The sequence below is a fragment of the Candidatus Brocadiaceae bacterium genome, assembly GCA_012728835.1.
Taxonomy (GTDB): domain Bacteria; phylum Planctomycetota; class Brocadiia; order SM23-32; family SM23-32; genus JAAYEJ01.
Genome location: JAAYEJ010000067.1, coordinates 1 through 57,671 on the forward strand (window position 1 = coordinate 1; position 57,671 = coordinate 57,671).

At 69.8% G+C, this 57,671-nt stretch carries 41 protein-coding genes (1 of these 41 running past the window's edge); 18 read left to right on the forward strand and 23 right to left on the reverse strand.

Features of this window, described 5'->3' with window-relative positions:
* The coding region (locus GXY85_10950; protein NLW51337.1) for a N(5)-(carboxyethyl)ornithine synthase at positions 1-176 on the forward strand (176 nt) is incomplete at its 5' end.
* Between the two features lie 110 nt (positions 177-286).
* Complete coding sequence (locus GXY85_10955; protein NLW51338.1) at positions 287-2,314, forward strand: beta-galactosidase; 2,028 nt, start codon at positions 287-289, stop codon at positions 2,312-2,314.
* Between the two features lie 26 nt (positions 2,315-2,340).
* Here GXY85_10955 and GXY85_10960 read toward each other — a convergent pair whose 3' ends face one another.
* The 8 genes from GXY85_10960 to GXY85_10995 form a co-directional block, all read right to left on the reverse strand.
* A complete protein-coding gene (locus GXY85_10960) occupies positions 2,341-3,294 on the reverse strand; it encodes a hypothetical protein (protein NLW51339.1) in 954 nt (317 codons plus the stop codon).
* Between the two features lie 56 nt (positions 3,295-3,350).
* Positions 3,351-4,583, reverse strand: coding sequence for a type II secretion system protein (locus GXY85_10965; protein NLW51340.1), 1,233 nt, complete (start codon positions 4,581-4,583; stop codon positions 3,351-3,353).
* Between the two features lie 24 nt (positions 4,584-4,607).
* Positions 4,608-9,131 (reverse strand): LamG domain-containing protein, encoded by a 4,524-nt coding sequence (locus GXY85_10970; protein NLW51341.1) that lies wholly within the window; start codon positions 9,129-9,131, stop codon positions 4,608-4,610.
* Positions 9,132-9,160: 29 nt separating this feature from the next.
* The gene (locus tag GXY85_10975; protein NLW51342.1) at positions 9,161-10,576 is read right to left on the reverse strand and encodes a LamG domain-containing protein; all 1,416 of its coding nucleotides are present in this window, start codon (positions 10,574-10,576) and stop codon (positions 9,161-9,163) included.
* 4 nt (positions 10,577-10,580) lie between these two features.
* Complete coding sequence (locus GXY85_10980) at positions 10,581-11,432, reverse strand: type II secretion system protein (GenBank protein NLW51343.1); 852 nt, start codon at positions 11,430-11,432, stop codon at positions 10,581-10,583.
* Between the two features lie 86 nt (positions 11,433-11,518).
* A complete protein-coding gene (locus GXY85_10985) occupies positions 11,519-12,766 on the reverse strand; it encodes a type II secretion system F family protein (protein NLW51344.1) in 1,248 nt (415 codons plus the stop codon).
* Positions 12,767-13,135: 369 nt separating this feature from the next.
* Complete coding sequence (locus tag GXY85_10990) at positions 13,136-14,014, reverse strand: hypothetical protein (protein ID NLW51345.1); 879 nt, start codon at positions 14,012-14,014, stop codon at positions 13,136-13,138.
* Positions 14,007-14,957, reverse strand: coding sequence for an SDR family oxidoreductase (locus GXY85_10995; protein NLW51346.1), 951 nt, complete (start codon positions 14,955-14,957; stop codon positions 14,007-14,009). The genes GXY85_10990 and GXY85_10995 overlap by 8 nt, the downstream gene beginning before the upstream one ends.
* A 238-nt stretch (positions 14,958-15,195) precedes the next feature.
* Here GXY85_10995 and GXY85_11000 point away from each other — a divergent pair, with 238 nt between their 5' ends.
* The gene (locus tag GXY85_11000; GenBank protein NLW51347.1) at positions 15,196-17,286 is read left to right on the forward strand and encodes a CoA-binding protein; all 2,091 of its coding nucleotides are present in this window, start codon (positions 15,196-15,198) and stop codon (positions 17,284-17,286) included.
* A gap of 23 nt (positions 17,287-17,309) precedes the next feature.
* Here the strand turns inward: GXY85_11000 and GXY85_11005 are convergent, their stop codons facing one another.
* The 8 genes from GXY85_11005 to GXY85_11040 form a co-directional block, all read right to left on the reverse strand.
* Positions 17,310-18,059 carry a CPBP family intramembrane metalloprotease gene (locus GXY85_11005; protein ID NLW51348.1) on the reverse strand — a complete coding sequence of 250 codons (750 nt, stop codon included), beginning with the start codon at positions 18,057-18,059 and terminating at the stop codon, positions 17,310-17,312.
* A 10-nt stretch (positions 18,060-18,069) separates the two neighbouring features.
* Positions 18,070-18,906: an undecaprenyl-diphosphate phosphatase gene (locus GXY85_11010; protein NLW51349.1), complete on the reverse strand. Its 837-nt coding sequence runs from the start codon at positions 18,904-18,906 to the stop codon at positions 18,070-18,072.
* Between the two features lie 38 nt (positions 18,907-18,944).
* Entirely contained in the window at positions 18,945-20,306 is a 1,362-nt protein-coding gene (locus GXY85_11015; GenBank protein ID NLW51350.1) for an SUMF1/EgtB/PvdO family nonheme iron enzyme, read from the reverse strand.
* A gap of 188 nt (positions 20,307-20,494) precedes the next feature.
* Positions 20,495-21,067: a flavodoxin family protein gene (locus tag GXY85_11020; protein NLW51351.1), complete on the reverse strand. Its 573-nt coding sequence runs from the start codon at positions 21,065-21,067 to the stop codon at positions 20,495-20,497.
* 46 nt (positions 21,068-21,113) lie between these two features.
* The gene (locus tag GXY85_11025; protein ID NLW51352.1) at positions 21,114-21,821 is read right to left on the reverse strand and encodes a prolyl oligopeptidase family serine peptidase; all 708 of its coding nucleotides are present in this window, start codon (positions 21,819-21,821) and stop codon (positions 21,114-21,116) included.
* Between the two features lie 49 nt (positions 21,822-21,870).
* Positions 21,871-22,869 (reverse strand): Gfo/Idh/MocA family oxidoreductase, encoded by a 999-nt coding sequence (locus GXY85_11030; GenBank protein ID NLW51353.1) that lies wholly within the window; start codon positions 22,867-22,869, stop codon positions 21,871-21,873.
* 26 nt (positions 22,870-22,895) lie between these two features.
* On the reverse strand, positions 22,896-23,798 hold the full coding sequence (locus GXY85_11035) for a sugar phosphate isomerase/epimerase (GenBank protein NLW51354.1): 903 nt from the start codon (positions 23,796-23,798) through the stop codon (positions 22,896-22,898).
* Positions 23,799-23,825: 27 nt separating this feature from the next.
* Positions 23,826-25,220: a sulfatase-like hydrolase/transferase gene (locus GXY85_11040; protein ID NLW51355.1), complete on the reverse strand. Its 1,395-nt coding sequence runs from the start codon at positions 25,218-25,220 to the stop codon at positions 23,826-23,828.
* A 226-nt stretch (positions 25,221-25,446) separates the two neighbouring features.
* Between GXY85_11040 and GXY85_11045 the strand changes: the two genes are divergently transcribed.
* The 6 genes from GXY85_11045 (at position 25,447) to GXY85_11070 (ending at position 36,321) form a co-directional block, all read left to right on the forward strand.
* The gene (locus GXY85_11045; protein NLW51356.1) at positions 25,447-26,190 is read left to right on the forward strand and encodes a sugar phosphate isomerase/epimerase; all 744 of its coding nucleotides are present in this window, start codon (positions 25,447-25,449) and stop codon (positions 26,188-26,190) included.
* Positions 26,191-26,302: 112 nt separating this feature from the next.
* Positions 26,303-30,109, forward strand: a complete 3,807-nt coding sequence (locus GXY85_11050) for a hypothetical protein (GenBank protein ID NLW51357.1) — start codon at positions 26,303-26,305, stop codon at positions 30,107-30,109.
* 22 nt (positions 30,110-30,131) lie between these two features.
* On the forward strand, positions 30,132-31,289 hold the full coding sequence (locus GXY85_11055) for a GNAT family N-acetyltransferase (GenBank protein ID NLW51358.1): 1,158 nt from the start codon (positions 30,132-30,134) through the stop codon (positions 31,287-31,289).
* 280 nt (positions 31,290-31,569) lie between these two features.
* Positions 31,570-34,629, forward strand: coding sequence for a hypothetical protein (locus tag GXY85_11060; GenBank protein NLW51359.1), 3,060 nt, complete (start codon positions 31,570-31,572; stop codon positions 34,627-34,629).
* A 119-nt stretch (positions 34,630-34,748) separates the two neighbouring features.
* Positions 34,749-35,498, forward strand: a complete 750-nt coding sequence (locus GXY85_11065) for an amidohydrolase family protein (GenBank protein NLW51360.1) — start codon at positions 34,749-34,751, stop codon at positions 35,496-35,498.
* A 4-nt stretch (positions 35,499-35,502) separates the two neighbouring features.
* The gene (locus tag GXY85_11070) at positions 35,503-36,321 is read left to right on the forward strand and encodes an amidohydrolase family protein (GenBank protein ID NLW51361.1); all 819 of its coding nucleotides are present in this window, start codon (positions 35,503-35,505) and stop codon (positions 36,319-36,321) included.
* Between the two features lie 3 nt (positions 36,322-36,324).
* Here GXY85_11070 and GXY85_11075 read toward each other — a convergent pair whose 3' ends face one another.
* From GXY85_11075 to GXY85_11095, 5 genes are all read right to left on the reverse strand, one after another.
* Positions 36,325-37,302 (reverse strand): carbon-nitrogen hydrolase family protein, encoded by a 978-nt coding sequence (locus GXY85_11075; GenBank protein ID NLW51362.1) that lies wholly within the window; start codon positions 37,300-37,302, stop codon positions 36,325-36,327.
* A 53-nt stretch (positions 37,303-37,355) separates the two neighbouring features.
* Positions 37,356-38,516, reverse strand: coding sequence for a hypothetical protein (locus tag GXY85_11080; GenBank protein NLW51363.1), 1,161 nt, complete (start codon positions 38,514-38,516; stop codon positions 37,356-37,358).
* A 20-nt stretch (positions 38,517-38,536) separates the two neighbouring features.
* Positions 38,537-39,784, reverse strand: a complete 1,248-nt coding sequence (locus tag GXY85_11085; protein ID NLW51364.1) for a hypothetical protein — start codon at positions 39,782-39,784, stop codon at positions 38,537-38,539.
* Positions 39,785-39,894: 110 nt separating this feature from the next.
* Positions 39,895-40,602 (reverse strand): phosphotransferase, encoded by a 708-nt coding sequence (locus tag GXY85_11090; GenBank protein NLW51365.1) that lies wholly within the window; start codon positions 40,600-40,602, stop codon positions 39,895-39,897.
* Between the two features lie 165 nt (positions 40,603-40,767).
* Positions 40,768-41,613: a helix-turn-helix transcriptional regulator gene (locus tag GXY85_11095; protein ID NLW51366.1), complete on the reverse strand. Its 846-nt coding sequence runs from the start codon at positions 41,611-41,613 to the stop codon at positions 40,768-40,770.
* A gap of 321 nt (positions 41,614-41,934) precedes the next feature.
* Between GXY85_11095 and GXY85_11100 the strand changes: the two genes are divergently transcribed.
* On the forward strand, positions 41,935-44,751 hold the full coding sequence (locus GXY85_11100) for an insulinase family protein (GenBank protein ID NLW51367.1): 2,817 nt from the start codon (positions 41,935-41,937) through the stop codon (positions 44,749-44,751).
* Positions 44,752-44,889: 138 nt separating this feature from the next.
* On the opposite strand, the gene GXY85_11105 is transcribed toward GXY85_11100, so the two are convergent.
* Positions 44,890-46,203, reverse strand: coding sequence for a DUF401 family protein (locus GXY85_11105; GenBank protein ID NLW51368.1), 1,314 nt, complete (start codon positions 46,201-46,203; stop codon positions 44,890-44,892).
* 164 nt (positions 46,204-46,367) lie between these two features.
* Here GXY85_11105 and GXY85_11110 point away from each other — a divergent pair, with 164 nt between their 5' ends.
* Positions 46,368-46,631, forward strand: coding sequence for a hypothetical protein (locus GXY85_11110; protein NLW51369.1), 264 nt, complete (start codon positions 46,368-46,370; stop codon positions 46,629-46,631).
* Positions 46,632-46,647: 16 nt separating this feature from the next.
* Here the strand turns inward: GXY85_11110 and GXY85_11115 are convergent, their stop codons facing one another.
* The gene (locus GXY85_11115; protein NLW51370.1) at positions 46,648-48,156 is read right to left on the reverse strand and encodes a protein kinase; all 1,509 of its coding nucleotides are present in this window, start codon (positions 48,154-48,156) and stop codon (positions 46,648-46,650) included.
* Positions 48,157-48,601: 445 nt separating this feature from the next.
* Here GXY85_11115 and GXY85_11120 point away from each other — a divergent pair, with 445 nt between their 5' ends.
* The 7 genes from GXY85_11120 to GXY85_11150 all read left to right on the forward strand — a co-directional run.
* Positions 48,602-50,590, forward strand: a complete 1,989-nt coding sequence (locus GXY85_11120) for a hypothetical protein (GenBank protein ID NLW51371.1) — start codon at positions 48,602-48,604, stop codon at positions 50,588-50,590.
* Positions 50,591-50,636: 46 nt separating this feature from the next.
* Positions 50,637-51,521: a prepilin peptidase gene (locus GXY85_11125; protein ID NLW51372.1), complete on the forward strand. Its 885-nt coding sequence runs from the start codon at positions 50,637-50,639 to the stop codon at positions 51,519-51,521.
* A gap of 169 nt (positions 51,522-51,690) precedes the next feature.
* Positions 51,691-52,770: a ribose-phosphate pyrophosphokinase gene (locus GXY85_11130; protein NLW51373.1), complete on the forward strand. Its 1,080-nt coding sequence runs from the start codon at positions 51,691-51,693 to the stop codon at positions 52,768-52,770.
* Between the two features lie 5 nt (positions 52,771-52,775).
* Positions 52,776-54,524, forward strand: coding sequence for an arginine--tRNA ligase (gene argS, locus GXY85_11135; protein ID NLW51374.1), 1,749 nt, complete (start codon positions 52,776-52,778; stop codon positions 54,522-54,524).
* Positions 54,525-54,544: 20 nt separating this feature from the next.
* Positions 54,545-55,255, forward strand: a complete 711-nt coding sequence (locus GXY85_11140) for an HAD family hydrolase (protein NLW51375.1) — start codon at positions 54,545-54,547, stop codon at positions 55,253-55,255.
* A 134-nt stretch (positions 55,256-55,389) separates the two neighbouring features.
* Positions 55,390-56,685 carry a glycosyltransferase gene (locus GXY85_11145; GenBank protein ID NLW51376.1) on the forward strand — a complete coding sequence of 432 codons (1,296 nt, stop codon included), beginning with the start codon at positions 55,390-55,392 and terminating at the stop codon, positions 56,683-56,685.
* A 73-nt stretch (positions 56,686-56,758) separates the two neighbouring features.
* Positions 56,759-57,671 carry the 5' portion of a type IV pilus twitching motility protein PilT gene (locus tag GXY85_11150; GenBank protein ID NLW51377.1) on the forward strand. Its footprint extends 308 nt past the window's final position, so 913 of the gene's 1,221 nt are visible here — the first part of the coding sequence; its start codon is at positions 56,759-56,761; its stop codon lies beyond the right edge, outside the window.

Genomic DNA, 57,671 nt, shown 5'->3' on the forward strand with positions numbered 1-57,671 from the left:
ACCACACCCCGTCGCTCTACCACCGGACGGCGAGCGAGGCGATCAGCGGGGTCGTGGCGCGGTTCGTCAGCGACCTGGCCGAAGGCCGGCCGAACCCCGTGCTGGAGAAGGCCACCATCATCCGCGAGGGCCGCATCCTGGACGAGCGCATCGCACGCTTCCAGAAGCGCACGTGAGCCGGCCGCTCTCCGGGGAACCGCCGTTCCCGCGAATCGGCCGCGCCGAGAGGCTACAATCCCCGCCTGTCGGGCACTCCCGGCGCCGTTCACCATGAGGAGGCGTTGTCATGACTCGATGGGAACTGCCGTTTCGCCAGATCCACCTGGATTTTCACACGAGCGAAGACATTCCCGACGTGGGCGCGGACTTCGACGCCGAGGAGTTCGCCGCCACCCTGGAGAAGGCGCACGTCAACTCCGTCACCGCGTTCGGCCGGTGCCATCACGGCTGGATCTACTTCGATTCAAGGGAATTCCCCGAGCGCGTCCACCCGACGCTCGCCCGCCGCGACCTGCTCAGGGAGCAGATCGAGGCCTGCCACGCGCGCGGCATCCGCGTGCCCATCTACACAACCGTTCAGTGGGACCACTACACTTCCCAGCGCCATCCGGAGTGGTGCGTCCTGGACCCGGACGGCAGGCTGTCCGGCACCCCGCCGTACGAGGCCGGCTTCTACCGCTACCTCTGCGTCAACACGCCCTACCGGGAATTTCTCAAGCTCCACGTGCGGGAGATGCTCGAGACGCTGCCCGTCGATGGGTTCTTCTTCGACATCGTCCAGCACCGCGACTGCTCCTGCCGCGGCTGCCGGGACGATATGGAGGCAGCCGGGCTCGACCCGGCCGTCCACGCAGACCGCATGCGCCATGCGAAGCAGATGCTCGATGCGTTCAAGCAGGACATGACCGAGTTCGTGCGGCGGTTCAACAAGGACTGCCTCGTCTTCTACAACGCCGGGCACGTCGGGCCCGCCGTGCGGGATTCGGCCCCGGCCTACACGCACTTCGAAGTGGAGTCCCTTCCGAGCGGCGGCTGGGGCTACATCCACTTCCCGCTGTCCGTCCGCTACGCGCGCACGCTCGGCCGGGACTGCCTGAGCCACACCGGGAAGTTCCACACCGCCTGGGGAGATTTCCACTCGTTCAAGAACCGGCCGGCACTCGAATTCGAGTGCCTGCGCATGCTGGCGCTGAACGCGAAGTGCGACGTGGGCGACCAGCTCCACCCGCGCGGCCGGCTCTGCCCGCACGTCTACGACCTGATCGGGTCGGTCTACAGCCTGGTCGAGGCGAGGGAGCCCTGGTGCGCGGGCGCCCGGGCCGTCGCGGAGATCGGCGTTCTGACGCCGGAGGAGTTCACCGGCCGGCGCGAGGCCGCCGCCGGCGCGGTGCGTATCCTGCAGGAAGGCGCGCGGCAGTTCGACGTGCTCGACACGCGCAGCGACTGGGCGCCGTACAAGCTGCTCGTGCTGCCCGATCACGTGCCCGTGGACGACGAGCTGGCCGCCCGGCTGCAGGGCTACCTCGACGCCGGAGGCCGGCTGATCGCTTCCTTCGAGTCCGGCCTGACCCCCTCGAAGGACCGCTTCGCGGCGGCAGGGCTCGGCGTGCGGCTCCGGCCGAACCCGACGCGGTGCCCCGACGGCCGGCTCGCGCGCGATACCGGGTGGGAGGGCCGCAGCGCATACGCCGAATACGTCCTCCCGTCGGGTGCCATCGGGCAGGGCCTGCCGCCCACCGAACACGTGATGTACGCGAAGGGCGTCGAAGTCGAAGCGCAGCCCGGAACGGACGTCCTGGCCCCCGTGATCGCATCCTACTTCGACCGCACGAGCGAACACTTCTGCTCGCACCGCCAGACGCCGTCTTCGGGCCGGCCCGACTACCCCGGCATCGTGCGCCGGGGCGGCGCCGTCTACTTCGCACACCCCGTCTTCAGCCTCTACAACGCGTGGGCGCCGCGCTGGTGCCGGACGCTCCTCCTGAACGCCGTGGACATGCTGCTGCCCGAGCCCCTGCTGCGCCACGACGGCCCGACGGGCCTCATGGCGACGGTGAACGAGCAGGCCGCCGAGCGGCGCTGGATCGTGCACCTGCTCCATTACGTGCCCGAACGGCGCGGGCGTGAGCTGGACGTGATCGAGGACGTGATCCCGCTGTTCGGGCTGAACGTATCGGTCAAGGTGCCGGGGACGGTTCGGTCCGTGCGCAGGGTGCCCGACGGCGGGCCGCTGGAGTTCCGCTTCGAAGGCGGTCGGGTGGACTTCCTCCTGCAGCGCCTCGACGGCCACGCCATGGTGGAACTGGCGTTCTGAACGCCCGCGCGCCGGCCGCCGGCCCGTCAGCGGCTCCGGGGGGTGTAGGCGCCCTGGAAGGTCCAGGCGCGGAACATGTTCCCGGTCGCGTAGGCGACCGAGACGATCATCCGGGCCGAGGTCCCGCGGGCGTTCGTCGGGTAGAACTGCACCGTGTAGTAGAAGCCGGGGTAGAACGGATGTTCCCGGGCGACGGTAACGGGCGTGCCGGCCTTGTGCGCGACGGCCGCCGTGCCGCCCACGCCGCGGTCGAACTTGCCGTCGTTGTTTGCGTCGCTGATCGTGAAGGAGGTCGCACTGCGCGCGTCGTAGCGCATCCACTCCTCGTCCACGACGATGTAGCCGGGCACCGGCGCCCCGGCATCTGACCCATCGGGGAGCCCCTGGGGGTTGCCGTTCACGAGGACCGTGTCGTCATCGTGGTCAATGTCCGCGTCCAGCACGTAGAACCATGTGCGCGGCTGCAGGATCGGGTCGCCCTGCACGTACGAACCGCCGGGCCCGGCCACGTGGTCGCAGGTCGCGAATCTGTTGGCCAGCCTGCGGCTGTAGTAGATCAGGTCGCTGCCGATCAGGAACGGTCCCTCCGTGCGGGTGTCTTCCTGTTCCGCCTGCAGCGGGAAGAAGTTGTGCCGGATGGGGTAGAGGTCGAAGTTCGCCGAGGGGTAGTCCATCTCGGCCTGTGTCGTCTGGACGTCGAAGCTGCCGTCGCCGGCGCTCGCCGTCGGCTGGTTCAGGTCCGTCTTGGCGAAGACCTCGCTGAAGCGCACATCCTGGGCCTCGGCGATGAGTTCCTCGGCGATGAAGGCGGCCGTGCGGCGGTTGGACGCTTCGGCGTGGAGGACGCCGGCGGTGACGAAGAGGCTGACGATACTGACCGAACCGGTCAGGAACACGGCCAGCCCCAGGAGGACCTCCGTCAGCGTCATGCCGGACCGACGGCCGGCGCCGCGTGCAAGCGTTTTGCAGATGCGATGCATGTCCGCCTCCTTCGCCGGCCCATGGCCGGGGCGCCGGCCCGCAGCCGGCGGGGTTGTCACCAGGATTCCCTGCCAGTGAGGTTGCGGAAGACGCGGCTGAACGTGAAGCCGAACTCGACTGGCGCGCCGACGGCGTGGGCGACCTCCGCCGTGCCGCGGACAGCGCGCTCACACCCGGTGAAGGTCTGCGTGTCCTCGTCGAATGCCTCGAACCGGATCCACTCGTCCTCGATGCGGATGTAGGGCCACCGGGTGTTGTAGGCCGGCACATTGCCCCGCACGCGGATGCTGTCCCCGAGGTCCTCCACCACCTCCAGGCGCCCGACGCCGGGCAGCCGGTCCGGCGGCGTCGTCACGACCACCACCATGATCGCCGAGGGGAAGACGTTGTCGTCGACCCGCTCCTCTTCTGTGGCATAGTCGTCGGGATCGGCGAAGCCGGGCTGGCCCCAGTCCATCCGGAATGACGGCGTTGAGGCGTCGTCCAGCCGGTCGCTGTCCCACGCGAACAGCGGGCCGCAGGTGGTCGGCTTATACGAGTTGGTCCAGACGTGGAAATCCGGGTCGCCCCGGCCCTCCCAGGTGGTCGTGTACTGGCTCCAGCAGCGGACTTCGAAGTGGAGCACGTTCTCGGCCAGCGGCAGCGCCTTCCCCTTGATGCGGTCGGCGGTCGCAAGCACGTCCCTGTCGAAGAACGTATGCCCGGGATCGTCCAGGTTGACGGGGTCGTCTCCTATGGGCGAGAGCACCGCGCGGTAGAGCGTGTCGGAGTCGTCGCCGTCCAGCCCGCGCAGGTAGGCCACCTCGCAGAGGCCCTCGAGCGGGGCCAGGTCATCCTCCATGTCGATCAGGTTGTAGACGCCGGTCGCGTTGGCGACGTCGCCGGCCGCGCGCAGGTAGGGGTTGAGGGTCTGGTCGGGAAGCCCCCGGACGAACCGCAGCCTCTGCCGGCCCTCATCGTCCCCGTCCACCCAGAACTTGATGCGCATGTCGTAGTCTTCGGCTTCCTTGTTCCAGAACTGGCTCCGGCAGGCCCCGATGTCGTCGGCGATCTGGTGGAAGACGATGGTGGCGGCGTCGTAGGCGGCGGCGCGGCGATGGCCGATCCGCCACAGGCTGCTGCCATACTGCAGGGTGCGGATGGCGATCGAGCCGAAGATGATCACCAGCGTCATGGCGACCAGCATCTCGACAAGCGTAAACCCGGCCCGGCGCCGGGACGCCGCCCTGGCCTGCGTCGCACAGCGCCTGCCCGTGAGTCCTGTCGTTTGTCGCTCTCGACTGATCATGTCTGTCTATCCCTCACAGGCGGCTCAGAAAGTCATGGGCTCGGGGACCATCTCGATTCGGACTTCGTCCAGCTCCACCATCTCCGACCAGCCGCCGCCCGGCACGGGCGCGCCGGCTTCATAGGTGGTGCTGTAGGGCTCCGTCTCGGACAGGTCGAAGTAGAACCGCACTTCGACCCGGGTGTTGACCACCGGCCGCTCGCCGGCGCCGTTGGAGAGCGAGAGCACGTCCTCCTGGTCGCCCTCGTTGCAGATCCGGCCCCAGATGTTGTCTGCCGCGCTCGCGTCCGGGTTCGTGTTCCAGGGCTCCGTGTCGTCGATCTTGACGACGACGGCGACCTGCTGGCCCTCTTCGAGTGGCTCCTTGAAGCGCCACCGCACGGTCCGCAGCCGGCCCGGGCGGTCGACGCTGAAGCTGTACATGCACATGTCGCCGCCCAGTTCGGCCCCCGTGTATCCCGTATGGTTGCCCCAGGCGGTTCCGACCTGATAGCGATCCAGGTGCCGCACGGGCACGTGGCGGACGATGTCGCCGGCCGCATGGCCTGCGGCGGCCGTGTTGTAGCAGCCGCGCCGGTAGCCGCCGCCAAGCCGCAGCTCGCCTTGCGGAGGCGTGCCCCAGGCCGCGATTTCCTCGTAGGCCAGGATCTCGTCGCCGATCTTCACGTAGCCGGTGAGGGGCAGCACCGAGGCGTCCTCCACCGCGATGGCGGTGTCGCCGGCCCCAACGCCGGCGACCAGCCGGGTGGCCGGCAGGAAGCTGAGCGGGATGACCGCGCGCCAGCCCTCATGGACCTCGGCGAAGCCGCCGCCCAGCGGGGTCAGGTCGTCGCGCATCTGCGCCACACCGGCGAACGTGTGCCCCGGCGGCGAGAGGAACTCCTGGTAGCTGTAGATGTGCCCGGCCACCATGAACAGCCCGCTGAGGGGCATCTCGGCCCGGCCCAGGGCCTCGGCCATGTCGAAGGCGCTCCCCGCCTCGCGCCCCAGCAGCGGCCAGCCGGTGGCGTCGTCCCAGGTCCACCGCTCGACCGTTCCGTCGGTCGCGGCGGCGCTCCAGTCGGCAGCAGCCACCCGCAGATTCGGCAGGGCCGTCAGGCGCAGTTCGTCCAGTTCGCCCTCGAAGACCTCGCCGCCGTCCCGCGCACCGCCGAGGCTGAGTTCGCTCCCCACGGGGCCGCACGGCAGGGTGCCCGACAGCAGGGGCGTGCCCGCCAGCACGGCGGCCGTGTGCTTGACGAGCACCTTCCACCGGTCCTCCGGCAGCAGGTCGCCGGCTCCTTCCAGCGGGTAGAGCGTCGGGTCCAGCCCGATCCACCGGAAGTCGTGGTACGCCGCCCAGGTCGGCCAGGCGCCCATCGGGTGCGAGGTCCCGACGATATACGAGTTCGCGGGAACCGCGCCCCGGTCATAGGAGCCGTTGCCCAGGTCCGTGTGGTACCACAGCGAGACCTCGTCGGTTGCCACGGGGGGCTGCCAGCCGGCCGAATGCACCGTGGTGCGGACGACGGGCAGCATCAGGGCCACCAGCTCGCCCCGCATGTGCGTCTCTTCGAGGCCCTTCGCGCTTCCGTCCGCGAAATCCACCAGATGGAGGGCGTCGACCTCCACCATGTTCCCGCTGCCGGGCGGATCCTCGACCCAGTATGTGCCCTTGGCGTCGTAGGCGTAGGCGTGTCCGGCGGAGCCGATGACGACGGCGCCCTGCTCCGGCAGCCACGAGGCATCGTCCAGGCCGATGTAGCCCAGCGTCAGGGGCCACTCGCCGGTCGGCCCGGGGCCCCAGGTGACCGCCGCCGTGCGGTTCGGATAGGCCATGGCGACCGGCAGGAAGGAGCCCTCCTGCACGGCGCCCGGGCCCGCCTGGCCGGTCGGGTGATGGAACGTCCAGTCCATTTCCCGATCGTAGATGCCGTCGATGAACATGGCGATCTCGTTGCGGAACGTGCCCGCGACAGCCACCGCCACGTGGTACCACCGGTTGGACTCCAGGGGGATGTCGGAGACGGCCTCCACGTAGCCCTCGTATCCGGCGAGCGTCCGGTCGCCGACGGGCTCGTCGATGCGGAGCTTCAGCCGGCCGTCCTCCAGGTAGACGCGCACCTGGTTGATCGCCGTCAGCGCGTCGGGGTCGGCTCCGTCGCCGAGGTCCACCAATAGCTGCCGCGAGGTCACGTCGTCGGCGGGCCGCATCCAGAACTCCACGGCGAAAGGCTGGATGGTGGCGTCGCGCGAGTCGGCTTCGACGTGCCGCTCCCCGGCGACCGCGTCGTAGTGCGTGCGGTAAGCGAGCCGCGTGGACCGCAGGCCCTCGCTCGTTGTGTTCGTCACGTCGGCCTCTGTGCCCAGCACCATCTCCGTGTCGGCGGCGATGGAGAAGTCCAGGTCGAAGCTCGGCGTGCTCTCGTGCAGCCCCTCCTGAAGCGTCGTGTAGCGGGTGGCGTTCAACTGGTCCAGGAGAGGAGCCACCGTGCCGACGCCGTCGTCGAGGTCCTCGTAGACGTCCGTCGTTGCGGCGTCAAACGTCGCGGGATCGAAGCCCATGTTGATGGGGTTGGTGAGGAAGTTCCCGTTGCCGCCGGCCGTCTGCCAGTGGGTCCAGAAGTCCTTCTGGCTCCGCAGGACCCAGTAGAGGGGGTCGAGCGGCGGGGCGACGTCGTAGATGCGCGCGATCGCCAGGCCGGCGTTCACGGGCACCTGGGCGATGGGCGTGCCGGCCCGGTCGTCGACGATGCCCACCGAGTCGATGCCGATCATCGTGCCGCTGTTGAACCGCAGGGGCACGGTGGAGACGGCCGGCCAATCCGCCGGGTCGGTGTCGAAGTTGTGCCTCAGCAACTGCACCTGCGCGGCGGAGAGCGAGGCTACGGTGCCGAAGAAGGCGTCCAGATCCGCCCGGTCGACGAACCAGTTCTCGCCGGAGGTACGGTCGAGCAGCGCTTGGGCCACGGCGTCCGCTTCGGCCGGCCCGATGCTCGTCGTGTCGTCGCTGATGCCATCCAGGATCGAGCGCAGGACGATGTCGCTCGTGACGGTGTTGATGTTGATCGCGTGCCGCGCCTCGGCGTGGAGTTCGTCGGGGTCCGCGCCGCCGCTCTGATACTCCTCGTACAGGTCGATCTCCCAGGAGATCACGCAGCCGTCCAGAGACCGCCCCGCGTCGTGGTCCACACCGGATGTGCCGAACTCCCCGCGCGTGACGCCGGTCAGCAGCGGGTAGGGCGCCGCCGTGGCGTCGATGCCCGTGTAGCTGATCCACTCGTGTCCCTCCACCGGGTCCTCGATGCGGATGTAGCCCGTGGCGCCGTCCATCAGGCGGAACCCGGCGACGCTGGTGACCGGGATGTCCGCTGGAGACTCGTCGATGTCCTCGGCCAGTTGTGTGTCTTCGTTGCGGGAGGAGACGATGCGGTACTCCGCGTCCCCGGTCGGCGTGTCCGTCAGCCGCACGATGGTGCCGAGCCCGATGCCGTTGGCGGAACTCAGGTTCGCCGAAGACTGGTCTGTGGCCGCGTCGCCTCCGCTCGGGCCGGCCTCGATGTTGCCCTGGAGTGCAAAGGGTCCCTGCCAGCGGGAGGTGCCGGTGTGTTCCGAATGGACCGTGACGTAGCGGCGAAGCTTGTCGAAGTCGGCGGCGCTCAGCGGCGCGCTGGTCGCGCCCCAATAGGTCCCGTCCGCGTCCGCGATGTTCTTGAGCATGCTGAGGTTCTGGAAGGGGGTGTATTCGATGTCGGTCGACGTCTTCCACCAGGTGTAGTAGAGCCGGTAGTTGGAGATGGCCCGGGCGATGTCCATCCGGTTGCCGGCGTCGGTGCCGATCCCCAGCTCCTCCAGCAGGTTCAGGATCACGTCGTAGGGCGCCGTGTTGATGTTGATGAGCGCCTGCTGGTCCTGCACGGTCAGATGCCACAGCGCGCTGTCGGGGTAGAAGGACACGATGGCGCCGGGCGCATGCGCCTCCGGTGTCGTCCCGAACAGGCCCCGGTGCTCGTCGAGCACCGTCAGGGTTCCGTGCGGGAAGTCGGCGCTGCTCGGGTCCATGTCGTCCCGGCGGACGTAGGCCAGCCACTCGTTGTTCACGCGGATGTAGCCGTCGACCGTGTTGTCGTCCCCGTCGTTCGGGAATCCGAGGGCGTTCTCAACGGTCAGGGTCCCGCCGCCGGCAGCGCCCAGGGTGCTGGCGGTGGCCCGCGTGCGCAGCGTGACGTGGAACTCCCAGGGCGTGTCGACCGCCGGATCATTGAACGGGAAGAAGGCGTCGGGCGTGGCGCTCGCGAATGCCTGGTCTTCGAGGGCGTAGACGCCGCGGCTCAGCACGGCGATGGCGTGGCTGACGGCGCCCTGGGCGCCGGCGCGGGCGCGGACCGCGTGCAGGGCCTGCGTGCCCGAGCCGTGCTGCATGCGCATGAAGACGGCGAAGGGCAGGGCCAGCAGGAACATGGCGGCCAGCACGATGAGGGCCAGCATCAGCGCGGCCCCCCGGCGGCCGTCCCGTCCGCCCGGGATGCGGGCCCGCGGGCCCGGTGTGGTGTCGCTCGTGGTTCTCATGCGTTCTGCCTCGCTTCTGTGCCGCGCTGTCATGGCCAGACCACCCGGCCCACCACGCCCGCCGGCGTCACGCGCACGACGCGGGCGAACCAGACGGGGTCGCCCGCGTCGTGCGCATCCGCCAGCGTCCCGTACGCGGCGCGGCGGTCGTTGAACTGAATCAGGTTGAGGTTCGCGCCGGCGGCCGAGTCATACCGGATCAGTTCGTAGTACACCTCCCCGGCGTCTTCGCTGCGTATGAGCACGATGCCGCCGTCGGGCGGCATGGGGTTGCGGCCCTGCAGGGGGAGTGTCAGGGCGTCGACGGCGACGTCGCCGGCGAGTTCGGCCATCTGGTAGGGGTCGCCGACCGCGATGAAGACGTCGCCGCCGTGGTAGGCGATGTCGAGCCGGCCCTGTCCGTCGAAGTGGATGGCGCCGTGGGAGGAGAAGATCGGGACGCCCTCGGGCATCCGGGTGCGCTCGCCGCCGGCCACCGACAGGATCTTGGGCTGGTCGATCCGGCCCTGCATGTACACCGTGGTCCCCATGGGGGGGAACAGCGCGGCGCCGATCGTCAGGTTCGCCCCCCGGGCGGCGCGGATCCGCTGGGGCGCGACGAATGTCACGTCCGTGTTCTGCGGCGGGTTGGGCGGGTTGGGATCGGCCACGGGGTTATCGTCTTCGGGCTGACGAGAGCTGTCCAGGTCGGCCAGGACGCCGTTGACGAACAGGCGCGCTTCATAGCCGTCGAACTCGATGGCCACATGGCTCCATTCCTGCCCGGCGATCTCGAAATCCTCATGGGCCCTGAGCATGATCGCCGTGTTGGCAGGGTCGTCGTCCAGGAAGAAGCCGCCGCAGGGCGCATATCGCTCCGGGGACGTGCCGGTGCAGACGAGTCCCATGGCGTAGCCGGCGGCGTCGGGGTTCACACTGGACTTGCCCATCACGCCCAGCAGTTCACCAGTGGCTACGGTCGGTGCGTCCGGCCACACCCAGGTCTCGATGCGGACGCCGTCGGTCTGGTTGAAGACGGGCGGATTCCCGCAGTCGATGTAGTCGTCGCCGTCAAACGCCAGGCTGAGCCCCACGGCGCCTCCGTGGCCCTGGGTGACGCCGCCGTTCACCTCGCCGTCGTAGCCCTTCGCGCCGGGGGTGATGGTGCCGTCGATGTGTTCGAAGTGCCAGGCGCCCTCGATGGAGGTCGAGAGGCCGTAGATGGAGCGTTCGACGGGGTCGATGCGGACCAGAGCGCCGCGGCCGCTGTCGACGGCGGAGATCTGGGCCCGCCGCAGCAGGCTCTGGATGTCCTGCGCGGCGCCTTCGCGGCTGGTGCGCCGCCCGACCGCGGAGAACGACGCGACCAGCATGCCGGCGACGACGGCGGCGATGGCCATCACGACCAGCAGTTCGATGAGGGTGATGCCGCTGCGCGGCCTGCTCTGGTGCCGGATGCGCCCCATGGCCTCACTCCTCCCAGTTGGTGAGCTTTCCGGACTTCTTCCACCAGCCGGGCAACCAGCCGGGCTCGGTCGGGACAGGCAGGCCGCCGTCCTCATCGCAGCCGGCCATGCCCTCCAGCCCCCAACTGAAGAGCTGGAAGGTGTTCAGGTTCGGGTGGTTGTCCGTCGTCGTGCCGTAGTAGCTGCGGGCATAGCAGGGCTGGAGAACCCCATCGACATCCGCGTACGGGAGGGCTTCCGTGCCGGTTGCCGGGGCATACCACACGTCGTTCTCCTCGTCCCAGCCGTCGTAGTCGGCGTAGTAGCGGTTGTGGACGTAGACGAGCGGGTTGCCCCAGTAGTCGACGATCTCGAAGATCTGGCGGCCGCCGAAGTACCAGTTGGTGGCCTGGGCGACGTCATTCTGAAGGGTGTCGTTCTCCCGGTCATCGGGGGCGGCGTTCAGGTCGTCGGGCACGTCGACGTTGCGCAGCCAGTCGCCTTCCGGTTGGAGGTAAGGTCCGCCGGTCCGGCTTGCCAGGCACGCGACGAAGACCTCGATGCCTTCGTTGATGGTGCTGGGCTCCGTGCCCGTGTCCAAGCCGTCCAGGTGGCCGTCTATGTCGTTGTAGTCGAACAGCTCGGCGAGTTCGTCCCAGTGCATGGGCGGGTATTGGCCGTAGTCGTTGAAGAAGGCCGTGGCGGCCAGCTCGCACTGGCGGATTCGGGCCACGGTGACGGTCACTCCCGACCTGTTCATGGCGGCGATGATGGCCGGGGTGAGCAGTCCGGCCAGCACGGCGATGATGGTGATCACGACGAGCAGTTCCACCAGGGTGAACGCTGCCCGCCCGGCGACGTTTCGTTCCACATGCATCGTTCGGCTCCTTTCCCTGTATTCAGCCGGCCGATGCCCGACAGCCGGGCCGGCGGCGCCTGTGCGTCTTGTGGACGGTGCACCCATCACTTCGTACTCCCGGAGAGCGCGCTCATTATCGAGACCAGGGGCATGAAGAGTGCGATGACGATGAAGCCGACGACGACACCCATGCCGACGACCAGGATGGGCTCCATGAGGCGGGTGAGGCCTTCGACGGCCACGTCGACCTCCTGGTCGTAGTTGTCGGCCACCTTCATGAGCATCGCGTCGAGGTTGCCGGTCTCCTCTCCGACGTCGATCATGTTCACGACGATGTCATCGCAGACCTTGCTCTGTCCGAGGGGTGCGGCAATGGGGTCGCCCTCGCGGACGCTGTCGTGCACGGACTGGATGGCGTTGGCGAGCACCATGTTGCCGGCGGTGTCGCGGGAGATGTTCAGGGCCTCCAGGATGGGCACGCCGCTGCCGATCAGGGTGCCGAAGGTGCGGGTGAAGCGCGCGATGGCCGACTTGTTGACGATACTGCCGAACAGGGGCACGTGGAACTTGGTCCAGTCGACGGTCAGCCGGCCGATGCGGGTGCTGACGATGATCTTGTAGAGGACGAAGATGCCGACCGGGACCGCCGGCAGGACGTACCAGTACTTCGTGCACCACGAGGTGATGTCCAGCAGTAGCTGGGTCGCCGCCGGCAGCTTGACCTCCATCTCAAGGAACATGTCGATGAAGGACGGGATGATCCACTTGATCAGGCCGGCCAGGATGAGGGTGGCGATGCTCAGGACGGCCACGGGGTAGATGAGGGCGCCGACGACGCGGCGCTTCAGCCGGGCGGCCTTCTCACGGAAGTCGGCCAGGCGCTGCAGGACCAGGTCGAGCATGCCGCCGGTTTCGCCGGCCTTGACCATGTTGCAGTAGAGTTCGTCGAAGGCCTTCGGGTGCTTGGCCATGGCCTCCGAGAGGCTGGCGCCGCCCTCGACCTCGTCGGCGACCGACCCGACGATGTTCTTCAGTGCCCCGGCCCGCATCTGGCCTTCCAGGATGTTGAGGGCCTGCACGATCGGGATGCCGGCGTCGGTCAGGGTGGAGAGCTGCCGGGTGAAGCCTGTCAGGTCCTTGCCGCTGACACCGCCGATGGTGAAGGACTTCTTCCGGATGCGCCGGGTGGAGGTCCGACGCTGGCCGGTCTCGGCCTTCTTCTGCGTGACCCGGGTGGGGAACAGGGCCATCCCGCGGATCTTGGCGATCGCCTCGTCCTGGTTGCGGGCGTCAACCTGGTCGACGATGGCCTTGCCCTCGGCATTCATCGCCTCGAATTCAAAGGTTGGCATCGCGGACACTCCTTCGCATGAGAACGGTTCTTCCGGCCTGTTCCGGGCCGGACACCTGGATTTCAAGACTCAGCGCGGCTTCACTGTCAATGTGCTTCCCAAGTCCGTGAATGGATTATCGCCGTTTTGGCCCCAGGTGTCAACCCCCAAAACCGCGGCAGAAGCGGACGGACACGGACTGACACGGACGGACACGGACGGACACGGACGGACACGGACTGACACGGACTGACACGGACGCACGGGCGGGCACGGCGGGGCGTGCCCCTGCACGCGGGTCGCGCCCGGGCGTCCTCGCTCCGAGCGGGCGGGCACGGCGGGGCGTGCCCCTGCGCGCGGGTCGCGCCGGGGCGTCCTTGCCCCGAGCGGTCAGGGGGCGGCCGGGGCCTCTCCGCGTGCGTAGTAGTCGGGGTCCTCGGCCAGGTGGCGGCGGGCCTCTGCGAACATGGGCTCGAGCATCTCGCTGTTCCATGCGCGGTCGGTGTAGGGGCTGGTGCGCATCTTCTGCACCTCGCGTTCCAGTCCCTGGTCGCGGTAGCTGCCGTAGATGTGGAGGGAATCGGCGACGTCGACGTAGCGTCCGCACCGGACCGGGGCGTCGAGGCGCTCGGCCAGGTCGGCGGCGATGCGGCGCTGGAGGTCGGTGAGGGCGAAGACGTTCATGAACCAGGCCTTGTAGAGGTCGCGGCTGCGCCAGTGGGTGTTGAGGTTGAGGGTGTAGCCGTCGTCGACGGGCAGCAGGCGGGCCCAGAGGCGCTGGAGGCAGGGCGGATCGTCGGTGGCGGGGTCGCACTGGGGGATCCACGTGATGGCCTGTGCGCGGCGGGAGTGCGGCGCGGAGGCCAGCTTCTGCACCATGAGGGCGATCTGGTCGACGGCGGGGAACTGCGGTCCCGCCCCGGGCTGTTCCAGGTCCATCAGGGGCCGGTAGGCGAAGAGCCGCTGATGGTAGGTGTAGGTCCACTTGCCCTCGCGGGGGTTGATCCAGTGGTCGTGGATGCCGTCGACGACCTCCTGGCGGTAGACTTCCAGGTCGGTGGGTCCGCCGGGGAAGTTCTTGTGGATGCGCGGCTCGGCCAGGGGGTCGGCGACCTCGACCAGGACGGTGGCGTCGAGGCTGGGGGGGTCGGAGGGCTTGTCGTATTCGGTGCGTACCTGGGCGCCGTGGTCATAGACGGCCAGGACGGCCTTCTCCCATGCCTCGGGCAGGTTGCGGCCGCGCACGCAGAGAACGGGGATGTCAGTCATTGCCGGCCCTCAGTTGTTCCCTGAAGTACTCCATGGCCTGGCGCAGGCCGTCGGCGCGGGGCGTGGTGGGTTCCCAGCCGAGCACGCGGCGGGCCTTGGCGATGTCCGGCTGGCGCACCTTGGGGTCGTCGGTGGGCAGGGGCTGGAACACGATGCGGCTGGAGGAGCCGGTGAGCGCGATGATCTCCTTGGCCAGTTGGAGGACGGTCAGCTCCTCGGGGTTGCCGAGGTTGACCGGGTCGTGCTCGTGGCTGGTCAGCAGGGCGTCGATGCCGCGGACCATGTCGGCGATGTAGCAGAAGCTGCGGGTCTGGGAGCCGTCGCCGAAGACGGTGATGTCTTCGCCGGTGAGGGCCTGTCGGAAGAACGTGGGCAGGGCGCGGCCGTCGCGCAGGCGCATGCGGGGTCCGTAGGTGTTGAAGATGCGTACGATGCGGGTGTCCATGCCGTGGGTGCGGCGATAGGCCATGGTGAGGGCTTCGGCAAAGCGTTTGGCCTCGTCGTAGACGCCGCGGGGCCCGACGGGGTTGACGTTGCCCCAGTAGGTCTCCGGCTGGGGGTGCAGGAGGGGGTCGCCGTAGACCTCGCTGGTGGAGGCCAGCAGGAAGCGGGCACGCTTCTCGCGCGCCAGGCCAAGCGCCTTGTGGGTGCCCAGCGCGCCGACCTTGAGCGTTTCGATGGGGAACTCCAGGTAGTCGACCGGGCTGGCGGGCGAGGCGAAGTGCAGCACGTTGTCGACCGGGCCGGCCACGTGGATGTAGTCGGTCACGTCGTAGTCGATGAACTGGAAGTTCTTGCGGCCGAACAGGTGGCCGACGTTGACGGGCTCGCCGGTCAGGAGGTTGTCGAGACACAGGACCTCGTGTCCCTTCTCCACGTAGTAGTCGCAGAGATGGGACCCGAGGAAGCCGGCGCCTCCGGTGATGACCGTTCTGTGTGCCATGGGCGTCTCCCGATGCAGGTGGTGCGAGGGCGGCGGGCCGCCCGCATCCGGCCGGCGCGGGGCTCCCGTCCGGCTCGTATCGTAGCGAAGAGCGGGGGCAACGGCAAGGCGATTTCGCCGGCGGCAGCATTTGCCGCCCCCGCGGCCTTGTGATACAGTATGCCGAACGTTGAGAACGCGGGGCCGCCCAGCGGCCGCGCGCGGTCCGACTCCCCAGTGCCCCAGGAGTGTGGTCGCCATGCTCACTTCGTTCTTCAGCCCCGCCTCCGTCGCGGTCATCGGTGCAAGCCGTACGCCCGGCAAGGTGGGCTACGACGTTGTCCGCAACCTGGTCGAGGGTGGCTTCCAGGGGACGGTTGTCCCCGTGAACCCGAAGGCGGAGGAGGTGCTCGGGCTTCCCTGCGCCCCGTCGGTGGACCAGGTGGACGGCCCGGTCGAGCTGGCCGTCCTCTGCATCCCGTCGGCCTTCGTGCTGGACGCGATCGAGCAGTGTGCGCGCAAGGACATCCACTCGGTCATCATCATCACGGCCGGGTTCAAGGAGTCGGGCGCGGAGGGCGCGGAGCTGGAGCGGCAGTTGACCGAGGCGTGCCGGCGGGACGGCATCCGCTGCATCGGCCCGAACTGCCTGGGCGTGATGAGCCCCATCACGGGGCTGAATGCCTCCTTCGGCGCGACGATGCCCGGGCCGGGCAGGATCGCGTTCTTCAGCCAGTCCGGCGCGCTGGGCACGGCGATCCTCGACGCGTGCGTGGGCGAGGACATCGGCATGTCGCGGTTCATCAGCTACGGCAACAAGGCCGACGTGGACGAGACGGACCTGATCGAGGCCCTGGGCGAGGACGACGAGACGGACGTGATCCTGGGGTACGTCGAGAGCGTCAACGACGGGCGGAAGTTCATCGACGTGGCATCCCGCGTGACGCGCAAGAAGCCGGTCGTGATCCTCAAGTCGGGCCGCACCAGCGCGGGCGCCCGCGCGGCTTCGAGCCACACCGGCAGCCTGGCCGGCGCCGATACCGCCTACGAGGCCGCCTTCCGGCAGTGCGGCGTCTTCCGCGCCAACACCGTCGAGGAGTTCTTCGACTTCGCCCGGGTGCTCTCCGGCCGGACGCTGCCGGCCGACAACCGCATCGCCATCGTCACCAACGCCGGCGGCCCCGGCATCATCGCCACCGACGCCGTGGAGTCCTCCCTGCTGCGCATGGCCGACCTGGCCGAGACGACCGTGTCCGCACTGACCGAGGCCCTGCCGCCCCAGGCGAACAGGCACAACCCGGTCGACGTCCTGGGCGACGCGCGCGCCGACCGATATCGGACGGCGTTCCGCATCGTCGGCGCCGACCCGAACGTATCGGCGGTCCTGACCATCCTGACCCCGCAGACGTCCACGGAGGTCGAGGAGACGGCGGCGGCCGTCATCGAGGCGTCCGAGGCCACCGACAAGCCCATCGTGGCCACCTTCATGGGCAGCCAGTCGGTGCGCCCGGCCTGGCGCCTGCTGGACAAGGCGGGCGTGGCCAACTTCCCGCGTCCGGACCAGGCCGTCAAGGCCATGGAGACGCTCTACCGCTACGGCCAGTGGCGCGGCGGCGCGCCCAGCGATGCGCCCAGGTACGCGTTCGACGACGGCCTGATCCGCAAGACCATCGCCGGGGCGGCCGAGCGCGGCCATACAACGCTGGCCGAGCGCGATGCGCGCGACATCGCCGAGGCATGCGGGATCGCCCTGCCCAAGAGCGTGTTCGCGGCCGACGAGGAGGCCGCCGTCGAGGCGGCCGGGCAGGTCGGATACCCGGTCGTTCTGAAGATCTCCTCGGACGACATCCTGCACAAGTCGGACGCCGGGGGCGTCAAGGTGCGGCTGGCCGACGCGGAGGCCGTGCGCACGGCGTTCCGGGCGATCATGGACTCCGCGCGCCGCTACAAGCCCGACGCGCGGCTCGACGGCGTGCTGGTGCAGCAGATGGCCCCGTCCGGCCGCGAGGTGATCATCGGCGTCAACCGCGACGCGCAGTTCGGGCCGGTCATCATGTTCGGCCTGGGCGGGATCTACGTGGAGGTGCTCAAGGACGTGACCTTCCGCGTGGCCCCGCTGACGCTTCGGGACGCCCGGGAGATGGTCTCGGAGATCCGGGCGGCCCGCATCCTGCAGGCGTTCCGCGGCGATCCGCCGGCGGACGTCGAGGCCCTGGCCGAGTGCCTGACGCGCGTGTCGCAACTGGCCGTGGAGTATCCGGAGCTGACCGAGTGCGACCTGAACCCCCTGCGCGTCTACCCGGAGGGACAGGGCGTCATGGCCGTGGACGTGCGCTTCGGGCTGGCCTGAGGCGCGGGGCGGGGACCCGGCGGTCAGGCACGGAGCGCCGCCTGCTGGAAGAGCACGAGGGCGTTGTACGCCGAGTGCGTCCAGGCCGCCACGCCGAAGCCGCGCGTCGTGAACACCACGCCGAGCGCCAGCCCACAGACGGTCCGATACAGGAACCGGTAGCTTTCCAGCGGTTCGCCCAGCGGGCCGACGTGGTGCGCGGCCGCGAACAGCACGCTGGAGGCCGCCAGCATGACGGCCAGGCTCGGCGCCCGGCTCCACAGGAACACGCGGCAGAGCAGCAGCGAGCCCCCGCCCACCAGCAGCAGCCGGAAGACGAGTTCCTCGTAGACGCCCGCGCCCAACGCCAGGCAGAGCGGCCCGTGGGCCGGCCAGTCGATCGCGAACACCACCCGCGACGCACGCTCGTCCAGCAGCCCGGCCAGCGCCGGCGCGCCCTTGTAGAGCAGCGTGGCGTAGAAGGCCGATTCGCCGATGATGCCCGCCACGGCCAGCAGGCTGAACGGCCGCGCCCGGCCGCTGCGCCACAGGACGCCCAGCAGCGCGAGCACCAGCGCCACGTTCAGCAGGTGCGCCGCCTCGATGCCGATCAGGTTCAGCGGGCCCGTCAGCCAGGCCTGCGCCAGGTTGCGTTCCCCGTAGCCGCTCTGGATGATGCCCCAGTGGTAGACGAGCATCAGGGGCAGGACGCTGACGATGCCCATCGTGAGCGAACGGGACTCCTCCACGTAGCCCTCGTCCCGTTCGGCGTCCGGCGCGACGCGTTCGCTCATGCGAGCCCTCTCAGCCCGACAGCCCGGCCAGCAGCATGGCCAGGCCCGCCGGCAGGCAGTAGGCCGCAAACCAGTGGAGCCGGCCGCGTTCGATCATCCGCAGGAGGACGATCAGGGCCAGCCCGCCCGTCAGGCCCGAAACCAGGACGCCCGCCGCGAGCGCGCCGGCCGTCACCGGCGGCCCGGCCGCCGGCGACTGCGTTCCGAGGCTCCGGAGCACCTCCCAGACGGCCGCTCCCGTGAGGGCGGGCACAGCCAGGAGGAAGGAGAAACGGCCGGCCAGCCGCCGGTCCAGGCCGGCCGCGCGTCCCGCCACAATCGTGATGCCCGAGCGGCTGAGGCCGGGCAGCAGCGCCATCGCCTGGGCCGCGCCCACCGCCAGCCCGCGGCCGATCGTGACGCGCTCGCGCGTGCCGGGCCGGATCGTGCGCGAGGCCAGCAGGATGGCGCCCGTGCAGCACAGGAACGCGCCCGCCGCCGCCAGGTTGTCGAACAGGCCGCCGATGGCGTCGCCGGCCAGAACGCCGATCACGGCCGCCGGGATGGTGCCGACGACGACCGCAGCGGCCGTGCCGAACAGCGGCGCCCGTTCCTCGATCGCCTCGGCTCCGGCACCGCGCAGGAGCAGCAGCCCGCCCCGCAGCGCATCCGTGACCAGGGCCAGAACGTCGCGCCAGAGGACCGCCAAGATGGCCCCCAGCGTGCCGGCGTGCAGCGCGACTTCGAGGGCGACGCCCGGCTGCTGCACGTTCAGCAGGTGCTTGGCTGCGACCAGGTGGGCGGAGCTGCTGACCGGCAGAAACTCCGTCAGCCCCTGCACAAGCCCCAGCAGAATGCCTTGCCACATGTTCATGTGCAACCCGGTCGCGGGCGTCTGGGGGGCCTCTACGCCCCTGCCGCCCCCCCTCCCGTGGCCGTCTGCGGAGGCAGGGCATCGCGGATGTACTGAAGGCCGGCTTCGGCGGCCTCCTTGCGCGCCCGCAACTCGATCAGCTTCTCCAGGTCGGCGAACACCTCGGCCTCCTGGAGGAACTCCCGCCCGATGGACTGCCCGAAGACGGCCATCTTCTCGCGCAGTTCGGCCATCCGTGCAGGGCTCTCGTCCGGCGGCAGTTGGCCCGACTGCTCCTCGTCCTGCGCCGCGTGTGCACGCAGGGCCTGCATGTCCGGCAACGCGCCGGTGCCGGCCATCTGCTCCAGGCGGCGTGCGGCGGCGTCCAGCCGCAGCCCGGCGGTGGCGGCCAGCGCGATCGTGCCGGGCGGGGCGGCGGCCTCTTCGACCATGGCCTCGACCTCGGACAACCCGAGCCCGACTCGGGACGCCCCCCACTGCTCGTAGGCCTTCGACAGCTCCACGACTGCCTGCTGCGCCGTATCCAGTCCGGCCTGCAGCCGTTCGCGGGCCTTCTGGGCGTTGGCCCGGACTTCGGCGAGGAGGCGTCCGTAGTCGGCCACCTCGGCGTCGATCTGGCCGGCGTCCATGTCGGTTGTCGCGATGCGCCTGGCCAGGCCGCCCTTCCTGGCCGCCAGATCGGTGACGATCGCCAGTGCCTCGGCGCGCCCGGCCCGGAGCCCCCGCTCCTGGGCCAGGGCCCGTCGCCTGTCGACCGTCGCGAAGAACGCGGGCTTGAACTCCTGCCAGGCGAGCTGGCGGCGCGTGCGTTCGGCGGCGATGCGGTCGTGCAGTTCAGCGGCCCGGGCCTGGACCTCGGCCACCGCCTCCGTCAGGAGCGCCCCGGCCAGCCCTTCCTTCTCCTGCCGGGCCTTCTGCTCCTCGGGCGACCCCGGGCGGTAGGCCTGCACCAGGAACACCTCGGCCGACGGCGAGACGGAGGCTCCGTCCTCCGTCCACGGGTACGGACGGGGTCGGACCGTCTCGGCCGCACGCGTCCATTCCTCGGGGGTGGGCAGGCGCTTCATGTGCCAGACGGCGCAGCGCTTCGCCTCCTTCCGCGACAGGCCCACGACGGGCCGGCCCGCCTCCGGGCTGCCGGGCAGCACGTCCTGCCACTGCACGGGCACGTCCTGGCCGGTTCCCTCCAGGTAGTCCATGTACTGGCCGACCGTCAGCGGCCGGGTGGTGATGAACACAAACTGCTCACCCGGCAGGAGCGTTACGCCCGCGGGGGTCTGTGCCGTCGGGCCCACCACGCGGCGCACGGGAGGGGGCGTCGCCTCCTCCTTCTTCTCGCACCCTGTCACGAGCAAGGCAACGCACACAACGGCGGGCAGCAACTGGCGGAACATGTCGTCGTTCTCCGGATGGGCGTGGCGTCTCCTCGGCCGGGCCGTCCCCGCGGCCCGCTTCATCATAAGCAAACCGTCGCCCGAAAGTCCAGTCGGCCGAATACTCCCGTAACCGTTGCATACGCAGGAGGCCCCCCCTCCCCCCTGCGTGCCCGCCCCCTTGCGCCGGCGAGCCACGGGGGCAGACGTCACGCGAACAGCCGCTCGCCCATCTGCTCGGCGCGGGCCAGCAGGTCCGGTCGGCCGGCCGCCGCCCCGCGCGGGCCGAGGTTGCCCTCGCAGAGGACACCGACCTCGCCGAAGTCGCCCATCCAGCCCAGGTAGTGCACCAGCTTCCGGGCCTCGCGGCCGTACTCCTCCCGGGGGTTGTCCTCGTAGGTGACGATCACGGCGGCGCGGCGTGCGCCTTCGAGCTGCGGCTTCAGGCTGCGCGACCGGGGGTCGCGGGTGAAGGTCCGGCAGCGGTCGAAGAACGTCTTCATCTGCCCGCAGACGCCGTCGTAGTAGATGGGGCACGCCAGCACCCAGCCGTCCGCGCAGCGGAGGTCCTCCAGGACGGGGGTCAGTTCATCGCGCACGACGCAGCGTCCTCGGGGCGAGCACGGGCTGCAGCCCTGGCAACCCCTGTAGGTGAGACCGTTGAGGTATACCTCGCGGACGTCGGCGCCGGCCCGGGCCGCACCCTTGAGGACGGCCCGCATGAGGGTCGTGGAATTGCCCGTCTTTCGCGGGCTTCCGGCGACGGCGATGACCATGCTCATTCGTCCTCTCCTTCGAAGTTCGCCCGGGCGGTCCTCCGTGCGTTCGTCACCGGGCGCGGCGCTGCGCGAAAAGCCACTCGTAGAGTTCCGGGTTTGCGTAGGTCTCCGTCCAGGCATCGTGGCCCGCCTCGGGGTAGACCGTCAGCCTCGGCTCGGCGCCCAGGGCGCGCAGGGCCTCGACCATGGTCTCGGACTCCCGCAGGGGCACCGTGGTGTCCTTTGCGCCGTGGAAGACCCAGACCGGGAGGTGGCGGATGCGGTCGGCCGTCCCGGGGTTCGTCGGGCCGCAGACGGGCGCGATGGCGGCGAAGCGATGCGGCTGCTCGGCCGCCAGCGCCCAGGTGCCCGCGCCGCCCATGCTCAGCCCCGTCAGGTAGATGCGGTCCGGATCGACGCGGAAGTCGCGCTCGATCTCGTCCAGAAGGGCGGCCAGTGCGGCGGGCTCGGCGGCCCACCATTGCCAGGCCGGGCATTGCGGCGAGACGACGATGCAGGGGAAGGATCGGCCCTGCTCGATGAGCATCGGCGGGCCGTGCAGCTTGACCCGTTCCAGTTCGTCGCCGCGCTCGCCGACTCCGTGGAGGAACAGCATGAGCGGCCAGCGCTTCGAGCCGTCGGCGTAGGCCTCCGGCAGGTAGAGCAGGTAATCGAGGCGCACCCGCTTGCGGATCTCTCCCTCGAAAGTACGGGGCAGTTGCCGCCCGGCCAGGCCATCCCCGGCGGCACACCCGACGAATGCGGCGCCCAGGGCCATCATCAACGCGGCCAGAACGATCAATGGCATGTTCGTGTCCGTTCTCGATTTAGAGCTTTACGACCTTGCCCGTGCGACAGGACTGCTCGATGGCCAACAGCACGCGCGTGACCTCCATGCCCTCCTCGGCGCCGGGTCGGGGCTCGACTCCGCGCTCCAGGCATTCGATGAAGTAGTTCACGGAGTTGATCCACCAGCCGTGCCGGCGGCCCAGCGGGTCGATGCCGCCGCCGTCGTAGTCCGGCGCCTCCGCCTTCTTGACCGACACCTCCATGTCGTGGGAGCGCATGGCGGTGTAGATCGTGCCCTTCTGTCCGATCAGTTCGAGCGTGAAGTCGATGCCGCGGGCGAATCCGTCGGGCATGATCCAGTTGGCGTCCATGACCACCGTGGCGCCGCTGTCGAGCCCCAGCATGGCCACCTGGCAGTCGGGCGTGTCCAGGCCGCGCGCCTTGAGGACGCCGTAGTTGGCCCGGGCGTAGACCTCGCGGACCTGTCCGCCGATGAGGTACAGGACCGTGTCGGTGCAGTGCGAGAGCAGGAAGAAGGTCGGGGTGGTGTCGGCGGCCCAGGCGAGGGTGCGGGTCTTGTGGATGGGCTCGCGGAGCTGGATGAAGGCGTTCTCGATCGGGCCGAGTTCGCCGGCGTCGAGTCTGCCCTTCATCGCGTAGGTCTGCATCTTGTGGCGGTTGCCGAAGTTGACCATGAGACGTCGGTCATACTTACGGACGGCGTCGCGGATGGCGCGGCAGTCGGCCATGGTAGTCGCAAGTGGTTTTTCGCAAAGGACATGCATTCCGGCGCGGAGGCAGCCGACGGCCGGTTTGCGGTGATAGCGGTCGGGGGTGGCGACGGTGACGGCGTCCAGTTCTTCCGCGCGCAGCATCTCGGCGTAGTCTTCGTAGAGCGCCTTCACGCCGAAGGCGCGTCCGAGTGCGCGGGCCTTTCTGCCGTCCAGGTCGCAGACAGCGACCAGCTCGGCCGAGGCGGACTGCGTGAATGCTCCGGCGTACATCCGGCCCATGGTTCCGGCGCCGATCAGCCCCATGCGTATCATCCCCGGGCCCCCTTGTTTCAGGTTTCGTCGGTGGCGGTCAACTCGCGCAGGACGGCCAGGCTGGCGGCCGCCGCCGCGTCCAGGTTGGCCTGGCTGCCGCCGCCCCGCAGCGGCGAGCACATCTCGTAGGCCACGTAGCCGTCGAAGCCGCCCTCTTTGAGGCCGGCGAAGAAGGCGTCCAGGTCCACGAATCCCTGGCCCAGCGGCACGGCGCGGGCCACGGGCGTCAGCGGTTCGTAGTTGACCAGCCCCGGCACGTAGCGGTAGCGTGCCAGGCGCACGTAGTCGGCCAGCGTCGTCTGGACCATGCGTGGCGCCAGGGCGCGGGCGCATTCGAACAGGTCGTCGCCGTGCAGCGCAGGTGCCCAGGGGTCGAACATGGCGCGGCAGTTCGCGTGGCCCACCTCGTCCAGGAACTCGACGTAGCTGCGCCAGTCCACGCCGACGTCATGGTGGTTCTGCACGCCGACGACCACGCCGAATTCGCCGGCGACCTCCGCGCACTCGCGCACGGCGGCGACGCACCGGTTCCAGTCGGCGCCGTGCGCGGCCGGGTCGGTGGTGTAGCCGGTGAAGATGCGCACGATGCCGGCGCCGAGCGCGCGGGCCATGCGGGCCATCTCGCGCACGTAGGCCACCTGGACCTCGCCCAGCGGCGTCTCCGCGTGATCGCTGCCGGCCGTGAAGTCCGTGTAGGCGGCGACCGTGGCGACGCGGACGTCCGCCTCCTGCGCCGCCTGCCGGACGTCGGCCAGGGCGGCCTCATCCGTGTCGAGGATCGAGAGGTGCGGGCGCTTGCCCATGAGTTCCACCGCCGGGTAACCCAGGGCGGCGGCCTTCCGGATGAAGGCGGGCAGGTCCAGGGTGTGCTGCCCCCACAGGCCGGCGTAACTGACCGAGAACAGCGTCGGCGTCATCATGAGAAGCCTCTCCGGATTGTCAGGAATTCAGGTCCGCAGCGGCCGCATGCCGGAGCGCGTCAGCCGGTCCAGCATGAGGAGACGGTGGCGTTCGATCTCCTCGCGGCAGGCGGGATCGTCGATGGCGTTGCGTCGTTCGAGAGGGTCTTCCTGCAGGTCGAAGAACTGCTCTTCCCCGCCGAGGCCCCAGAAGGCGTACTTGTAGCGGTCCGTGCGCACGCAGGTGCCGCGCGTGCACCGGTCCGCGTCGGAGAATTCGGAAAGGACAACCTCCTTGCCCTGCCCCCGGCCTTCAATCAACGGCCGCAGGCTGGCGGCCGACATGTCCTCCGGCACCTCCGCGCCGCAGTAGTCCAGCACCGTCGGCGCGACGTCGAAGGTCTCGACCAGGCCGTCGACGGTGCGGGCGGACTCCGCGCCGCCGGGGGGCACGACGATCAGCGGCATGCGGGTTACGCACTCGTAGAAGCGCGACTTGCCCGTTCGGCCGAACTCGAACATCATCTCGCCGTGGTCGGACACGAACAGGATCAGGGTGTTGTCCAGCAGGCCACGTTCCCGGAGCGCCTCGACGATGCGGGCGATCTGGTCGTCGATCAGCGTCACGAGCCCCCAGTAGCAGGCGCAGAAGCGGCGCGCCACGGCGTCCTGCTCGGGCGTCGTCGGGCGCGGCGAGCCGTCCTCGCGCACGGCGTAGTTGGGCGGGAGCTGCACTTCGTCGACCGGGTACATGGTGTCGTACGGGGCCGGAGGGTTGCACGGCGGATGTGGGCCGCAGAAGCCGCACCAGAGGAAGAACGGCCGGCCGTGGTCGCGGCGGATGAACTCGATCGTGTTCTGTGCCGTCCAGCAGTCCACGTGCTCTTCCAGCGGCAGGGGGAACGGCAGGCACGTCTCCCACCGGGTGTAGTCGGGCGTGCGGCGCTGCTCGTAGATGGCCTCGTAGGCGCCGGGATGGCGCTGTTCCAGCCAGGCGGCGTAGTCGCGCCCGAGGGGGCCCAGGCCGATGGGCAGTCCGGCGGACTTCGTCCAGCGGGCGCCCTGGCCGCCGGTCACCCGCTGCTCGTGGAAGCCCCGCTCGGGCATCATGTGGATCTTGCCGAAGGCGGCCGTGCGGTAGCCGGCGTGCTGGAGGCGCTCCTGGATGGTCAGTTCCCATGCGGGCAGGCCGGGCGTGTCGTCGATGACCTGCTCCATGTAGTCCACGCCGTGCTGGTGGATGTAGCGCCCCGTCATGAGGCAGGCGCGGCTGGGGATGCAGACGGGATTCTGCGCGTAGGCACGGCGGAAGAACGCCCCGCGCCCGGCCAGGGCGTCCAGGTGGGGAGTGCGGGCCTGCGCCACGCCGCTCAGGCCGAGGGTATCGTAGCGCTGCTGGTCTGTGGTGATCAGGAGGACGTTCGGACGGCCTGCGTGGGGCATTTTCGACTCCCGGCGATCTCGGACGTTCGTCGACCGCGCATTCTACCGTCTTGGCGCGCCGGCTCAAACCGCACGCGACGGCGCGCACTTGAAAAGGGCGTGGGGCGGTGCGAGAATGGCCGCCGAGCCGGGCGCACGAAACGGCCGGCGGGCAGAGGCGGACTTCGAGCGGATCGCGCTGCGCGATTCCGGGAGCATTCCAGAGGCGTACAGCAGGAGCGGATCGATGGCCAGGATTCCGATCGGGTTGCAGTTGTGGTCCGTCAAGGACGCCTGCAAGGAGGACCTTGCCGGCACGCTGAAGGCCGTGGCGGAGATGGGCTACGACGGCGTCGAGTCCGGGAAGTTCATCGCCGCCGAGGCTGCCGAGATGAAGGCGATTCTCGACGACGTCGGCCTGAAGATGTGCGGCACGCACGTGCCGATGGACACGCTGCGCGGCGACGAGCTGTCGAAGACGGTCGAGTTCTACCGGACGTGCGAATGCCGGCATCTCATCGTGCCCTACATGAAGCACGAGACGCGCGAGGACTGCGAACGGTTCGCCGAGGAGCTGAGCGCAGTCGCCGAGACGCTGCGCCCCCTGGGCATGTCCACGGGCTACCATCTGCACTATCACGACGTGGCGCCCCGCGACGGCGAGTGGCCCTGGCAGACGATCTTCCGGGCGGGCGGCAAGGGCCTGATCGCGCAGATGGACGCCGGCAACTGCCTCGGCGCCGGCGTCGACCCGACGCCGCTGGTGCGGGAGTTCCCCGGCCAGGCCGTGACGGTGCATCTGAAGGACTGGTCCGGCCCGCGCAGCGAACCCCTGGTCGGCGAAGGCAACGTGCAATGGGCGGCGTTCTTCGACGCGTGCGAGAGCGTCGGCGGGGTGACCTGGTACATCGTGGAGCAGGAGAAGTACCCGGTGCCGCCGCTGGACTCCGTTCGGAAGTGCCTGGAAAACCTGCGCGCGATGGGCAAGTAGGCACGCGGAACGACGGAAGGATGCCCGGAACGGGCTCCTCGGGGCCCGCCGGGTGGACTATCCGGTTCATTCGACCGAGGCCCCGCGTGCCGGCGGGGCCGGAGGTGTGGCCGTGGAGCTTCCGAAGGGCGTACGGGCCGTCTGGGACCTGGAGAAGGCGCACCGTGAGGCGACCGCCACGCGGGAACGCGTCTGCATCAACGGGCTGTGGCGCTTCCGCCCCGCCGACGACGAGCGGGAGGCCGTGCCGCCGGACGACGGCGAATGGGGCTACTTCAAGGTCCCCGGCACCTGGGTCCTGGGCGGGGGCCGCAGCGAGGTCGGCCGCAGCCAGACCCTCTACGCTCCTGAGAGCTGGCGCGAGACGCTCAAGGATGCCGATCGCGCCTGGTACGTCCGCCGCGTCACCGTGCCGGCCGACTGGACGGGCCGCCGCATCGCCGTGCGGCTCGAGTGGGTCAACTCCCACGCGCGCATCCTGGTGGACGGACGGGACGCCGGCGAGATCGTCTTCCCGGGCGGCGAGTGCGACCTGACCGACGCCATGCAGCCGGGACGGACGCACGAACTCGCCATCCTCGCCTCTGCGCGCCCCATCTCGCCCAAGGGGGATTACATCCCCTACGACGAAGCCCCCCAGCAGCGCCGCATGATGCGCCGCGGCCTCTGCGGCGACGCCTACCTGACCGGCACGCCCCGCGCCGAACGCATCACGCACGTGAGCGTCGATCCGTCCGTTCGCCGGGGCACGCTCACCGTCACGGCCGCCCTGGAAGGGCTGGACGCCGCCGGCTCCTACGTCCTGCGTGCACGTGTGATCGAGGGCGACGGACAGGTCCTGCAGGCCGTGAGCGACGCGTTCACGGCGGCCGACCTTGAAGCGCGCCGCTTCTCCTTCTCCACCGAGTGGACCACGGCCAAGCTCTGGGACCTCACCACTCCCGAGAACCAGTACGACCTCGAGGTCGACCTCGTCCAGGCCGATCGGACGCTCGACGCCTACCATCGCGTGCGCTTCGGGTTCCGGGAATTCTGGGTCGAGGGCAACCGGTTCATGCTCAACGGCACGCGCATCAACCTGCGCGCCCTGCCGCTGAACTCCGCCCAGAACAACACGGCCACCGCGAGCTACGAAGGCGCCTGCGAGACCATGCGCCGCTTCAAGGCGTGGGGCTACGACGCCGCCTATACGCACAACTACGACTGCCGTCCCGGCTCGCATCTGGCCTTCGAGCAGATCCTGCGCGCCGCCGACGACGTCGGCTTCCTGCTCAGCTTCTCGCTGCCTCACTCCCGCGACTACGACTGGGAGGGCGAGCAGGCCGAGAAGCGCAACGGCTACGAGCGCCACCTGGAATGGTACGTGAGCTGTGCGCAGAACCATCCCAGCGTCGTCATGTACAGCCAGAACCACAACGCCCTGGCCTACGCCGACGACGAGAATCCCCTGCGCCTGCCGCTCGTGCTCGACTGCGTCATGCCCGAGTACCTGGCCGCGCGGCTGCGCGACGTCTATGCCCGCGACGCGATCCTGCGGCAGTTCGACAGGACCCGCGTGCAGTACAACCACTCCGGCCCCAGTCCGTCCACCTATACGCTCAACTGCTACCTGAACTGGGTGCCGATGCAGGAACGTTCGGAGTGGTTCCAGCGCTGGAGCGAGTACGGCGCGCGCCCGCTCTACGTGGTCGAATACGGCGAGCCGCTCTACTTCAGCTACTCCACCGAGCGCGGCCCGTGGAGCCACGTGCGATCGCCGGATCTGCGGCAGCACCACTACACGGAGTGGGCGGCCGCCATCCGGGGCGACGATGCGTTCGAGCTGAGCGAGTTCGAGACGCTCTGCCTGCGCTGGGAGGCCGAGCAGTTCCGCCTCCACAAGCCGTTCGTCCAGTATGCCCACGGGGCCGGCCACCTGTTCCGCGACGACATCCCGAACATCCGCGGCGTCCAGGCGACCTACATCGCCGGCACCTGGCCCTACATCCGCACCCTCGGGCTCGGTGGGTTCAACATCTGGCACGAGGGGAACCTGGCGCGCTTCCGCAAGGGTGCGGTGGCCGAACGCCTTGACTACCCCCAGGACTGGGACGCCCTGCAGCAGCCCGGGTTCCGCCCCGACTTCTGCGACGCCTCCCCGGGCGACTGCCTGTTCTACTCGCTGGCCACCGACTTTGCCGACTGGGAGCCGAACATCCGCGGCGCCGCCTTCCGGCGCTACAACCGCCCCCTGCTCGCCTACATCGGTGGCCCGCCCGAGCGCTTCACCGCCCGCGCCCACAACTACGGCCCGGGGGAGACGGTCGAGAAGCAGTTGATCGTCTGCAACGATTCGCGAGCGACGGTCGAGTGCACCTGCGAATGGTCGGTGAACCTGCCGGGCCGGCCGGCCGGGGTCAGCACCGTGCGGGTGCCGACCGGCGAGAACCGGCGCGTGCTCGTGCGCTTCCCCCTGCCCCGCGTGCGCACGCACCGTACCTGCACCCTCCGCCTGAAGGCCACCTTCAGCACCGGCGAGGTCCAGGAGGACGAGTTCACCCTGCACGTGCTGCCCGCCCGCAAGGCCCCGATGGTCAAGGCGGCGATCGCCCTCTACGATCCCCCGGGCGAGACGGCGAAGCTGCTGGACGAGCTGGGGGTCGAGTTCAGGCCCGTGCAGACTGCCGACGACCTGAGCGGCTGCGAGCTGCTGGTGATCGGCAAGAAGGCGCTCACCGTCGACGGCGCCGCCCCGGACCTGTCCCGGGTGCCGGCGGGGCTGAACGTGGTCATGTTCGAGCAGACCAAGGACGTGCTGGAGCACCGCCTGGGCTTCCGCGTGCAGGAGCACGGCTTCCGGCGCGCCTTCCCGCGCGTGCCCGACCACCCCGTGCTCGACGGCCTGTCGGCCGAGCATCTGCGCGACTGGCGCGGCGAGGCGACCCTGGTGCCGCCCACCATGCCGCTGGGCGAGCTGATCACGTACCCGCAGGTCAAGTGGTGCGGATTCGACACGCCGCGCGCCGGTCGGGCCGGCTGCTGCGGCAACGTCTCGTCGGTGATGATCGAGAAGCCGGCGGCCGGCGACTTCCTGCCGCTCCTGGACGGCGGCTTCAACCTGCAGTACAGCCCGCTGATGGTCTACCGCGAGGGCCGGGGCATGGTGGTGTTCTGCCAGGTCGACGTGACCGGCCGGACTGCTACCGATCCGGCAGCCGCACGGCTGGCGGCGAACCTCCTGGAGTTCGCCGGCGCGCGGCAGGCCTCCCGGCGGCGCACCGTCGTCTACGCCGGCGAGCCCGAAGGGCTGGCCCACCTGAAGGCCGCCGGGACGGCCGTGGAGCCCTACGGGAATCAGCCGCTCTCCGACGAACACGTGCTCGTGCTCGGACCCGGCGCGGCCGAGCAGGTCGGGGACACTGCGGCCGCCTCGGCCTGGCTGCGCGGCGGCGGCCGGGCGCTGGCGCTGGCACTGGACGGGGACGCCGCCCGCCGGCTTCTGCCGTGGCCGGTCGCGATGGAGGTCGGGGAGCATATCGCCTGCCGGTTCGATCCCGTCGGGGCGGACTCCCCCCTTGCCGGTGTCGGCTGCGGCGAGACGATGATCCGCGACCCGCGCAAGGCGCCGCTCGTCACGGGCGGCGCGGAGCCGCTCGGAGACGGCGTGCTGGCCCTTGCCGGCGAGGGCCGCGCGGTGCTCTGCCAGCTCGCGCCCTGGCACTTCGACTACAAAGACATGTACAACACGAAGGCGGCGTTCCGGCACCTCAGTTTCGCCGTCAGCCGGGTGCTCGGCAACATGGGAGTGGCGCTGGAAACCCCCCTGCTCGCGCACGCGGCCCGGCCCGCCGGGCCGTACGAGACGCGCTGGCTCAATGGCCTGTACCTGGACGAGCCGGTGCGGAACGACGACGACGTCTACCGGTTCTTCCGCTGGTAAACGGAAACTCGGGACTCCTGCAATGACAGAACAGCCGGATGGTGGTGTGACCATGCGGCGGGCCGTCATGGCCGACCGCGACGAACTCCTGACCGTGCTGACGCGTGCCTTCTCCCGCGACGAGGCCCATCCGATCGACTTCCTGAGCTTCGTCCCCCATGTGTTCACGCCGGAGCGCATCGGCGACCATCTGCTCTACCTGGAGGGCGGCCGGATCCTCGGCTGCCTGGGGCTCTACCCGTACGAGATGAGGGTCGGCGGCGTCTCCTTCCGTGCCGCTGCGCTCGGACAGGTCGCCACCCTCCCCGAAGCGCGCGGACGCGGCGTCATGAGCGCTTTGCTGAGCGATATCTGTCGCGACGCCGATGCCGCCGCCTATGACTTCTGCTGGCTGGGCGGCGACAGGACCCGCTACGGCCGGCACGGGTGGGCGATCGGAGGGATGCGGCTGCGTTTCTGGTTCCCGGCGCGCTATCTGCCGGACCCGCCGGACGAGTCCTGGGCCCGCCCGCTGGACCCCGCCCGCGACTTTGAACTTGTGCGCGACCACCTGGCGCAGGACGCCGACACCGTCGTGGCCGACGACGTGGAACTGCGACGCATCCTGGAGGGCGAGGCGACCGGCGGCTGGGTGGCCGGCGATTCGTTCGTCATCCACCGGCGCGGCCTTGGGAACGTCCACCTGGGCCGGGGCGCCGTCGAGCAGATCGGCCGGCTGCTGGCCTGCCACCTGCGCTGGCTCGGCAGGCAGCCGGCATGGCGGGGCGACCTGGTCGTCGAGTGCGCTGCCGCCCCGTCGGACCTCCTGCGGGCGGCCCACGTTTACCACGCCGGCATGACCGTCGAGCCGTCCGGCATGTTCCGCCTCGGCCCCCTCCGGCCGTTCCTGGAGAAGGCCTGCCGGGTGGCGCAGCCGGGGATCGCCTGCGGCTCGGGGCGGGTCTCTCTGGCCAACGCCGACACCGGCGAGACGGCCACGATCACGTGCACGAACGGCCGTCTGGCGGTCCGGGACGGGGCCGGCGACGCACCGCACTTCCGCCTGGGCCGGAAGGACCTGTCCGAGGCATGCTTCGGGCTCTGCCCGCTGGACGTCTGCCTGCCGGGCCTTCCGGCGGATTCGCTCCTCCGGCGGGTCCTGCCGCTGCGGGCCTGCTGGTCGCGTTTCTTCGGGCTCTGACGGGCCGCCGCCGCCCTGGAGGTTCCCAACTCCTGTTTTGTGCGTCGTGCTCCCGGGCAGGCCGGGCGCCGGAGACGACGCCCTCCACGCCCCCCTGGCCCCGCCGTCCAGGCCGTATGGGGGCCGACTTTCGGCACGAGGCGCCTGTCTGCGGCAGGAGCCTTGACACCCCGCCGGGGCGCCCATACGATGCGAGTACTGCCGGGACCTGACCGCGGGACGCGGGTCCACCGCCGAGACGGCAGGTCGGAGAACCCGCGTATGCCTTGAGGATTGAGCCATGAAGATGCGCACGCTGGCGCTGGCCCTGTTTCTGTTCGCGATGTCCACTCCCGCCCTGGCACAGGTTGACCTGAGCCGGCCCCTGCCGGTCGACGAACACACGATCTGCCTGCTGCGTATGGACGAACTCGGCCGAGGGCAGGTGCAGGAGGCCGTGAGCGGCCGTCTCTTCCCCGCGGCGGGCGCCGTGGGTTCGCTTGGCCGATTCGGGGGCGCCCTGAGCCTGAGGGGGGTGGACGGCTGGATCGACCTGCCGAACCGGCCCGAGTCCCCCCCGGCCGACGGGATGACGGTCGAATGCTGGGTCAAGTTCCGCAGCCGGGCCTCCGGCGACATCATCTGCCGCAACGGCGGCTACATGATGCGCCTCGGCGGCTCGGTGAGCGCCATGTTCCACGTCGACGGCGGCTGGCGCACCCTGGCCGGGTCGGCGTCCGTGCCGGTCGGGCGCTGGACGCACCTGGCCATGACCTACGACCGGGCCACACGCGAGATCCGCATCTACGTGGACGGCGAGCTGGACACCGCGGGCGTGCCGCGCGGGCTGACGGCGACCATCGCCGACCCGGCCGCGCCGGGGTTCGCCGCCGAGGAACGGCGGGCGGCGGTCGACACGGGCCTGCTGGACGCCGGGGCGTCGGTCCTGCGGATCGGGGGCAACACGTGGAGCGTGGCCGGATCGGTGCCGGACGCGCTGATGGACGAGATCCGGGTCTCCTCTGTGGCCAGGGCCTACACCCCGCTGCGCGTCGTCGAGGACGCTCCCCTTCCCGAGAACACGAACCTGGTGGGCAATCCGAGCTTCGAATCGGGCATCTACGGCTGGCGCATCTGGCCCGAGGGCAACGGCCATCTGCGCTGGGGCGTCGAGTCGGGCCAGGCGGCCCATGGGCAGTCCTTCCTGCGCGCCCGCGAACCCGCTGCGCGGACCATCGTCTCCTACCCGTTCCCCATCGTCCGGGGCAGGACGCACACCGTCTCGGCCTCGATGCGGGCCGACACGCCGTGCGATGCGCTCCTGCGGCTTCGTCTGACCGGCAGGGGCTCGGGCGGGGCGCGGTCCAGGCGGAGCAGCCCCATGCGGATCGGCGGGGAATGGCAGCGCGTCTGGGCCACCTTCGACATCCCCGAGGACTGGCCGACCGCCACAGCCTATGTCGAGGTCGGCACGCGCGCGAACGCGATCGTCGATCTCGACGCCGTGAGCGTGGTCGTCGGCGACCGGACGGACTACATGCAGACGGAGGCGGAGTCGATCGGCCTGAACGCCCATCTGCCGCCGCAGCGCACCTACCTTCTGGGCGGCGACTCTGCCCTGCCCGTCACCCTGGCCAACAACGGAGAGGCCGCCCGCAGCCTGACGCTGGCCTGCAGCGTGACCGACTGGCTGGGCCGCGAAGTGACGCGGCAGCAGGTGCCGGTGGGCGCGGTGCCGGCCGGACAGGCGGCGCAGGTCCGGGTGGCCCTGCCCGAGGGGCAGGTCGGCTGGTTCGTCGCCCGGTTCGAGGTGCTGGCGGACGGCCGCGTGGTCAAGCGTGAGGAGCGCCTCTTCAACGTCATCGAGTCGATGCAGGGCGTCGGGGACGCGGCGGACTCTCCCCTGGGCATGAACACGCACATGGAGCGGGAGGCGACCCCCCACCTCGAGTACAACATGCGGATGCTGTCCCTCTGCGGAGTCAAGTGGGTCCGCGCCTGGTGGGGATGGGGCATGGCCGAGAAGCAGCCCGGCCAGTTCGACTGGACCGAATACGACCGCCAGCTCGAGACGGTGCGGGGCGCCGGCATGGAGATCATGCCGATCCTCCTGCGCTACTACCCCGAGTATGAGCAGGAGTGGGCCGGAGAGACGCGTCGCATCCAGTTGCGGCCCCACGACCTGAACCAGTGGGCCTCGTTCGTGCGGACGACGGCCGAGCGCTACCGGGGCCGCGTGAAGGCCTGGGAGGTGTGGAACGAACCGACGTACACGATGGATGCCGACTACTATGCCCAACTGCTGAAGGCGACCTGGGACAGCATCCGGGCGGTCGACCCGGACGTCACCGTCGTCGGATTCGGCGGATCCAGCCCCGCGTATGTCCGCGGAGCGCTCCAGGCGGGCGCCGCCGGCAGCTTCGACGTCATCGCCGACCACAGCTACAGCCAGTTGACGCAGCCCTTCCATCGGATGGCCAATCTGGCCGCGGAGTTCACAGCCGTGACTGCGCGCTTCAACGTTCCGAACCGCATCTGGCATACCGAACAGGGCACCCAGAGCGACGGCGCGGGCTACCGCGTCTCCGAGCAGACCGAGGAGCAGTGCGCCGTGAACGTGATCCAGGGCTACCTGTCGGCCCTCTCGACCGGCGTGGAGAAGTTCTTCTGGTTCAGCGCGCAGACGACGGCCGGCTATGGCTGGGGCGTCTTCTACGAGAACTACGTGCCTCGCCCGCGGCTGGTCGCCATCAACGGCCTGGCCCGCCTGCTGAACGGCCGGCATGCCACCGGGCGCATGGAGCTGGCCGACGGCCGGATCGCCTGTGTGCTTCTGGACGGCGAGGCGGGTGCGGCGGCGGCGCTGTGGAACCTGTCGGAGATCATGTCCGTGCGGCTGCCCCAGGGCACGCAGGCGACCTGGACCGACATGCTGGGCAACCCGACCGAGCCGGACGCCGATGGCCGGGTCCAACTCCGGATGGGCCGGCCGCTCTACGTCCTGGCTGACGGAGCCGGCGTCGACCGCCTGGTCCAGGCGCTCCAGGGGGCCGAGGCGATCCCATGCGAGCCGCTGGAGGCCACGGTGACGCGTGCCGCCGACGGCTCGCTGGCGGTGGTCCTCCGCAACGTCAGCGTGGAGCACACCGACGCCCGTCTGGCCGTGCACGCGCCGGCGTTGTTCGCGGAGGCTCCGGCGCCCGTGGCGGTCGTCGACCTGGCGCCCGGGGCCGCCTACACGGCCACGTTCCGTCTGGATACGGCGCCAGCGGCCGGCACGGATGTGCCGGTGACCGTGCGGCTGGAGATCGGCGGCCACGGCATCCGCACCGTCACGGTGCAGCCCGCCGTCCGCTACTGACCCGAGGGCGAGCCCCGGCGGACCACGCGCCCGCAGCGTATTGCTATGCGCCCGTGCGGCCGCTATGATGCCGAGGCATGCTTGTGGCTGACTGACCGAACGCATTCGAGGCGCAAGTGATGAGATTCTTCGACTGCAACTGCTTCATCGGGCGGCCGCTGATCGCCATGCTGAAGCCCGCCCCGGCGGCGGGCGATCTGCTGTCCGAGATGGACCGTGCAGGCATTGAGAAGGCCCTCGTCTGGCACGTGGTGCAGCGCGACTGCGCCGTGCCGACCGGCAACGCCCTGCTGGCGCGGGAGATCGCCGGGCATCGCGACCGGCTGACCGGCTGCTGGGCGGTCCTGCCGCCCCAGACGGGCGAGCTGCCCCCGCCGGAGGAGTTCTGCGACCGCATGGCGGAGGCCGGCGTGCGCGCCCTGCGCGCCTTCCCCGACCGCCACCACTACCTGCTGCGGCGCGAGTCCTGCGGCCCCCTGCTGGACGTCCTGGTGGAGCGGCGCATCCCGCTCTTCCTGGAGGCGCGCGGCCCGGGGCAGTGGCAGGCGATCTACGACCTGATGCGGGACTTCCCGGACCTCGTCTGCGTGCTGGCCGACATGCACGTGTGGGGCACCGACCGCTGGTTCCGCCCGCTGGTCGAGAACTACGGACACGTCTACGTGGAGATGAGCGAGTACATCCTGGACGGCGGCGTCGACGCGTTCGTCGAGTCCTACGGAGCCGACCGCATGCTGTTCGGCACGGGCTTCCCGAAGATGGAGCACGGCGGCGTGATGTTCATGCTCAAGCACGCCGACATCGCGGACGAGCAGAAGCAGGCCATCGCGGCCGGCAACCTGGAACGAATCCTGTCGGAGGCGAGGTGAGACGATGAAAACGCAGACGCCGATCCGGCCGGGTTCCGAACTGGCCGCCGAGTTCTGGGAACACGGCCGCAGCGAGTCGTGCCCTATCTACGACATGCACGGCCACATGGGCGAGTGGTATGCCATCTACTTCCCCCGCGCCCAGGCGGCCGAGATGATCCGCAGCATGGACGCCGCCGGCGTGAAGCTGCTCTGCTTCGCGCACCACGCGGCGCTGCTGGCGCCGGAGGTCGGCAACCGGCCGGCCGTCGACGCCGTGCGCGCCTTCCCCGATCGGTTGCGCGCCTACATGGCGATCAACCCGCAGTACCCGGACATCATCGAGCGTGACCTGGCGCAGTTCGACGGCATGCGCGACGTCTTCGTGGGACTGAAGTTCCTGGCCAGCTACCACCAGGCGGACCTGAGGGACGGGCGCTACCGGCCCGCGCTGGAGTTCGCGAACGAGCGCGCCCTGCCGGTGCTCCTCCACACGTGGAAAGGGGCGGCGAACAACGGGCCGGAGCAGGTGCGGGCGATCGCCGGCCGGTACGAGCGGGCGCGTTTCCTGTGCGGCCACAGCTTCCACGACGACTGGGAGGCCGCCGTCTCCGTCGCCCGCGACTGCCCCAACACCTACCTGGAGTTGACCGCCGTGCTGGGCTACCGCGGCGTGATCGACGTGCTCTGCGAGGGCGCCGGCAGCGACCGGCTGCTGTTCGGCACCGACCTGCCGTGGTTCGACGAACAGCACGGCCTGGGCGCGCTGCTCTCGACCTCGATCAGCGACGACGACATCCACAACATCTGCCACCGCAACGCCGAGAAGCTGCTGGGGCTGTAGGCCCTACGCTCCGACGCCCGGCGGCAGCGTGGGCGGGCCGCCCCGCTCCCGGGCGATGCGCGTGCGGTTGTAGGCCACCCATTCCCTGGTCGACATCATCTTCTCGATCTCGACGAATCTGCCGATCGGCATCTCGGGGTCGGTGGACGTCATGAGGCAGCCGCTCTCGGCGCTGTGCCAGTTCCACCGGATGGCGTCGCCGTACTTCTCCTTCACCTGCGCCTCGCGTTCCCAGAGATAGCGGGACGGCAGCACGCGGTAGTCCAGGTCCACCCGGGCGACGGCCACCTGCCGGTTCTCCAGCGATTGCGCGACGACGCATCCGAGCGGGTCCACGATGAAAGACGGCGGCCGCATGATCGACCCGGCGATGTAGTACTGGTAGCGATAGGCGTGGGAGACCAGAAGGCTGCTGCTCGGTGCGGCGGAGGTGAACATGACCAGTTCCGCCTCCCGGGCCGCCAGCGCCTCCCAGCCTTCCTCGAACACAACGTCCCAGCAGATCTGGATGGCCACCCGCCCGAAGTCCGTCTCGAAGACCGGGAACTCCGTGCCCGGCATCTGGCCGCCTTCGACCGAGTCGTCCTGCAGGACGACGGGGAACACCTTGTGGTAGACGCCGGCGGGCTCGCCCCGGCGGTCCAGCAGAACGGCCGAGTTGTGCACGACATCCCCGTCGCGCACGTACATGGGCACGACGATGTAGCAGCCGTGCGCGCGGGCCCGCTCGGCCACGGCGCTGACGGTGCGGCCGTCCAGATCCTCCGCGCCGCCCTGCGGGGAGGTGCCGGGCGGTAGTGCGAAGTGCTCGGGCAGGTTCAGGATGTCGGGGCTCCAGCCCTGCCGCTCGGCCTCGCGGGCCATCTCGTCGATCATCTGCAGGCCGTTGGCCAGGAGCGCGTCGGCGTCCCCCGCGTTGCGGATGGACAGGGTGCACGTTCCAACGACGGCGGGTCTCGGACCCGGCTTGCGCATGGTCATGATGATGCCTCTTCCGGGCGGGCCATCCGGCGGGGGCCGCCCTCATGCAGACGTCAGGATCGGGTTTCGACGCACAGCCGCTTCCACTCGTCGATCATGGCCTCGACGTTGCGCCAGGCGCGTTCCGTGTCGGCGCGGACATTGGTGACCGGCGCCAGGATGAAGCCGCCGCCGGGGGCCAGGACGTCCACGGCCTGCCTCACCTCCTCGCGGATCTCGTCCGGCGTGCCGCACTCGACCGTCAGGTAGCCGCACACGCCGCCCCAGAGGGCCATGCGCCCCTGCGTCTTCCGCTTCATGAGCGGCAGGTCCAGCATGCGGTCCTGCGCCGGGTCGATGCCGAGCAGCACGTCGACGCCGGCCTCCATGAACATGTCCAGCAGCGGCATGGATGAACAACTGACGATGTAGCCGAGCTTCGCGCCGGCGGCGTGGACCTGCTCGGCGTCGCGCTTGAGGATGGGGAACATGAACTCCCGGTAGAGGGCCGGCGACCAGAAGTCGGCGTTCTCATACCACCCGCGGCGGATGAAGACGTCGGGCTGCTGGCCCAGGATGACGTCCATCCGCTTGCGGTTCCAGTCCTCGATGATGGCGAAGTACTCGTGCACGAAGTCGGGGGCGTCCATGCACATCATCATCAGGTCCTGGATGCCGCTGAGCCAGCAGGCCATGTCGCCCTGCATGGCGACGCCGGCCATCGTGGCCAGCCCGCGTTCGGCGGCCAGCGCCCGGGCCTTCCCGGCGTCGGCGGCGTAGGCCTCCGCCTCCTCTTCGGTCGGGGCGGCCAGCAGGTAGCGCAGGGCGTCCAGGCTGTCGTCCGGCGTGATCAGGTGCCTCGTAGCGCGCACGATGATGAAGTCGGAGAGGAAGGGCACGGTGTCGCCGTGCTCCCAGTCTTCGCTCTTGCTCACGGTGCGCAGCAGCTTGCCGGCGGGCGTGTCGTATTCGCTGTGCAGGAGCGGGTAGGAGCCGCCGGGCGGGTCTTCGCGCCATTGCCGGTTCGTCACGCTCGGGGCGTGACGGACGGGGAGGTTGCCGAACTCGACCACGACGTCGAGGCCCATCTCCTGCTGGCGGGTGACGAAATCCTCCCGGCTGCTGCTCTTCCTGCTCAACGCCATGAAGGCGCTGAAACAGCAGGGCACACGGTCCGGTTCGCGGCAGTCGATCGCGGTCAGCACGCGGTCACGGGACGACAGCACGTCGGCCATTGGAGCACCTCCCGGTGCAACTATCTCTTGTAGGCCTTCTCGAGTTTCTTCAATGCGGCGACGATCTGGTCGGCGATCTCCAGTCCGTAGTTCTCATGGATCGGTATCGGGATGTTGTCCAGCATGGCCTGCTCCGCGTTGTCCGCCCGGATGACGGGCCGGCGCGGGCCCTTGTAGTCGGAGCAGGTCCAGGGGAAGCCGCCCTCGCCGAAGACGGTCATGGTCCGGAGCCAGGGCGCCGTCCAGAGGCGGCCGGGATAGCCGTCCATACAGGGGATGCCCTCGGCCTTGAGGGCGCGGCAGAACTGCTGCTTGTCAACCGTCAGGGCGTCCAGTTCGAGCTTGACGCGCAGGTACCAGTAGGAGCTCTGAGTCTGGGGCACCTGGCGGCCCAGCTTCACGGCGTGCCCGTCCTTCATGCCCTCCTTGACGGCCTCGCCGAGCTTGCGGCGGTGGGCGATCATGGCCGGCAGGCGCTTGACCTGCACGCTGCCGATGGTGGCGCCGATCTCGTTCAGGTTGCAGTTGATGCCGGCGCGCACGTTGCCGGGCTCGTCGAGGTGGAAGGGCTTGCCGCGGTCGGCAAACCGGCGCCCCTCCCAATGCAGGTCTTCGTTGTGCGTGTAGACGACGCCGCCCTGCCCGCCGGTGCTGAAGTGCTTGCCGAACATCGTGGAGAAGGCGGCGATGTCGCCCATCGTGCCGACCATCCGGCCCTTGTAGAGGGCGCCGTGCGACTGGGCGCAGTCCTCGACGACGTACAGGTCATGCTTCTTCGCCAGGGCCAGGATGGGGTCCATATCCACCGCCTCGCCCATGATGGGCGGGATGACCAGCGCGCGGGTGCGTTCGGTGATCAGCGGCTCGATCTGCTCGGCGCAGGTGTTGTAGCCCTCGCCGTCGGTGTCGGCCACGACGGGCACGCAGCCCAGCAGGGCGATGGGCATGATGCCGCCCGGATCGGTGATGGCCGAGACGATGACCTCGGAGAACGGCTCCAGCCGGAGGGCCCCCAGGGCGCAGTAGACGGCGTTGGAGCCGGAGTTGACTCCGTCGGCGAACCCGCCGCCCATGAACTCGACGAAGTCCGCCTCGAACTGCCGCTCGCGGGGACCGCTGTAGCCGAACGCGCCGCCCTCGGCGATGGCTTCGTCGAACAGCTCCACAACCGCCTGCTTCTCGGCCTCGGTCATGAGCCCGCGCGGCGGGATCGGCTCGGTCCGCACGGGGGTGCCTCCGTCGATGGCCGGCTTGTCTGCTGCAGACATGGTCTTCCCTTCCTGTAAATCAGTGGATTGGCTCGGTCACGCATACAATGTGGTTCGTAGTGGGTCCGTCTAACAGATACGGCCGATGCTACTGAATCGGCAGACGGCTTTCAAGTTCCGTCGTCGGCACGGCGGGATGGGGGCCGGCGGGCCATGATCTCGAACAGTCCGTCGAGCAGGGCGCGCGGCACCCAGAGGCCGCCGAGATGGTGCAGCCACGTCGCCCTCGCCATTTGGGGTCCGCTGAACGTGTTCGGGCAGAGGCGCCGCTTCCAGTTGAGGACGGCCAGCCGGTCGATGCTCCCCAGCGCCCGGAGCAGGAGGCGCCCCAGGCGGCACGCGGGGTTGAAGCAGAGCGCGCTCTCGAAGTCGAGGACAAGCGGCGTGTCCTGTTCGGAGATGAGCAGGTTGCTGCGGTGCTTGAGGTCCAGGTGGACGACGCCGCGGGCGTGCATCTCGGCGACCATTCGGTCCAGCCTTTGCGTGACGGCCTCGGCACGGCCCGGTTCCAGCTCGCGCCTGCGCGCCTTGCGGCCTTCCAGGAGCGTCATCGCCACGCAGAAGCGGTCGGGGCGGCCGCGGAATCGGGGCACCCCGTCCAGGCCGCTCAGCGCCCGGAGGGCGCGGGCCTCGTGGCCCGTCCCGATCACGCCGAGGCGCCGCCAGATGCCGCGTTTGGCGGCGTAGTCCTTCAGCACGACGGGGCCGTCGGCAGTGTCATAGACGAACAGGTCCGCCTTGTACGGAAGCCCCCGCCGGAGCACCCGGGAGGGAAGCTCACGCAGGTCGTCGCGCGTCAGCTCGGGGCGGCTGTCCATGGGGCGCCGATGGCGAAGGTCAGGTGGGCCCTGCGGAGCCGGCGGCATGGCCGGTGGGGCCCGCATTCTCGACATCACACAGGACGACCCGCGGCGGTGCCCCGGGCGCAGAGATGGCGCGTCGCGCGGCATCGGCGTCCGGCATGCGGGCCTCTCCGCACGCGGCTACTGTGCCGCGAGCGCCGTGAGGGCATGGACCGTGCGGGATCGCGGCGCGCTGCGGCCGGTCTCCCAGTTGGAGACGGAATTCGCCGACACCCCGAGCTTGTCCGCCAGTTCCCTCTGGCTCAGCCCTGCCTTCTGACGGATCTCCCGCACCTGTTCGCTCGACAGCCCGGAGGCGGGCGGGGTTGAGGCGGTCGGCACCCGGCCGAGTCGTTCGGCAACGTCGGCGGTCGACAGGCCGGCCAGTTCCGCCAGGGCCGCGCGGTTCTTCCTCGTGGGCACGGCCTTGCCGGCCTCCCACAGGGCGATGGACGCGGGCGAGACGGACAGCAGCGCGGCCAGGGCGGCCTGCGTGATGGCCAACTGGTTGCGGAGCTTCTTCAGTTGCTCGGGCTTCAGCGCAGCGGGCGCCTGAGCGCGTCCCAGTGCGGCGTCGACGTCGGCGGGCGCCATGCCGCGCAGCGTGACGATCTGGGCCAGATTCGCCTTGCGGGGACGCGAGCGCCCCGATTCCCAGGCCGTCACCGTCACCGCGGAGACCTCGAGCAGTTTCGCCAGATCCTTCTGCGTCAGCGACAGACGCTTGCGCAGGCTCTTCAGGGTGCGGGGAGAGAACCGTGCGTTGTCCACCGTCTCCTCGTCGGCCGGCGGCACGGCCATCTCGCTCTCGCGGACGCTCACAAGTTCGCCCACGGTGCCTTCGATCGCCTGTATCTCCTTGCGGAGGCTCCGCACCTCGCGCGTCAGTTCGCGTACGCGCGCGGCGGTGTCGCCGTAGACCTGGTTGGCGATCCGCTTGCTGTGGTACTGGACCAGGTCTCTCAATGCATCCTCAACACGCGACATCGTGTTCCTCCCGGCAGGGCTCCGGCTCTCAGAAGAATCCCGAACAGCATGACATTGCGCCATTATCGCCGAAATGTCGGCCCTGTGCAATGCGCGGTGGCCTGGCTGGACGTTCTGTCGCTTATGCACAACATGGCAGTAATGTTGGTCATCCTCCGAGGAACGGCGCGCTGCTACGGCGCGTTCGCTCTCCGCAGGGAGGCCGGCCGGGCACAAGTCACTGCGTTTCCGACGGACCGATGGCGCACGGTTTCGCGCGCGAGTTGTGGATGGTAGACTGAACGCTCTGGGGACCGGCTTCGACAACGGAAGGGAACGCCCATGTTGGATGCACGCCGTTCGGCCGTCGTACTGTGCCTGTTCATCCTGGCCGCCGTGTCGCGGTCGGCCGCTGCCGAGGCGGCCGACCCGGCCGATCCTCTGCCCGTCGATCCGAACGTGCGCGTCGTCGTGTTGCCGAACGGTCTGGAATGCTGGCTGCGTGCGCACTCCACGCCGCCGGAACGGGTGGGCATGTGGCTGCACGTGGGCAGCGGTTCCATCAATGAGCAGGAGGATCAGCGGGGGCTTGCCCATTTTCTGGAGCACATGGCCTTCGAGGGCAGCGAGCACTTCCCGCCGGGCGAGTTGGTCCGCTACTTCGAGTCCATCGGCCTGACGTTCGGCCGCCACCAGAACGCGTTCACAAGCTTCGACCAGACAACGTACGTCCTGACGCTGCCGAACACGGACGAGGAGACCATCCGCAAGGGCCTGTTGTGCATGGCGGACTTCGCCTTCCGCCTGAGCCTGCCGCCGGAGCAGATCGAGCGTGAACGCGGCGTGATCCTGGAGGAGATGCAGGCGCGCAAGGGGCCCGGGCAGCGGACGTTCGAGCGACTGCTGCCGATCGTCCTGCCGGGGTCTCGCGTGGCGGAGAGGGTGCCCATCGGGCTGGAGGAGGTCGTGCGCGCCGCCGGGCGCGAGCAGTTCGCCCGCTACTACCGGACCTGGTACCGGCCCGACAACAGCGTGCTGATGGTCGTCGGCGACGTGGCTCTCGACGCCATGGAGGCGATGGTGCGCGATGCGTTCGCCGAGTGGCCGGCGGCCGAGGACCCCGCCGCCGACGCCGACCCGGGCATCGTGCCCTATGCGGAGGCACGCGCCGACGTCATCACCGACCCCGAGGTGACGCGTGCCGACGTGGCCGTCATCCGCGTGCGGCCGATCGAGCGGATGCAGACGGTGGGGGACTTCCGGCGTTCGCTCGTGGACGGCATGGGGCGATGGATCGTGAACCGGCGGCTCAACCAGATGGTCAACGAGGGCCGGGCGCCGTTTCAGAACGCCGCCCTTCACAAGAGCACGCTGTGGAACGTGTGCACCTACCTGGAGGCGGAGGCGTCCGGCTCCCCGGAGCACTGGCGCGAGATGCTGCGTGCAATCGCCGTCGAGGTCAGGCGGGCGCGGGAACACGGCGTGCTGCCTTCGGAACTCGACGACGCGCGCCGCGCCACGCTGGCCTCGGCGGAACAGGCCGCGCGCGTTGAAGGCACGCGGGACACCCGTTCCCTGCTGGGCGAGATGAACGGCCTGGTATCAGAGAGACGCAGGCCCATGTCCGCCGCTCAGCGCCGGGACCTCATCGTGGCTCTGCTGGACTCGGTGACGGCCGACGAGGTGGCCGAGTCGCTCCGGCGGGACTTCTCGCTCGACGATGCGCTGGCGCTGGCCACCATGCCCGAGGCGGAGGGGCAGGCACCGCCCTCCCCGGACGAACTGCTGGCCGTGCTGGCCCAGGCGCGAGCCGACGCCGTCGTGCCGCCGGTCGAACGCGAGCGCCCCGCCGCCCTTCTGGAACGCGAACCCGCCCCCGGCGCCGTCGCGCGGCAGGAGCTGGACCCGGACCTGCAGATACTGTCCGCCACGCTGGCGAACGGCGTGCGTATCCACCTGCGCAGCATGGACTTCAAGAAGGATGAAGTGCTGGTGCGCATCGTCCTGGCCGGCGGCGTGCCCTGGGAGACGGCCGGCAGCCGCGGACTGAGCGAGGCGGTCGTTGCCGCCTTCCAGCAGCCGGCGACCTCCCGCCTGTCCTCGACCGACGTCCGCGACCTGCTGACCGGCAGGAACGTGGGGCTGACCGGCAAGTGCGCCCGCGACCGGATGGTCATCGAGGTTGCCGGAACGCCCGACGACATCGAGGAGGGCCTCCGCCTGGCCCATGCCCTGCTGACCGATGCCGTGCTGGAGCCCTCGGCGCTGAAGACCTGGCGCCAGAAGACGCGACAGGAGCTGGAGGGCCGGCGCACCGACGTCCGGGCGCAGCTCTGGGATGCCGTCGACGGCACGCTGAGCGGCGGCGATCCGCGCTTCGCCCCTCCGACGCTCGCCCAGGTGGACGGCATCCGGATTGCCGATGCGCAGCGCTGGCTGGATCGGATCGTGGGCACGGCGCCGATCGAGGCGGCGATCGTGGGCGACATCGACCGCGACCGGGCCCTGGAACTGGCACTGCGCTACCTGGGTTCCCTGCGCCGGCGTCCGGAGATCGGGCCGCTCTCGCCCGAGCTGCGCCGGACAGTGCCCTCGCCCGGCCCCCTGACGGCGGAGGTGCCCGTGGACACGGTCACGCCCACGGCGGCTACGCTGGTGGGTTGGCGCGGAGCGGACTGGGCCGACGTGAAGGACCGGCGCGTGCTCCAGATCGCCGCGCAGATCATGACCAGCCGCCTGCGCGAGGAAATGCGCCAGCAGCGGGGACTGGCCTACTCGCCCTACTGCACCGCCATCCCGGCGCAGACGTATCCCGGCACGGGGCTTCTGGCGGCGGTGCTGGCCGGGGACCCGGCCAATGCCGACGAGGCGGCGCAGTTGATGCGCAACGCGATCGAGCGGTTTGCGGCGGACGGGCCCACCGAGGACGAGATGGCGACGGTGCGCAAGCAGTTCGCGAACCAGATCGAGACCCAGATGAAGGAGCCGCGCTACTGGCTGGGCGTCCTGGCGGACCTGGACTACGTCGGCACGCACCTGAAGGACGTAAAGGAGGTCATGGAGAAATACCTGTCCTACACGGGGCGCGACCTGCAGGAGACGGCCCGCAGGTATGTGACCGAGGAGCGGCGCATCCAGGTCGTGGCGCGGCCGCGCTGACGGATGCCGACCGCACGGGGGTCCCGGGACAACGATCGCCTGCGCGCATGTGCCTCCCGGGCGCGCAGGCGACCCCCAGCCCCGTCCGTCGGTTCACGGCCGTGTCGGATCCCCGCGAGACTCGGGGGGGAGGACGGATCAGAAGACGTTCAGCAGGACGTACATGCCGAGCGAGCCGGCCAGGACCACGGCCGCGAGCCTCAGCAGGCCGGCTGCGTTGGCGAACACCGACGTTCTGAAGTACTCGCTGGTCACGACCAGGCAGACGTGCACGGGCGAGAGAAGCTGTCCCACGTGGCCGAACCCGTATGCCAGCGCCGTCGCCGCCATGCGGGTCGCCGCGCTCGGGTCCTCGCCGATCAGGCTCATGACGATCGGGAAGCTGGCCCCCACGAAGCCGATGGCAAGGCCCGTGGCCAGTCCGCTGACCAGGGGCAGGAGCATGACGATGGCCGGCACGGGGATGCCTGAGTCGGCCATCTCGGCGTGCATGTGCGCCACCAGCGTCCGGCCGTCCGGCAGCGTGGCCTCGATGAAGGCGCCGTAGATGCGCACCACCATGACCAGGAGGACCATCTTGCCGGCCTGGCGCGAGAGCAGCACGTCCCGCCACTGCGCGCTCCGGATCGGACGCTGGACCTGGAGCACCGCCATCGCGCCGCACAGGCCCAGCAGCATGGGAAGGTAGCGGTTCATCGCCGGCAGGCCGGGGCGGACCGACGAGAGCCCGGCGTGGGCCAGCCGGACCACGCCGTAGCAGCCGATCACCACCAGGATCGGCAGCATGGCGCTCAGCGTCCGATGGGCTCTGCGGGCACCGGGTGCGGGGGCCGGCCCCGCCTCGGCCGGTATGCGCCGCAGCAGGAAGAGCCAACCCGCCGCGACGGCGCAGAGGGTGAGCGGCACGCCCAGGACCATGAACTGCCAGACCTCGAGCTTCGTGATCTGCATCGCGAGCAGCACGCCCGGGTAGAGCGGCCACCAGTACTCCCAGATGTGACGGAACCAGTGATTGGCCAGGGCCTTCGTGCGCGCCGGCAGGGCGCCTTCCGCATCGCAGCTCTCCACCAGCGGCGCGCTGAAGATCGCCCCGCCCGGCATCGGCAGCAGGCCGATCAGGGCCGGCAGCACCGCCATCGCCGCCCGCCTGCTGACCAACCCGCGCACCGAGTCCAGCAGGTCTCCCATCACCCCGCTGGCGGACATCTGTGAACTGAGCGCGATCACCTGGTAGACGACGACCAGGAGGAGGGCATTGTCCGGCGACCAGACGGACGCCCACACGATCCGCCCCATCGCGGCCGCCGGGTGGCCGGACCAGACTGCCAGCACCAGCGCCCCCACGGCCAGCGAGACGACCAGTTGTCCGCAGGCGCGGTTGACGATCAGGATCAGCGCCAGGGCGACGAACACCTTGACCAGGACAGGGGCGGACAGCAGCATGTTCCACATGGCGGGGGACCTTCCGGGCGGCGGCCGGCCAGACGGACGAGCCGTCGATTCTACCCGTCCCGCCGTCCGCCCGCAAAAGTCCGTGGACACCCGCCCCGCCGGCCCGCTACGATCTTGTGTGCGGACACGGGAATGCACAGCCCCCCCGACAAGGACCCCACGCCATGGCCAGGCACCAGTGGCTCACGCCCCGTCAGAAGGGCATCGTCCGGCGCTACTACGAACACAAGGAGACGCTCGGCACCCAGAAGCTGAGCGAGATCGTCTCGGAACTCTACCTGTGCGAGGACGCCGGGAAGGCGGAGCGGCTCTGGCAGCAGGCCCTGACCGCGCTGAAGAACGCCGGCGTCCACGAGGCCCGCGCCAAACGCATCGTGGAGGGGCGCAACCTGGAGCGGCTTGCGCATGTCCTGGAAGAGGTGTTCTGACCCCCGGCGGGGGCGGTCACCCGACCGGTTCCGCCCCGCCGAACAGACGGGAGAGGACGCTCCATATCTGCGGCCAGAAGACGACGAGGGCGATGATGAGGGCCAGCAGGACGGCCGCCTGAATCAGCAGGGGGGCGAGTCGCTTCATGCGGAGCCTGCGCGTGTAGGCCCGGTTCTGCTGCTCGATGTCTCCCATCAGCGAGTGCAGTTGGGCACGTACGGTGCCCGGCTGCGTCGGAGCGTCGCGGTCGACCGGGGCGCTCCGGCCCCGGGGAAACTCCGGCTGAAGCTCGCGGAAGGCGCCCGCGGGCTGCCAGGCCCCGTGTGTGCCCGCGCGTCGCGCGGGCGTATCCCGCGACACCTGGCCCTTGCGGATACGCTCGCGCAGGGCCGGCAGAGAGAACCGTCGGACCTCGACGCCGCCACCCTCCGCCACCCGCATGTCCCACTGGCCGGCGGCCGCCTCGGGCTTCTGCAGGCCGAGCTCGCGCCGGATGTCGCGTTCGCCGAGGCACCGTTCGTCGATGAGGCGGCACAGTTCGCGCGCGGACTGGACGCGATCCTCCGGCTTCTTGGCCAGCATGTGCTCGATCAGGGCCGAGACGGCCCGGGGCACGTCGGGGCGAACCGAGATCGGCGGGCGGACCGGCTCCTTTGCGTGTCGGGTCAGGATCTCCCAGGGCGTGGAGCCGTCGAACGGCACGGCGCCGGTGACGAGGTGGTACCAGGTGGCGCCGAGCGAGTAGATGTCGCTGCGCACGTCGGCCTTCTTGGCATCCGTGCTCTGTTCGGGCGCAGTATAGAGAGGCGTGCCCATGCCCGTTCCGGTGAGGGTCAGCGCCGTCGTCTCCGCGTCGACCTGGCGTGCAAGCCCCAGGTCGGCGATCTTCACGACGCCCTCCCGCGTGATCATGAGGTTATCGGGCTTGATGTCGCGGTGGATGACTCCGGCCTCGTGTGCGCAGGCGAGGCCCTCGGCGGCCTGTCGGATGATGTCCGTTGCCCTGGCCACGGGCAGGGCGCCGTGCTTCTTCACAAGGTGGCGGGCATTGGTCCCGTCGATGAACTCCATGGCGAAGTAATAGCGGCCCCGGTCCTCGGCGACGGCAATGCCGCGCACGATGTTCCTGTGCTGGAGCCGGATGCCCGCCTGAGCCTCCCGGAAGAAGCGTGCCAGGAAGGAGCGCTGCTTGGCCAGATGGGCCGCCAGCAGCTTCACAGCCGCCGGCTCATTCGCGGGGCCCCGGCAGAGCCAGACGCTGCCCATGCCGCCTTCGCCCAGCTTGCGCAGGACCGTGAACTCGCCCAGCGTCTCCACGTCCAGATCGCCTGCGAGGTCCTGGAGCTTCTCGGCCGTGTCCTGGTCAAGCATGCCGTTGAGGACGGCACAGTCCCAGAGCGGGATGTTCGAACCGTGGGCGCGCTTCTGCCCCTGGTATTCCAGGCAGGCCTTCACCTGGTCGGGGCTGAGCGCCTTGCGTTCGACGGCGACGTGCGCAAACCGGTTCTCCTGCGGTGTCGCCATACGGCTCCCCCTGTGCCCCCCCCGATGCCGGCCGCCGAACAACGGCAGGCGAGAGGGCCTGCAGCCTCTCTGCACACACGCGGATCTCAACGCTGAAGATGGCCGCCGCATTCCGGCAGAAACCCCCATCTCAGACGCCAGTCTATGATCCGCCGCTGGGCCTGTCAATGACGAAGTCCCCATGTGTGGGCGCCGTCTGCAGGGGCCCCGACCGGCCCTGCGGCGGCGCATCCCGGCGGCCCCTCTGCCCGACGGGCAGCGGGCTCGGGGCCGGCCGAAAGCGGCGCCCGGGCGTTTGCGGGCGCGGAGACGCCGACCTATAATCGAATCGAGACGTTGCGGGCGGCATCCGGGCGATCGGCCCGGGGCGGGGCGGCTCCCCGCGGCCATGTTGCCCGTCGGGACGGCCTCGTTCGAGGCGCAGGAACGGAAGAGGAAGCTCACGATGGAGTATGCCATACTGGGCAGGACGGGACTGAAGGTCTCACGGCTCGGCTTCGGGTGCATGCGGCTCCCGATGGCGACGGCCACGGCGGTCGATCGCGACCAGGCGATCCCGCTGCTGCGCCGCGCCGTCGATCTGGGCATCAACTACTTCGACACGGCGGTCCACTACTGCGGCGACGACAGCCAGCGCGTGCTCGGGGAGGCCATGGAGGACATCCGCGACCGCGTCATCCTGTCCACCAAGAACCATCATTACGACAAGGCAGACGTCGCCGGTTGGTGGCGCAACCTGGAGGACTCGCTCGAACGGCTGCGCACCGGCTGCATCGACGTATATAACTTCCATTACCTGGATTACGACAAGTATGAGAAGTCGCTCGCCGGCGACGACGGGCTCTACAAGCAGATGCTGAAGGCCCGCGAGCAGGGCCTGATCGCGCACATCTGCTGCTCGTTCCACGGCCCGGTCGAGTCCATGAAGAAGCTGGTCGATACGGGCGCCTTCGAGTCGATCACCTGCCAGTACAACCTGCTGGACCGCCACTTGGAGGAGGGCATCGCCTGCGCCGCCGAGCACGGCATGGGCGTGACCATCATGGGCCCGGTGGGGGGCGGCCGGCTGGGCTATCCGAGCCCGCAGGCGCGCGAGATCGTCGGCGACGTCCAGAGCACGCCCGAGCTGGCCCTGCGCTTCGTCCTGTCGAACCCCCACGTCACGATCGCCCTGTCCGGCATGAGCACGATGCAGATGCTCGAGGAGAACGTGGCAACCGCCTCGACGGCCGGCACGCTGAGCGAGGGGGACAACCGCCGCATCGCCGCCGCCATCGAGGAGCGCCGCGAGCTGATGGGCCTCTACTGCACCGGCTGCGGCTACTGCATGCCGTGCCCGGCGGGCGTGGACATCCCGGCGAACTTCGAGATACTCAACCTGGAGCGCGTCTTTGGGCTCACCGAGCATGCGCGGAACCGCTACCGGGCGCTGGCGGGCAAGGCGGCGCTCTGCCGGCTCTGCGGTCAGTGCGTGAAGGAGTGCCCGCAGGACCTGGACATCCCCGTCCGCCTGGCCGAGACGGTTGCCGCGCTCGACCCGCGCGCGGGAACCGTCGGCGGATGGCTCGAATGGCAGGGCGCCTCGCGCGCCCGCGGCGGCGCCGTGAAGCTGAAGCTGCGCTACCAGTTGAAGAACTTCACGGACCGCGACTACGGGAGCGTGCGCGTGGAGTTCCAGCCGCTCGCGGGCCAGGAAATCGAGCCGGGCGAGGCGCGGTTCCGCTCCCTGAAGGCCTATGCGCGCCGCCACAAGGATCTGGAAGTGACCCTGCAGACGCCTCTGACGGCCCTGGACCTGCGGGCGCTCGTGAGCTGCGATCAGACGCACCAGGTGGACCACATCCGCGTGCCGCTGGCGGTTGCCCGCCGCGTTGCCGACTACCGGCTCGACGCCCGCGTGCGCCGGCCGGGCATGGTGCACGTGCCGTGGGCCGGCCGGCCGGACGGCGCCGCCCCGCACAGCTTCGACGTGGTCGCAGCCTATGACCGCACGAACCTCTACGTGGCCGTGGACGTTGAAGACGACCTGCTCGACGCCGCCGCCAAGACCATCGAGGGGTGGTGGCAGGAGGCGGACAGCCTGAGCATCTGCCTGGACGGCCGCGCGCCGGAATCGGTCGGCCGCGAGGGCCGCGGAGCCGGCGTGGTCGTCCTCACGATCTACCCGCCGGCCGACCCCGCTGCGAAACCGCAGGTCTCCGGCCCGGCCGGAACGCAGGTGCGCCTGGCACGCACGCCGGTCGGCTATCGCGTTGACTGTGCGCTGCCGTGGAAGGTATTCTCGCAGGTCCGGGGACGCCCGGATCTGATCGGCTTCGACGTCCTCCTCCGGAGCTTCGACGCACAGGACAGACCGGTCGTCCGGCTCAGCTGGAGCGGCCGGGGCGGCCAGGAGAGGACGGCCGCCGCGTTTGGGGCGCTGGTGCTCGCCTGAGCGTCCCGCGCGGGACCGCACGGCGTTCGTCCGAGGGAGGTGCCACTTGCCCATCGCCGCGCTGACAGCCCTCGAGGGCCTGGCGCTGTTCCTGTTCTTCGTGCTCGGGCTGATCGTGGGCAGCTTCCTGAACGTGTGCATCTGGCGCCTGCCGCGCGGGATCAGCGTGAACTTCCCGCGGCGCTCGCTCTGCCCCCGATGCGGCCATTCGCTGGCCTGGGCGGACAACATCCCGGTGGTCAGTTTTCTGCGGCTGCGCGGCCGGTGCCGCTACTGCAGCGACCCGGTCTCGTGGCGCTACCCCTGCGTGGAACTGATCACGGGCCTCCTGTTCGCGCTCATCTACTTCCGCCAGAGGGTGCAGGTGGGCACGGACCTCGGGCAGGTCGTCGTCATGCTGCTGCTGGCCGCCCTGCTGGTCGTCGCCAGCGGCATCGACCTGGAGTTCCTGATCATCCCGGACGAAATCTCGGCCTTCGGGGTGCTCGGCGGGCTGCTGGCGGGGTTCCTGCTCCCGCAACTGCACGTGGGGCCGCTCAACTACCACACGTTTGAGTCGCTGACGGGGCATGTGCGCCTGGACGGCCTGATCGCCTCGGGTATCGGCGCGGTCGGGGGCGGCAGCATGGTGCTCGCGTTCGCGCTGCTGGGGCAGCTCGTGTTCCGCAAGGAGGCGATGGGGCTGGGCGACGTCAAGCTGATGGCGATGATCGGCGCCTTCTTCGGCTGGAGGGTCGTGTTCATGACGTTCTTCCTGGCACCGTTCGTCGGCCTGCTCTACGGCCTGCCGATGCTGCTCATGAACGACGAGCACGTGATGCCCTACGGGCCGTTCCTGTCCATCGGGGCCGTGGTGACGCTGGTCTTCCGCGACGACATCTGCCGGTACCCCGCCATGCTGGAGGAAGTCGTCCGCCTGCTTGCCGGCTGAACGTCGCACGCGGCGGTCGGTCTGGCAGCCCGTTGAAGACGTCCTCTTGTGGCACAGGCGCCCCCCCCGCGCCGGAAGAACCGGCCGCAGATGACGGGCGGCCTGTGATGCGGTATAATCCGCCGGGGCCGTCGTGTGCCGGGCCCCAGGAGTCAACTGCGAGGATCCCATGAGAGACTGTCAACAACCCCTGATGCTGTTCACCGGCCGGGCAACCTACTACCTGGCCCGCCGCATCGGCGAGAGCCTGAGGACCTTTCCCGGTCTGGCCGACGTGCGGCTGTGCGAGCCGCGGGTGACGCGATTCAGCAACGAGAACCTGAAGGTCAAGATCAACGAGAGCGTGCGCGGCGCGGACGTATTCCTGGTTCAGACCGCCGCCAACGCCGGCCACTGCAGCAGGGGCGTCAACCCCGAACGGGTCAGCGCCGAGGAGGCCGCCGAGCTGTGCCTCTCCGAGAACCTGATGGAGCTGTTCATCACCATCGACGCGCTGCGGGGCGCCTCGGCCGGCCGCATCACCGTGGTGGCGCCGTACTTCCCGTACGTGCGCAGCGACAAGAAGGACGAGCCGCGCATCAGCATCTCCGCCCGCCTGATGGGCCAGCTCATGCACCAGGCGGGCGCCGACCGCGTCCTGACCGTCAACCTGCACAACCTGCAGATCATGGGCTTCATGCCCATGGCCTGCGACCAGCTCGACGCCAACCCGCTGATCGCGGAGTACTTCCGCTGCCACATGGACACCGAACGGCTGGGCGTGCTGACCACCGACGCCGGCGGCGTGCGCATCGGCACCGTCTACGCCGAGCGGCTGAACCTGCCGCTGGCCGTCTGCGACAAGCGGCGATGGGCCGACAACGAGGACCCGGAGATCCGCGCCGTCATCGGCATCGAGGGGCTGCAAGGGCGCGAAGTGGCGATCTTCGACGACGAGATCCTGACGGGCGGCACGATGTGCCGGGCCATCTCGGCGCTGAAGGACAAGTTCGGGCTGCCCGTGTCGTATATCTCCTGCGTGCACCCCGTCTTCGGCAACGGAGCGGCCGAGCGGCTCCTGTCCACGGGCGTCAAGCGCATCGTGTGCACGGACACCCTGCCGCCGCCGGAAGCGAACGACCGCGTCCGAGTCGTCAGCGTGGCGCCGCTGCTGGCGGCCGCCATCAACAACATCCACACGAACCGGTCCGTCACGAGCATCTTCCGCGAACAGGACTCCCTGTTCGGCGCCCAGAGCGAACCGTCGTGACCGCCATGGCCGAACGACCCGCCATCGAAGACCTGCTGGCCGCCGCCGTGGCCGAGCACGTGCCGATGTCGGTGGACGAGGTGCGCGCGCTGATCTCGGTGCCGCCGGCGGCGGACATGGGCGACTACGCGCTGCCGTGCTTCCCGCTGGCCAGGGCACTGCGCAAGGCGCCGAACGCCATCGCGGCCGAGCTTCAGACCCTCGTGCGCCTGCCGGACGGCATTGTGGCGTCGCGCGCCGTCGGGCCGTACCTGAACTTCTCCGCCGACCGCGCCGGGCAGACCGCATGCATCCTGGCGGCCATCTGCCGCGCCGGCCGCCTCTACGGCGCCGCCGAGGTCGGTGCGGGCCGCACCGTCGTGTTCGAATACAGCAGCCCGAACATCGCCAAGCACCTGGGCGTCCATCACCTCCCGGGCACCATCATCGGCCGCACGCTCTGCCGGATCTTCGAGCGGCTGGGCTACACGGTGGTGGCCGTCAACTTCCTGGGCGACTGGGGCACGGGGTTCGGCAAGCTGATCGCCGCCGTCGAGCGCTACGGCGTCGACGACGTCGCCTCGCTGACGGTGGACGACCTGCAGGGGCTCTACGTGCGTTACAGCCGGGAGGCGGAGGAGGACCCCGCGCTGACGGAGGCGGCGCGCGCAGCCGCGCTGCGCCTGGAGCGGGGGGAGAAACGCGCGGTCCACTGCTGGGAGACCTTCCGGGCGGTGAGCCTGGCCGAGTTCGAGCACGCCTACGAACGCCTGGGCGTCGCCTTCGACCGCTACACGCCGGAGAGCGAGTACCGCGGCCGCATGGCCGAGACGCTGCGCAGCATGCAGGAGGCCGGCGTCGCCGTCGAGAGCGAAGGCGCCCTGATCGTGCGATTCGACGCGGAGGAGATGCCGCCGCTGCTGGTGCGCACCGGGGACGGCCGGAGCCTGTACGCCACGCGGGACATCCCGGCCGCCATCGACCGCTGGGAAACCTACCGGTTCGACCGCTCCGTCTACGTGGTGGGCAACGAGCAGTCGCTCTACCTGAACCAGGTTCGCGCCGCGCTCCGGCGGATGGGGCACGAGTGGGCGGACCGGGTCGTGCACGTCAACTTCGGCCTGATCAAGTTCCTCGACGCCGAGACGGGCCAGGCCCGCAAGGGCAGCACGCGGCGCGGTGAGCTTCTGCTGCTGGAGGAGGTGCTGGACGAGGCCGTTGCGCGGGCCCGGGTGAAGATCGCCCAGAACGCCGATCGCTTCGAGGAGGGCGCCGACCTGGACGCCCTGGCCGAGCAGGTGGGCATCGGCGCCGTACTCTTCCGGCAGATGTCCGTGCGGCGCACGCGCGACGTGGTCTTCGACTGGGATCGGATGCTCGACTTCGAAGGCGACACGGGCCCGTACGTGCAGTACGCGCACGCCCGCCTGTGCAGCATCCTGCGCAAGGCCGGGGGCGAGGTGCCCGAACAGGTCGATTTCGGCCTGCTGTGCATGCCGGAGGAGTGGACGCTCGTGCGGCACCTGGAACGCTTCCCGCGGACGATCCTCCGGGCCGCGCGGGAGTACGAGCCGTCGGTGATCGCCACGCACCTGCTCGAGCTGTGCGCCGACTTCAGCTCCTACTACAGCGCCGGCATGAAGGAACCCGATCGCCGCGTTCTGTGCGAGGACGAGCGGGTGCGGGCCGCCCGTCTGAAGCTGGTGGACGCCGTCCGCCACGTGATCCGCTCCGGACTGGAGCTGCTCGGCATCGCTGTGCCCGAACGGATGTGACAGGAGGGCGCGCCGGGACGATGGCTGACCTGAAGGCAGTCTTCTTCGATGTGAGCGGCACGCTCTGGGACGCCAACGCCTGCGCCCTGCACCTGTTGGAGATCGTCGTCTCGAAGTTCAGCCCGCCTCTGCCCCGGGAAGACCCGGCGCACGTCATCCGCCGGTTCAACGCCGCCTTCCTGAACCAGCCCACCCGCCGCCACGTCCGCGAAAGCCGGCCGTTCTCCCGCCTGAAACGCTTCGAGGGACTGCTGGAGGGCTACGGACTGACGCGCCACGGCCTGGCGCAGGACATGAGCCGCACCTACGACTCCGCCCGACGCCTCTGCATGCGCCGGTTCCTGCGGCCCGACGCGCACCCGGTCCTGGGGGAACTCCGGCGCAACGGCCTGCAGTGCGGCGTCATCCTGAACGGTTCCCCGGCCGTGCAGCGTCACATGCTCGAGTGCCTCGGGCTCGAGACGCGCCTCGACCATGTCGTGCTGGGCCAGGTGGAGGGCTACGCCAAGCCCGACGTGCGGCTGTTCCGGCGCGCCCTGGATGCCGCCGGGACCGCCCCGGACCAGATGCTCTACGTCGGCGACAGCCCGCTGACCGACGTGTTCGGGGCGGTCCGCGCGGGCATCCGCACCGCCTGGTACCAGACCGGCCTGCGCCGGCTGCCGCAGGGGTTCCCCCCGCCCGACTTCACCATCCGCAGTCTCTCCGAAGTGCTCGACATCGTCGCGTAGGCCGGCGGCGCCCGGTCGCGTTCCGCCGCCGGTCGGGGCGGCGCGGTCTCCGGCCATGCCAACCGGTTGCGCGGCGGCTGCCCGGGGCGGTATGCTGAGCGAAACGGGGATCTTCGCAGAGGGACGGCGCCCGCATGATCTGGCTGATGGACTGCGTGTACCTGGCCGTGGGCGCGTTCCTGCTGCCGTTCTGGCTGTTGAAGATCCCCACCGCGCCCAGGTACCGGGCGGGAATCCTGCAACGGCTGGGGCTGAGCCCCCGGCTGGACCCGGGCCGCAGACGCCTCTGGATCCACTGCGCGAGCGTGGGCGAGGCCGCCATCCCCACCATGCTGGTGGCCGACTTCCGGCGGCGCTTTCCCGACTGGCAGATCGTCTTCTCAACCAACACGGACACCGGCGCCGCGCGTCTGCGCGAACTCCATCCGGGCGCCACGGTCTTCTACCTCCCGCTGGACCTGTCGCCCTGTGTGGCGCTGGCCCTGCGCCGGATCGCCCCGACCGTGCTGCTGCTGGTGGAACTGGAGTTCTGGCCGAACCTGACGGGCGCCTGCGCCGAGCGGGGCGTGCCGATCGGCATCATCAACGGCCGCATTACGGGCGGCTCGCAGAGGATGCTCAAGGCCATGTCGCGCCTGTGGCCGCGGCTGTGGCGGGGCGTGAGCGTCTGTTGCGCCCGGGGGCCGGACGACGCGGAGGGGTTCATCCGGGCCGGGCTCGCGCGCGAGCGCGTCTTCGACTGCGGGATGCTCAAGTGCGACCAGCCGCCCGCCGAGCCGCTGCCGGAGGAGCTGGCGCGGCTGCAGTCGATGTTTCAAATCGCGGCGGGCGCGCCGGTTCTGGTGGCCGGCAGCACGCGGGTAGGGGAGGAGTCGATCCTCGCGGCGGCGTATCGAGACCTGATCAGCAAATACAGGCGCCTGCGCATGATCGTGGTGCCGCGGCACGTTGAGCGAGCCCGGGAGGCCGTGGCGGCCGTGCGCGGCCGCGGCCTGCCGGCCGTGACCAAGACCGACCTGGACCTGGGCCGCGCGACCGCCGACGGAACCGAGGTGATCGTCGTGGACACGATCGGGGAGCTGTCGGCGTGCTACGCGCTCGCCACGGTGACCTTCGTGGGCGGAAGCCTGCTGCCGCCCGGCGGAGGGCAGAACGTCATGGAGGCGGCCGCACTGGGCAAGCCGGTCCTGACGGGGCCCTACACGACGAACTTCCGCACCGAGGTCGAACTGCTGCGCGCGGCCGGCACGGCGGTGCTCGTGCGCACGGCGGCGGATCTGGTCGATGAGGTGGATCGGCTCCTGCTGGACCCCGTCCGCGCACGGGGGATAGGCGCGGCCGGCCGACGGACCGTGGAACGCAACCGCGGGGCCTCCGAGCGGACGTTCCGGCACGTGGAGAAGCTGGCGACCGGCGGGCTTACGACTTGACGCATGGGGGGGCGGCTGCTAACATACGGCTTCCATAACGCGGCACCTCGGGAACCCAACGGAGGTAGACGCCATGGCTCAGGTGGACAAGTTTCTGAGCTTTCTTGTCAAGAATAGCGGTTCTGATCTGCATCTGGTCACCGGGTCCCCGCCGATCGTCCGCATCGACGGCAAGCTTCAGAAGATGAAACTCCCGCCGCTCACCGGCGAACAGGTGAAGTCGCTGATCTACGAGATCATACCCGAGCGGAACCGGAAGGAATACGAGGCGATCAACGACACGGACTTCGCCTACGAGATTGCCGGTGTCGCCCGATTCCGCACAAACGTCTACATGGACCTGAACGGGCCGTCGATGGCCCAGCGTCTGATCCCGTTCGACATCATGACGGTCGACGACCTCGGCATCTCCCCGGAGATCCGGGACCTCATGATGCTCCCGAAGGGCATCGTGCTCTGCACCGGGCCGACCGGCTGCGGCAAGAGCACCACGCTGGCCGCGCTGCTGCACTATGCCAACGAACGCCGGCACGACCACGTGATCACCATCGAAGACCCCGTGGAGTTCGTCCACAGCAACGTCAACTGCATCTTCAGCCATCGGCAGGTCGGCCTGCACACCGAGAGCTTCAAGCGGGCACTGCGCGCGGCCTTCCGCGAGGACCCCGACATCATCCTCGTCGGCGAGATGCGCGACCTGGAAACGACGGCCCTGGCCATCACGGCCGCCGAGACGGGCCACCTCGTCCTGGCCACCGTCCACACGACCACGGCGTCGAGCACGGTCGACCGCGTCATCGACCAGTTCCCCCCGGACCGCCAGGCGCAGATCCGCGTCATGCTGTCCAGCACGCTCAAGGCCGTCATCACGCAGGCCCTCTGCCGGCGCAAGGTCAAGGGGCGGATCGCCGCGTTCGAGATCCTCGTCGTCCACAGCGCCGTGCAGAACCTGATCCGTGAGAAGAAGACGTACCAGCTTCCCTCGA

Bases quoted from the DNA above. Each gene is read 5' to 3' on its own strand.
- argS (NLW51374.1), top strand. From the start codon at position 52,776: ATGGCCGAACGACCCGCCATCGAAGACCTGCTGGCCGCCGCCGTGGCC.
- GXY85_11070 (NLW51361.1), top strand. From the start codon at position 35,503: ATGAAAACGCAGACGCCGATCCGGCCGGGTTCCGAACTGGCCGCCGAG.
- GXY85_11145 (NLW51376.1), top strand. From the start codon at position 55,390: ATGATCTGGCTGATGGACTGCGTGTACCTGGCCGTGGGCGCGTTCCTG.
- GXY85_11115 (NLW51370.1), bottom strand. From the start codon at position 48,156: ATGGCGACACCGCAGGAGAACCGGTTTGCGCACGTCGCCGTCGAACGC.
- GXY85_11055 (NLW51358.1), top strand. From the start codon at position 30,132: ATGACAGAACAGCCGGATGGTGGTGTGACCATGCGGCGGGCCGTCATG.
- GXY85_11075 (NLW51362.1), bottom strand. From the start codon at position 37,302: ATGACCATGCGCAAGCCGGGTCCGAGACCCGCCGTCGTTGGAACGTGC.
- GXY85_10955 (NLW51338.1), top strand. From the start codon at position 287: ATGACTCGATGGGAACTGCCGTTTCGCCAGATCCACCTGGATTTTCAC.
- GXY85_11080 (NLW51363.1), bottom strand. From the start codon at position 38,516: ATGGCCGACGTGCTGTCGTCCCGTGACCGCGTGCTGACCGCGATCGAC.
- GXY85_10960 (NLW51339.1), bottom strand. From the start codon at position 3,294: ATGCATCGCATCTGCAAAACGCTTGCACGCGGCGCCGGCCGTCGGTCC.
- GXY85_11085 (NLW51364.1), bottom strand. From the start codon at position 39,784: ATGTCTGCAGCAGACAAGCCGGCCATCGACGGAGGCACCCCCGTGCGG.
- GXY85_11090 (NLW51365.1), bottom strand. From the start codon at position 40,602: ATGGACAGCCGCCCCGAGCTGACGCGCGACGACCTGCGTGAGCTTCCC.
- GXY85_11045 (NLW51356.1), top strand. From the start codon at position 25,447: ATGGCCAGGATTCCGATCGGGTTGCAGTTGTGGTCCGTCAAGGACGCC.
- GXY85_11065 (NLW51360.1), top strand. From the start codon at position 34,749: ATGAGATTCTTCGACTGCAACTGCTTCATCGGGCGGCCGCTGATCGCC.
- GXY85_10970 (NLW51341.1), bottom strand. From the start codon at position 9,131: ATGAGAACCACGAGCGACACCACACCGGGCCCGCGGGCCCGCATCCCG.
- GXY85_10965 (NLW51340.1), bottom strand. From the start codon at position 4,583: ATGATCAGTCGAGAGCGACAAACGACAGGACTCACGGGCAGGCGCTGT.
- GXY85_11110 (NLW51369.1), top strand. From the start codon at position 46,368: ATGGCCAGGCACCAGTGGCTCACGCCCCGTCAGAAGGGCATCGTCCGG.
- GXY85_11005 (NLW51348.1), bottom strand. From the start codon at position 18,059: ATGAGCGAACGCGTCGCGCCGGACGCCGAACGGGACGAGGGCTACGTG.
- GXY85_11020 (NLW51351.1), bottom strand. From the start codon at position 21,067: ATGAGCATGGTCATCGCCGTCGCCGGAAGCCCGCGAAAGACGGGCAAT.
- GXY85_11095 (NLW51366.1), bottom strand. From the start codon at position 41,613: ATGTCGCGTGTTGAGGATGCATTGAGAGACCTGGTCCAGTACCACAGC.
- GXY85_10975 (NLW51342.1), bottom strand. From the start codon at position 10,576: ATGGGGCGCATCCGGCACCAGAGCAGGCCGCGCAGCGGCATCACCCTC.
- GXY85_11120 (NLW51371.1), top strand. From the start codon at position 48,602: ATGGAGTATGCCATACTGGGCAGGACGGGACTGAAGGTCTCACGGCTC.
- GXY85_11100 (NLW51367.1), top strand. From the start codon at position 41,935: ATGTTGGATGCACGCCGTTCGGCCGTCGTACTGTGCCTGTTCATCCTG.
- GXY85_11105 (NLW51368.1), bottom strand. From the start codon at position 46,203: ATGTGGAACATGCTGCTGTCCGCCCCTGTCCTGGTCAAGGTGTTCGTC.
- GXY85_10980 (NLW51343.1), bottom strand. From the start codon at position 11,432: ATGCATGTGGAACGAAACGTCGCCGGGCGGGCAGCGTTCACCCTGGTG.
- GXY85_11030 (NLW51353.1), bottom strand. From the start codon at position 22,869: ATGGGGCTGATCGGCGCCGGAACCATGGGCCGGATGTACGCCGGAGCA.
- GXY85_10995 (NLW51346.1), bottom strand. From the start codon at position 14,957: ATGGCACACAGAACGGTCATCACCGGAGGCGCCGGCTTCCTCGGGTCC.
- GXY85_11010 (NLW51349.1), bottom strand. From the start codon at position 18,906: ATGTGGCAAGGCATTCTGCTGGGGCTTGTGCAGGGGCTGACGGAGTTT.
- GXY85_11035 (NLW51354.1), bottom strand. From the start codon at position 23,798: ATGATGACGCCGACGCTGTTCTCGGTCAGTTACGCCGGCCTGTGGGGG.
- GXY85_11015 (NLW51350.1), bottom strand. From the start codon at position 20,306: ATGTTCCGCCAGTTGCTGCCCGCCGTTGTGTGCGTTGCCTTGCTCGTG.
- GXY85_10990 (NLW51345.1), bottom strand. From the start codon at position 14,014: ATGACTGACATCCCCGTTCTCTGCGTGCGCGGCCGCAACCTGCCCGAG.
- GXY85_11060 (NLW51359.1), top strand. From the start codon at position 31,570: ATGAAGATGCGCACGCTGGCGCTGGCCCTGTTTCTGTTCGCGATGTCC.
- GXY85_11130 (NLW51373.1), top strand. From the start codon at position 51,691: ATGAGAGACTGTCAACAACCCCTGATGCTGTTCACCGGCCGGGCAACC.
- GXY85_10985 (NLW51344.1), bottom strand. From the start codon at position 12,766: ATGCCAACCTTTGAATTCGAGGCGATGAATGCCGAGGGCAAGGCCATC.
- GXY85_11000 (NLW51347.1), top strand. From the start codon at position 15,196: ATGCTCACTTCGTTCTTCAGCCCCGCCTCCGTCGCGGTCATCGGTGCA.
- GXY85_11025 (NLW51352.1), bottom strand. From the start codon at position 21,821: ATGGCCCTGGGCGCCGCATTCGTCGGGTGTGCCGCCGGGGATGGCCTG.
- GXY85_11140 (NLW51375.1), top strand. From the start codon at position 54,545: ATGGCTGACCTGAAGGCAGTCTTCTTCGATGTGAGCGGCACGCTCTGG.
- GXY85_11040 (NLW51355.1), bottom strand. From the start codon at position 25,220: ATGCCCCACGCAGGCCGTCCGAACGTCCTCCTGATCACCACAGACCAG.